At 59.5% G+C, this 54,712-nt stretch carries 61 protein-coding genes (1 of these 61 cut by a window edge); 37 read left to right on the top strand and 24 right to left on the bottom strand.

Translation table 11 applies throughout. From position 1 onward, the window contains the following. On the bottom strand, nt 1-689 hold the 5' portion of the coding sequence (locus WAO69_RS10555; protein ID WP_422178810.1) for a DUF3108 domain-containing protein. The gene continues 10 nt to the left of window position 1, outside the view; 689 of the gene's 699 nt are visible here — the first part of the coding sequence; it begins with the start codon at nt 687-689; the stop codon falls past the left edge of the window. Between the two features lie 93 nt (nt 690-782). On the opposite strand from WAO69_RS10555, the gene meaB reads away from it, so the two are divergent. After that, on the top strand, nt 783-1,760 hold the full coding sequence (gene meaB, locus WAO69_RS10550) for a methylmalonyl Co-A mutase-associated GTPase MeaB (RefSeq protein ID WP_422178808.1): 978 nt from the start codon (nt 783-785) through the stop codon (nt 1,758-1,760). A 2-nt stretch (nt 1,761-1,762) separates the two neighbouring features. On the opposite strand, the gene WAO69_RS10545 is transcribed toward meaB, so the two are convergent. Next, nucleotides 1,763-2,860: a DUF2855 family protein gene (locus WAO69_RS10545; RefSeq protein WP_422178806.1), complete on the bottom strand. Its 1,098-nt coding sequence runs from the start codon at nt 2,858-2,860 to the stop codon at nt 1,763-1,765. Between the two features lie 223 nt (nt 2,861-3,083). Here WAO69_RS10545 and rpmB point away from each other — a divergent pair, with 223 nt between their 5' ends. The 3 genes from rpmB (at nt 3,084) to WAO69_RS10530 (ending at nt 4,394) form a co-directional block, all read left to right on the top strand. Then, on the top strand, nt 3,084-3,368 hold the full coding sequence (rpmB, locus tag WAO69_RS10540; protein ID WP_422178804.1) for a 50S ribosomal protein L28: 285 nt from the start codon (nt 3,084-3,086) through the stop codon (nt 3,366-3,368). Nucleotides 3,369-3,508: 140 nt separating this feature from the next. Next, nucleotides 3,509-3,865 carry a hypothetical protein gene (locus tag WAO69_RS10535; protein ID WP_422178802.1) on the top strand — a complete coding sequence of 119 codons (357 nt, stop codon included), beginning with the start codon at nt 3,509-3,511 and terminating at the stop codon, nt 3,863-3,865. Nucleotides 3,866-3,905: 40 nt separating this feature from the next. Then, nucleotides 3,906-4,394 (top strand): copper chaperone PCu(A)C, encoded by a 489-nt coding sequence (locus WAO69_RS10530; protein ID WP_422178800.1) that lies wholly within the window; start codon nt 3,906-3,908, stop codon nt 4,392-4,394. Nucleotides 4,395-4,413: 19 nt separating this feature from the next. Here the strand turns inward: WAO69_RS10530 and WAO69_RS10525 are convergent, their stop codons facing one another. Further along, on the bottom strand, nt 4,414-5,112 hold the full coding sequence (locus WAO69_RS10525; RefSeq protein WP_422178798.1) for an NAD-dependent deacylase: 699 nt from the start codon (nt 5,110-5,112) through the stop codon (nt 4,414-4,416). 43 nt (nt 5,113-5,155) lie between these two features. On the opposite strand from WAO69_RS10525, the gene WAO69_RS10520 reads away from it, so the two are divergent. Next, complete coding sequence (locus WAO69_RS10520) at nt 5,156-5,599, top strand: low molecular weight protein-tyrosine-phosphatase (RefSeq protein WP_422178796.1); 444 nt, start codon at nt 5,156-5,158, stop codon at nt 5,597-5,599. A gap of 9 nt (nt 5,600-5,608) precedes the next feature. On the opposite strand, the gene WAO69_RS10515 is transcribed toward WAO69_RS10520, so the two are convergent. Beyond that, nucleotides 5,609-6,598 (bottom strand): LysR family transcriptional regulator, encoded by a 990-nt coding sequence (locus WAO69_RS10515; protein ID WP_422178794.1) that lies wholly within the window; start codon nt 6,596-6,598, stop codon nt 5,609-5,611. Between the two features lie 69 nt (nt 6,599-6,667). Next, entirely contained in the window at nt 6,668-7,009 is a 342-nt protein-coding gene (locus WAO69_RS10510) for a hypothetical protein (protein WP_422178792.1), read from the bottom strand. Between the two features lie 151 nt (nt 7,010-7,160). Between WAO69_RS10510 and lepA the strand changes: the two genes are divergently transcribed. Then, nucleotides 7,161-8,960: a translation elongation factor 4 gene (lepA, locus tag WAO69_RS10505; protein ID WP_422178790.1), complete on the top strand. Its 1,800-nt coding sequence runs from the start codon at nt 7,161-7,163 to the stop codon at nt 8,958-8,960. A 203-nt stretch (nt 8,961-9,163) separates the two neighbouring features. Here the strand turns inward: lepA and WAO69_RS10500 are convergent, their stop codons facing one another. Continuing rightward, nucleotides 9,164-9,601: a type II toxin-antitoxin system Phd/YefM family antitoxin gene (locus tag WAO69_RS10500; RefSeq protein WP_422178788.1), complete on the bottom strand. Its 438-nt coding sequence runs from the start codon at nt 9,599-9,601 to the stop codon at nt 9,164-9,166. Nucleotides 9,602-9,788: 187 nt separating this feature from the next. On the opposite strand from WAO69_RS10500, the gene WAO69_RS10495 reads away from it, so the two are divergent. Together WAO69_RS10495 and WAO69_RS10490 are read left to right on the top strand one after the other, a co-directional pair. Beyond that, complete coding sequence (locus WAO69_RS10495; protein WP_422178786.1) at nt 9,789-10,073, top strand: DUF6455 family protein; 285 nt, start codon at nt 9,789-9,791, stop codon at nt 10,071-10,073. Nucleotides 10,074-10,139: 66 nt separating this feature from the next. Next, nucleotides 10,140-10,319: a CTP synthetase gene (locus tag WAO69_RS10490; RefSeq protein ID WP_422178784.1), complete on the top strand. Its 180-nt coding sequence runs from the start codon at nt 10,140-10,142 to the stop codon at nt 10,317-10,319. On the opposite strand, the gene WAO69_RS10485 is transcribed toward WAO69_RS10490, so the two are convergent. Further along, nucleotides 10,316-10,882 (bottom strand): PA14 domain-containing protein, encoded by a 567-nt coding sequence (locus WAO69_RS10485; RefSeq protein WP_422178782.1) that lies wholly within the window; start codon nt 10,880-10,882, stop codon nt 10,316-10,318. The two genes, WAO69_RS10490 and WAO69_RS10485, sit on opposite strands and share 4 nt — an antisense overlap. A gap of 121 nt (nt 10,883-11,003) precedes the next feature. On the opposite strand from WAO69_RS10485, the gene WAO69_RS10480 reads away from it, so the two are divergent. Beyond that, nucleotides 11,004-11,375, top strand: coding sequence for a rhodanese-like domain-containing protein (locus tag WAO69_RS10480; protein ID WP_422178780.1), 372 nt, complete (start codon nt 11,004-11,006; stop codon nt 11,373-11,375). Nucleotides 11,376-11,388: 13 nt separating this feature from the next. Here WAO69_RS10480 and WAO69_RS10475 read toward each other — a convergent pair whose 3' ends face one another. Then, on the bottom strand, nt 11,389-12,150 hold the full coding sequence (locus WAO69_RS10475) for an alpha/beta fold hydrolase (protein WP_422178778.1): 762 nt from the start codon (nt 12,148-12,150) through the stop codon (nt 11,389-11,391). Nucleotides 12,151-12,238: 88 nt separating this feature from the next. Between WAO69_RS10475 and WAO69_RS10470 the strand changes: the two genes are divergently transcribed. After that, nucleotides 12,239-12,613, top strand: a complete 375-nt coding sequence (locus tag WAO69_RS10470) for a hypothetical protein (RefSeq protein ID WP_422178776.1) — start codon at nt 12,239-12,241, stop codon at nt 12,611-12,613. Here WAO69_RS10470 and WAO69_RS10465 read toward each other — a convergent pair. Both WAO69_RS10465 and glyA read right to left on the bottom strand, forming a co-directional pair. After that, nucleotides 12,552-13,454: a DUF817 domain-containing protein gene (locus tag WAO69_RS10465; RefSeq protein WP_422178774.1), complete on the bottom strand. Its 903-nt coding sequence runs from the start codon at nt 13,452-13,454 to the stop codon at nt 12,552-12,554. The two genes, WAO69_RS10470 and WAO69_RS10465, sit on opposite strands and share 62 nt — an antisense overlap. 42 nt (nt 13,455-13,496) lie before the next feature. Beyond that, nucleotides 13,497-14,792 (bottom strand): serine hydroxymethyltransferase, encoded by a 1,296-nt coding sequence (glyA, locus tag WAO69_RS10460; protein WP_422178772.1) that lies wholly within the window; start codon nt 14,790-14,792, stop codon nt 13,497-13,499. Between the two features lie 170 nt (nt 14,793-14,962). Between glyA and WAO69_RS10455 the strand changes: the two genes are divergently transcribed. Next, nucleotides 14,963-15,724, top strand: a complete 762-nt coding sequence (locus tag WAO69_RS10455; protein ID WP_422178770.1) for an NAD kinase — start codon at nt 14,963-14,965, stop codon at nt 15,722-15,724. A 3-nt stretch (nt 15,725-15,727) separates the two neighbouring features. Here the strand turns inward: WAO69_RS10455 and WAO69_RS10450 are convergent, their stop codons facing one another. Further along, nucleotides 15,728-16,489 (bottom strand): LytTR family DNA-binding domain-containing protein, encoded by a 762-nt coding sequence (locus tag WAO69_RS10450; protein ID WP_422178768.1) that lies wholly within the window; start codon nt 16,487-16,489, stop codon nt 15,728-15,730. A gap of 120 nt (nt 16,490-16,609) precedes the next feature. Here WAO69_RS10450 and WAO69_RS10445 point away from each other — a divergent pair, with 120 nt between their 5' ends. Continuing rightward, complete coding sequence (locus WAO69_RS10445) at nt 16,610-17,098, top strand: DUF2306 domain-containing protein (protein ID WP_422178766.1); 489 nt, start codon at nt 16,610-16,612, stop codon at nt 17,096-17,098. 106 nt (nt 17,099-17,204) lie between these two features. Here WAO69_RS10445 and WAO69_RS10440 read toward each other — a convergent pair whose 3' ends face one another. Both WAO69_RS10440 and WAO69_RS10435 read right to left on the bottom strand, forming a co-directional pair. Then, nucleotides 17,205-17,936, bottom strand: a complete 732-nt coding sequence (locus tag WAO69_RS10440) for a hypothetical protein (protein WP_422178764.1) — start codon at nt 17,934-17,936, stop codon at nt 17,205-17,207. A gap of 143 nt (nt 17,937-18,079) precedes the next feature. Continuing rightward, nucleotides 18,080-18,772: a nitroreductase family protein gene (locus WAO69_RS10435; protein WP_422178762.1), complete on the bottom strand. Its 693-nt coding sequence runs from the start codon at nt 18,770-18,772 to the stop codon at nt 18,080-18,082. Nucleotides 18,773-19,057: 285 nt separating this feature from the next. Between WAO69_RS10435 and WAO69_RS10430 the strand changes: the two genes are divergently transcribed. Then, the gene (locus WAO69_RS10430) at nt 19,058-19,654 is read left to right on the top strand and encodes a LysE/ArgO family amino acid transporter (RefSeq protein ID WP_422178760.1); all 597 of its coding nucleotides are present in this window, start codon (nt 19,058-19,060) and stop codon (nt 19,652-19,654) included. A 38-nt stretch (nt 19,655-19,692) separates the two neighbouring features. Next, entirely contained in the window at nt 19,693-20,598 is a 906-nt protein-coding gene (locus WAO69_RS10425) for a DMT family transporter (RefSeq protein WP_422178758.1), read from the top strand. Between the two features lie 10 nt (nt 20,599-20,608). On the opposite strand, the gene choV is transcribed toward WAO69_RS10425, so the two are convergent. The 3 genes from choV to choX form a co-directional block, all read right to left on the bottom strand. After that, complete coding sequence (gene choV, locus WAO69_RS10420) at nt 20,609-21,643, bottom strand: choline ABC transporter ATP-binding protein (protein WP_422178756.1); 1,035 nt, start codon at nt 21,641-21,643, stop codon at nt 20,609-20,611. Further along, a complete protein-coding gene (gene choW / locus WAO69_RS10415; protein ID WP_422178754.1) occupies nt 21,643-22,476 on the bottom strand; it encodes a choline ABC transporter permease subunit in 834 nt (277 codons plus the stop codon). Before choW ends, choV begins: the two co-directional genes overlap by 1 nt. A gap of 104 nt (nt 22,477-22,580) precedes the next feature. After that, the gene (gene choX / locus WAO69_RS10410) at nt 22,581-23,504 is read right to left on the bottom strand and encodes a choline ABC transporter substrate-binding protein (RefSeq protein WP_422178752.1); all 924 of its coding nucleotides are present in this window, start codon (nt 23,502-23,504) and stop codon (nt 22,581-22,583) included. A gap of 115 nt (nt 23,505-23,619) precedes the next feature. Here choX and betI point away from each other — a divergent pair, with 115 nt between their 5' ends. From betI to WAO69_RS10390, 4 genes are all read left to right on the top strand, one after another. Next, entirely contained in the window at nt 23,620-24,195 is a 576-nt protein-coding gene (gene betI, locus WAO69_RS10405; protein ID WP_422178750.1) for a choline-responsive transcriptional repressor BetI, read from the top strand. Then, a complete protein-coding gene (gene betC, locus WAO69_RS10400) occupies nt 24,195-25,703 on the top strand; it encodes a choline-sulfatase (RefSeq protein ID WP_422178748.1) in 1,509 nt (502 codons plus the stop codon). The genes betI and betC overlap by 1 nt, the downstream gene beginning before the upstream one ends. Before the next feature lie 124 nt (nt 25,704-25,827). Then, nucleotides 25,828-27,477, top strand: a complete 1,650-nt coding sequence (gene betA / locus WAO69_RS10395) for a choline dehydrogenase (protein ID WP_422178896.1) — start codon at nt 25,828-25,830, stop codon at nt 27,475-27,477. Nucleotides 27,478-27,596: 119 nt separating this feature from the next. Next, on the top strand, nt 27,597-27,836 hold the full coding sequence (locus tag WAO69_RS10390) for a YdcH family protein (protein ID WP_422178746.1): 240 nt from the start codon (nt 27,597-27,599) through the stop codon (nt 27,834-27,836). Between the two features lie 100 nt (nt 27,837-27,936). Here WAO69_RS10390 and WAO69_RS10385 read toward each other — a convergent pair whose 3' ends face one another. After that, nucleotides 27,937-29,331, bottom strand: coding sequence for a helix-turn-helix domain-containing protein (locus WAO69_RS10385; protein WP_422178744.1), 1,395 nt, complete (start codon nt 29,329-29,331; stop codon nt 27,937-27,939). A gap of 66 nt (nt 29,332-29,397) precedes the next feature. Continuing rightward, nucleotides 29,398-30,612, bottom strand: coding sequence for a multidrug effflux MFS transporter (locus tag WAO69_RS10380; RefSeq protein WP_422178893.1), 1,215 nt, complete (start codon nt 30,610-30,612; stop codon nt 29,398-29,400). A gap of 183 nt (nt 30,613-30,795) precedes the next feature. Between WAO69_RS10380 and WAO69_RS10375 the strand changes: the two genes are divergently transcribed. From WAO69_RS10375 to WAO69_RS10345, 7 genes are all read left to right on the top strand, one after another. After that, nucleotides 30,796-32,328 carry an acyl-CoA carboxylase subunit beta gene (locus tag WAO69_RS10375; RefSeq protein ID WP_422178742.1) on the top strand — a complete coding sequence of 511 codons (1,533 nt, stop codon included), beginning with the start codon at nt 30,796-30,798 and terminating at the stop codon, nt 32,326-32,328. A gap of 57 nt (nt 32,329-32,385) precedes the next feature. After that, nucleotides 32,386-32,784 carry a cupin domain-containing protein gene (locus tag WAO69_RS10370; RefSeq protein ID WP_422178740.1) on the top strand — a complete coding sequence of 133 codons (399 nt, stop codon included), beginning with the start codon at nt 32,386-32,388 and terminating at the stop codon, nt 32,782-32,784. Between the two features lie 89 nt (nt 32,785-32,873). Next, the gene (locus WAO69_RS10365) at nt 32,874-33,248 is read left to right on the top strand and encodes a DUF6497 family protein (RefSeq protein ID WP_422178738.1); all 375 of its coding nucleotides are present in this window, start codon (nt 32,874-32,876) and stop codon (nt 33,246-33,248) included. Nucleotides 33,249-33,462: 214 nt separating this feature from the next. After that, nucleotides 33,463-33,606 carry a hypothetical protein gene (locus WAO69_RS10360; protein ID WP_422178736.1) on the top strand — a complete coding sequence of 48 codons (144 nt, stop codon included), beginning with the start codon at nt 33,463-33,465 and terminating at the stop codon, nt 33,604-33,606. Between the two features lie 72 nt (nt 33,607-33,678). Continuing rightward, on the top strand, nt 33,679-34,023 hold the full coding sequence (locus WAO69_RS10355; protein ID WP_422178734.1) for a hypothetical protein: 345 nt from the start codon (nt 33,679-33,681) through the stop codon (nt 34,021-34,023). Between the two features lie 355 nt (nt 34,024-34,378). Then, nucleotides 34,379-34,582: a hypothetical protein gene (locus tag WAO69_RS10350; protein WP_422178732.1), complete on the top strand. Its 204-nt coding sequence runs from the start codon at nt 34,379-34,381 to the stop codon at nt 34,580-34,582. A gap of 129 nt (nt 34,583-34,711) precedes the next feature. Further along, complete coding sequence (locus WAO69_RS10345; RefSeq protein WP_422178730.1) at nt 34,712-36,757, top strand: acetyl-CoA carboxylase biotin carboxylase subunit; 2,046 nt, start codon at nt 34,712-34,714, stop codon at nt 36,755-36,757. A 193-nt stretch (nt 36,758-36,950) separates the two neighbouring features. Here WAO69_RS10345 and WAO69_RS10340 read toward each other — a convergent pair whose 3' ends face one another. Further along, on the bottom strand, nt 36,951-37,397 hold the full coding sequence (locus tag WAO69_RS10340) for a DUF4174 domain-containing protein (RefSeq protein WP_422178728.1): 447 nt from the start codon (nt 37,395-37,397) through the stop codon (nt 36,951-36,953). A 111-nt stretch (nt 37,398-37,508) separates the two neighbouring features. On the opposite strand from WAO69_RS10340, the gene WAO69_RS10335 reads away from it, so the two are divergent. From WAO69_RS10335 to WAO69_RS10305, 7 genes are all read left to right on the top strand, one after another. Next, nucleotides 37,509-38,534, top strand: coding sequence for a hypothetical protein (locus WAO69_RS10335; protein ID WP_422178726.1), 1,026 nt, complete (start codon nt 37,509-37,511; stop codon nt 38,532-38,534). Further along, complete coding sequence (gene scpA, locus WAO69_RS10330; protein WP_422178724.1) at nt 38,470-40,599, top strand: methylmalonyl-CoA mutase; 2,130 nt, start codon at nt 38,470-38,472, stop codon at nt 40,597-40,599. The genes WAO69_RS10335 and scpA overlap by 65 nt, the downstream gene beginning before the upstream one ends. Nucleotides 40,600-40,654: 55 nt before the next feature. Then, nucleotides 40,655-41,272, top strand: coding sequence for a VOC family protein (locus WAO69_RS10325; RefSeq protein WP_422178722.1), 618 nt, complete (start codon nt 40,655-40,657; stop codon nt 41,270-41,272). Further along, nucleotides 41,260-41,781: a GNAT family N-acetyltransferase gene (locus WAO69_RS10320; RefSeq protein ID WP_422178720.1), complete on the top strand. Its 522-nt coding sequence runs from the start codon at nt 41,260-41,262 to the stop codon at nt 41,779-41,781. Before WAO69_RS10325 ends, WAO69_RS10320 begins: the two co-directional genes overlap by 13 nt. Before the next feature lie 10 nt (nt 41,782-41,791). Continuing rightward, the gene (locus WAO69_RS10315; protein ID WP_422178718.1) at nt 41,792-42,472 is read left to right on the top strand and encodes a TerB family tellurite resistance protein; all 681 of its coding nucleotides are present in this window, start codon (nt 41,792-41,794) and stop codon (nt 42,470-42,472) included. After that, entirely contained in the window at nt 42,472-43,500 is a 1,029-nt protein-coding gene (locus WAO69_RS10310) for an endonuclease/exonuclease/phosphatase family protein (RefSeq protein ID WP_422178716.1), read from the top strand. The genes WAO69_RS10315 and WAO69_RS10310 overlap by 1 nt, the downstream gene beginning before the upstream one ends. Before the next feature lie 85 nt (nt 43,501-43,585). Continuing rightward, entirely contained in the window at nt 43,586-43,906 is a 321-nt protein-coding gene (locus WAO69_RS10305) for a hypothetical protein (protein WP_422178714.1), read from the top strand. Here WAO69_RS10305 and WAO69_RS10300 read toward each other — a convergent pair. From WAO69_RS10300 to WAO69_RS10285, 4 genes are all read right to left on the bottom strand, one after another. Next, nucleotides 43,903-45,450 carry a Ppx/GppA family phosphatase gene (locus WAO69_RS10300; protein ID WP_422178712.1) on the bottom strand — a complete coding sequence of 516 codons (1,548 nt, stop codon included), beginning with the start codon at nt 45,448-45,450 and terminating at the stop codon, nt 43,903-43,905. The two genes, WAO69_RS10305 and WAO69_RS10300, sit on opposite strands and share 4 nt — an antisense overlap. Nucleotides 45,451-45,516: 66 nt before the next feature. Continuing rightward, nucleotides 45,517-47,691 (bottom strand): RNA degradosome polyphosphate kinase, encoded by a 2,175-nt coding sequence (locus tag WAO69_RS10295; protein WP_422178710.1) that lies wholly within the window; start codon nt 47,689-47,691, stop codon nt 45,517-45,519. A gap of 57 nt (nt 47,692-47,748) precedes the next feature. Beyond that, nucleotides 47,749-48,429 carry an HdaA/DnaA family protein gene (locus WAO69_RS10290; protein WP_422178708.1) on the bottom strand — a complete coding sequence of 227 codons (681 nt, stop codon included), beginning with the start codon at nt 48,427-48,429 and terminating at the stop codon, nt 47,749-47,751. Continuing rightward, nucleotides 48,429-49,496, bottom strand: coding sequence for an AI-2E family transporter (locus WAO69_RS10285; RefSeq protein ID WP_422178706.1), 1,068 nt, complete (start codon nt 49,494-49,496; stop codon nt 48,429-48,431). The genes WAO69_RS10290 and WAO69_RS10285 overlap by 1 nt, the downstream gene beginning before the upstream one ends. Before the next feature lie 309 nt (nt 49,497-49,805). Between WAO69_RS10285 and pufB the strand changes: the two genes are divergently transcribed. The 4 genes from pufB (at nt 49,806) to WAO69_RS10265 (ending at nt 52,535) form a co-directional block, all read left to right on the top strand. Further along, entirely contained in the window at nt 49,806-49,964 is a 159-nt protein-coding gene (pufB, locus tag WAO69_RS10280; protein WP_422178704.1) for a light-harvesting antenna LH1, beta subunit, read from the top strand. A 10-nt stretch (nt 49,965-49,974) separates the two neighbouring features. Next, nucleotides 49,975-50,307 (top strand): light-harvesting protein, encoded by a 333-nt coding sequence (locus tag WAO69_RS10275; RefSeq protein WP_422178702.1) that lies wholly within the window; start codon nt 49,975-49,977, stop codon nt 50,305-50,307. Nucleotides 50,308-50,433: 126 nt separating this feature from the next. Beyond that, the gene (locus WAO69_RS10270) at nt 50,434-51,948 is read left to right on the top strand and encodes a PucC family protein (RefSeq protein WP_422178700.1); all 1,515 of its coding nucleotides are present in this window, start codon (nt 50,434-50,436) and stop codon (nt 51,946-51,948) included. After that, entirely contained in the window at nt 51,945-52,535 is a 591-nt protein-coding gene (locus WAO69_RS10265) for a hypothetical protein (RefSeq protein WP_422178698.1), read from the top strand. Before WAO69_RS10270 ends, WAO69_RS10265 begins: the two co-directional genes overlap by 4 nt. A 73-nt stretch (nt 52,536-52,608) precedes the next feature. On the opposite strand, the gene WAO69_RS10260 is transcribed toward WAO69_RS10265, so the two are convergent. Continuing rightward, nucleotides 52,609-53,124 (bottom strand): fasciclin domain-containing protein, encoded by a 516-nt coding sequence (locus tag WAO69_RS10260; protein WP_422178696.1) that lies wholly within the window; start codon nt 53,122-53,124, stop codon nt 52,609-52,611. Between the two features lie 198 nt (nt 53,125-53,322). Here WAO69_RS10260 and proS point away from each other — a divergent pair, with 198 nt between their 5' ends. Continuing rightward, nucleotides 53,323-54,669: a proline--tRNA ligase gene (gene proS, locus WAO69_RS10255; RefSeq protein ID WP_422178694.1), complete on the top strand. Its 1,347-nt coding sequence runs from the start codon at nt 53,323-53,325 to the stop codon at nt 54,667-54,669. Nucleotides 54,670-54,712: the final 43 nt, after the last annotated feature.

Genomic DNA, 54,712 nt, shown 5'->3' with positions numbered 1-54,712 from the left:
CAGCGCCGGGTCAAGCGCACCGTGCCACGCGGTGAAGAAAACTCTGCCGCGCTCACTGTCATCCCATCGCCTTGAGGCAGATAGCGCAAAACCAGATCCACCACCCGGCCACGTTGCAGGTCTTTTTGCGAGTATCCCTCAAGACGGTGGAATTGCCCGCGACACAGAATGTCCGCGCCATCCCGTGACAGGTCATTCATCACCGTCCGCGTCCGCCGTGCCCCATCGAACACGAACTGGTCGATCTGGCATATCCCCTCTGCTGGCTGGTCGCGCATCATCACGAACAGCGCCGTCAGCGGATCAAGCGTGCCCTGCTGCTGCGCGGCTACGGCGGGGTCGGCCTCTTCCATGCCCAGCTTGCCGCCCTCAAGGCTTGGCACGCCGTTTTCATAGGTCAGCACCGCGCTTGAACTGCGCCGCCCGACCACGGCATCCTCGCTATAGCGATCCGGTGCGAAGCGACCGTCACGCAGGCGTCCGCGCGCCAGCATCTGGAATTTGACGGTGGCAATCTGTCCGATCAGCCCGGTCGATTCAAAGCCGGCGCTTGCGGTATAGGCGCGGGGGTTCACGCTGCCATCCATCCAGAAGACGCCGATCTTCACGCCCCCAAGAGCCACGTCAAACTGCACCGAGGTCGTCTGCGACCGCGCCACCGTCGCCGGGGCACCAAGTACGGCCAGCATGACCGCAGCTGCAAGCGCGCGCCAGATTCGCCTATGGACAAGACATGTCATTCTTCGTCATTTACCCTGAAAACAGGCGGGACAGTTGTGGATATGAATATCACAGAACTCGGGGACAGCATCATAAACGGCGACCGCCGTGCGCTGGCTCGCGCGATCACGCTTGTTGAAAGCGCGCGGGCGGATCACCGGGCGCAGGCGGCTGCATTGCTGGAACATCTGCGCAAGGCCGATCGCCAGGCCCTGCGCATCGGCATGTCCGGCACACCGGGCGTGGGCAAATCCACCTTTATCGAAAGCTTTGGCATGATGCTGATCGCGCGCGGCCTGCGCGTGGCGGTTTTGGCAATCGATCCCAGCTCGGCCCGGTCCGGAGGCTCGATTCTGGGGGACAAGACCCGGATGGATCTGCTCAGCCGCGAAAAGAACGCCTTTATCCGCCCCTCTCCCAGCCAGACGCATCTGGGCGGAGTCGCGCGGCGCACGCGCGAAGCGGTGACCCTGTGCGAGGCGGCAGGCTTTGACGTGGTGCTGATCGAAACCGTTGGTGTCGGCCAATCCGAAACCGTTGTCGCGGAAATGTCGGATATATTCCTGCTGCTTCTGGCCCCGGCGGGCGGAGATGAGCTGCAAGGCGTCAAACGCGGCATCATGGAGATGGCCGATATCATTCTGGTCAACAAGGCCGATGGCGATCTGAAAGCCACGGCGACCCGCACCTGCGCCGATTATGCCGGTGCGCTGCGCCTGTTGCGCAAACGTCCGCAGGATCCCGAAGGATTTCCCAAGGCGATGACCGTGTCCGCGCTGCAGGAAATCGGCCTGGAAACGGTCTGGGACGAAATCACGACCTTGGCCGCATGGCGCATGGCCCAAAACCACTGGGCCGCGCGCCGCGCCGATCAGGCGCGCTTCTGGTTTCAGCAGGAATTGCGCCAGGCCCTGCTGGCCCGGCTGGAAACCGCGGCCGCCAGGGAAGCCATGGCCACACTGGGCGACGCGGTGGCCAGGGGGGAACTCTCGCCGGCCTCGGCTGCGCAACAGATGCTGTCAGAGCTCTCGCAGGACTGACATCACCCCTCCCACATCGACAGCATCTCGCCCTCGGACGGATCAAACGTCCCTGACAACGCCGAGACATAGCGCGCCCGAACCGCCTCGGGTCCGGACAGCGCCCTGACTTTCAGCCAGCCCGTCGTGGCCATGAACGCCCCCCAGGCCTCGCCCAGACGTGCCTGGAATCCGGCCATTCCCCAATCCGCGATGCGCTGTTGCGCATAAGCCGGCGCGAAAAAGAAAGCCGGCTTGGGCCCCGGCAATCCCGGTATCTTCAGCTGTGCGTTCTGCCAATCCGTCAGCCCCACCTGCGCGGTATGGCACATGGTCTGGCCAAACTGCGTATGGAGGCGCATCAGCAGATCCCCGTTGCCGGAAAAATCCACATAGGCGGCCGGTTCGCCGGGCAGGCTGGCCAGATCATCATATGCCAGCACCCGGTCATAAAGCCCGAGACCCTGCACAAACCCGATGTTTCGCGCACTGGTCAGCCCCACCAGCGACAGCCCCGAGGGCTTGTCCCGCGACATCTCGGCGGCCAGGCCGATCGCGGTCTTGCTTGATGCGCTCGACATCAAAAGCTGGCGCGCCCCGAACATCGCATGTTCGCGAAAGAAATCGGCCAGCAGAAACGACGTGGTGAACAGCGGCCTGAACACGGCGATCTGCGCCTCCAGATCGCGCGCATAGGCGGGATCGGCGGCGGTAAAGCCATAGCGGTTGTAAATCGGTGCCATCGGCTGGCGATGCGCGGCCATATCGCTGAACCCGTCGCGGCTCAGCTTGCCGGGCTGCACCATCAGATGCGTGGACATGGGCACATAGCCATAAACCCGCGTGCCGACCGCGATCTCGGGCAGGGCCGAGGCGATCACATCGGCAAAGCCCCAGGCGGGAATGCGGCCAAAACCTTCGCGTTGGGCCGGGAAAAAGTTCCAATACCCCAGAGACCTGCTGGCAGTGCCATAGGTGATGGTGTTTGCCGTCAGCGCGAAATGGCCCACGCGCAACAGCACATGCCCCTCTGGAGGCGTGTCGTCATGAGAGGCGCTCACCACCTGCGCCTCTGTCAGATCGGCGCGATTGATGATCAGATCCTGTCCTGTTACCGCCATCGCCTGTTTCCCCTTGTTGTGCCTGTGCGATCATCGTTGCGCCACGGGCGTGATCCGTGCAAGTCTGCCCCTTCGTCACATGGGCAGACTACGCGCGAACCGGGTTGACCCCAAAAGCGATTCCTCCTATGTGCATCCAACCAGATTTCGGGCGCCGCCAATGGCTGCGCCCTTCTCCATTGGGCAGAAGGTTACCTGCTGCCACCAGACGAAGGATGAACCCATGTCGCGCCGCTGCGAACTGACCGGAAAAGGTCCGATGACTGGCAACAATGTCAGCCACGCCAACAACAAAACCAAGCGCCGGTTTCTGCCGAACCTGAATGATGTGACCCTGCACTCCGAAACGCTGGGCCGCGCATTCAAGTTCCGGATCTCTGCACATGCCCTGCGCAGCGTTGATCACCGTGGTGGTCTGGATGCCTATCTTGCCAAGGCGAAAGACGTCGAACTGTCGGCCAACGCGCTGAAGGTCAAGAAAGAGATCGCCAAGGCGGCTGCGGCGTAAGCCAGCCCCGGACGGTTTTGCATGATGACAAGGCCCTGCCATCCGGCGGGGCTTTTTCACGTGGGCTGTCGTCTGCAAAATTTGCGTAAACGGGCAAAATGCGGCTTTAACCCCGCACGTCGCGCCCATATATGCCCCCCATGATGAGGCGTATCCTGCACCATGTCCTGATTGCGCTTGTGGCGCTCAGCTTCGTGATCTCCGGACAGGCGATTGCGCAGGCCAAGGGCGCGTCTCCTGCCACGGGCCAGATGGTGCTCTGTACCGGCACAGGCCCGGTGGTCATCTACACAGATGCCGAAGGTCAGCCGACAGCGCCCCCGCATATCTGCCCCGATTGCGCTCTGGCCATGATGACCGGCCTCACGCCACTGGCACAATTGCCCGTGCGTGTGGACCATCCGGCCTATCGCCTGAACTGGCCCACCATTGCCGGTGGCGCGCGATCCGCCTGCATCGCCCATATCAAGGCCCGCGCCCCGCCTGCCTCTGTCTGAACCCCCCAATACCAACATTCAGACAGAAAGGGACAGACAGATGTCCATCAAAACCACCTTGTTCACAGCGGTTGCCGCCGCACTCATCTCCACCGCCGCCTTTGCCGAAGGGATTATGATCAAAGACCCCTATGCGCGCTCATCCGGGGCCAATGCGGTCAGCGGCGCGGCCTTCATGGGCATCATGAACCACACCGATGCAGCCGATCGCCTGATCGCTGCGCGCAGCGATGTCGCCGCGCGGGTCGAGCTTCATACCCATCTCATGGATGCAAACGGCGTCATGCGCATGGTTGAAGTCGAAGACGGTATCCCGGTGCCGGCGCAAGGCATGGCGATGCTGCAGCGGGGCGGAGATCACGTGATGCTCATGGGCCTCAATCAGCCGCTGGCACAGGGCGATGAAATCACGATCACGCTGGTGTTTGAAACAGCCGGTGAAATCGAGGTGACCGTGCCCGTCGATCTTGAGCGCAAACCCGAACATGGTGCCGGCCACGGCCATGGCACGATGAATACCGACGGTTGATCCGAACGGACCGCGTGTCTCAGGACGCGCGGTCCAACAGCTCGGCCACCCAGAGCGGCACGACCTCCGAGGCCGGGCCAAAGCGCGTTTCCTCAAAGCTCGACACCACGGCTGACGGCTCGAGATTCAGCTCGACCGTCAAAGCCCCGGACCGTCGCGCCTCCTCCACAAATCCGGCCGCCGGATAGACATTGCCGGATGTGCCGATGGCGGCAAATAGGTCCGCCTCGGACAGATGATCCAGAATCGCGTCCCTGTGATAGGGCATCTCGCCGAACCAGACGACATCCGGACGCCCCGCAGGGACCGCACAGGCGGGGCAGGGCTCTGCCGGAGCCATCTGCGCAGGTGCCGCCCAGCGATGCCCGCAGGCCGCGCACAAAGCGCCAGCCAGCTCGCCATGCATATGGATCACATCGCGCGTCCCGGCTGCCTCATGCAAGCCGTCGACATTTTGCGTCACGATAACGACGTCGCCGGACCAGTCGCGCTGCAACCGGGCCAGAGCGGCATGGGCGGCGTTGAACCGTGCCCCGGCAGCCTGCACCCGGCGCGCATTATAGAACCCCTGAACTAAGGCGGGATCGCGCGCAAAGCCTTCGGGCGTGGCCACGTCTTCGATACGATGCTGGCTCCACAATCCGCCTTCATCGCGAAACGTGCCCAGCCCGCTTTCCGCCGAAATGCCGGCCCCTGTCAGAATGACGATCTTTTTCATTGTGCCTCCTTGCGCATGCCAGCGTGACATGGATCATGGGCCCATGACCAGCCGCATCCTCTTTGTCTGCCTTGGCAATATCTGCCGCTCTCCCAGCGCCGAAGGCGTGTTTCGCTCCCTCATGCCCGAGGCCAAGACCGACAGCGCCGGCACCGCCAACTGGCATGTGGGCAACCCGCCCTATGGGCCGATGCAGGCCGCGGCCCGGGCGCGCGGCTATGATCTGTCGGATTTGCGTGCCCGCCAGTTCGTGCCGGCCGACTTTGGACGGTTTGATCTGATCATCGCCATGGATGCCGACAACCGCGATGCGATCGAAGCGCAGCGTCCCGCCGGGTCTGACACCCCCGTACGCCTTCTTACCGATTTCGCCCCAGCCAGCGGAATGGATCACGTCCCTGACCCCTATTACACCCGCGATTTTGACGGTGCGCTCGATCTCATCGAAGAGGCTGCGGAAGGGCTCAGGACCCATCTGACCGCCTGAGGCGCAAATTCAGTCTTTTGGAAACGGCTCGGTGTCATTGGTGATCAGGCGCAGCTCTGCACTCAGCCAGGGCAGGCGCGACAGGGCTGGTTCGATCATATGCGCCAGGATCAGCCGCCGCATGGTCTGGGCGATCTCGATAGGCACCTGATCCGACCAGTCCGATCCCGCAAACAGAGAGATACGGCGCGCGAATGGCGCAAAGGGCAGGGGATGGGCGGCGATATCATCATGATATCGCGTGGCCCGCATGTACCCAAGCGGAGTGGTGATCGTCCAGCCGATGCGCCGGGCCACCATCGCCATCAGCGCCAGATGACTGCCCATCTCGAAGCGATGCTCGAACTCCAGCCCCGCGGCGGTCAAATGCCCCTCGATCTGATCCCCGATCATCTGTTCGCGCACATAGCGCAGGAACGGCATATCGCGCAGCGTGGCCAGCGGGTCGGCTTCATCCAGCGCGAAACCTTGCGGAGTCACCAGGATGAAAGGATCCCGCACCAGAGGGTATTCCGTAATGTTCTGAAGGCTTTCGCCCGTAGTTGCCGCAATCGCCACATGCAGATCGCCGGTGCGCATCGCCTGTGAAATCTCATGGCTTGGCGCGGTGATCATCTTGAAGCGGCACTGTGTCATGCTTTCGGCCAGGATCGTCGCCAGCCGCGGCGTCAGGTCACTGTCGAAATCGTCGATCAGCCCGACACTCAGCGTGTCCAGATGGGTCAGATCCATCACCGTCAGCTCACTCTGCGCCAGCCGCAACTGGCCGAGGATCGCCTCGGTACGTGTCAGGAAACTGCGCCCCGCCGCAGTCAGCCGCATCGGGCGGCGCGTGTGATCGACCAGTTCGGCCCCCAGCGCGGCCTCAAGATTGCGCATCTGCTGGCTTACCGCTGGCTGGCTCAGGCCGGTCTTCAGCGCGGTCTCGACCACCGAGCCGGTGGCGGCCAAAGCTTCAAACACCTCCAGCCCACGCAGGCTCAGGCCCCGTATCAGCATGCCGACCCCATGGTTCAGGTTTCAGATTTTGTAAAACTAGCCTCAGCCAGCACCTGCCTGCAAGTCAGATCAGCTGCACAGCTTTTCCGCGACGGCCCCGAAGTCGCTCCAGCGTTTCCAGAACGCATCGTCCCGCTCGGTATCGGACAGGCGCACTTCATGCGCCCGCGCCGGATTGCCAAAGAACGAGGCCCCGCGCCGCTGATCCGCCCCGCTCAACGAGCGATCCGCCGCTTCCTGAATGCAGCCACAGGACTGGCGATTGGCCGCCTTGCGCCCTGACGACAGGCAGGCTGATTTGATCGGCCCGTTCACCGAGGCAAACTGCGTCGGGTTATCCCCCCGGTCCGAGCGACCACCGCCGCAGGAAACCAATACTCCAAGTGCCAGAATGGCCAGAATCCGCCCCATGTGCCTCTGCCTTTTCGATTGCCTCACACCGCGCTTGACCGGCGGCTTTATCCCATGGTGCAGACTATGCCCGAAACCGGCGCGCGGGGCAATTGCGGATCGCAACTTGTGACCGCTTGACGATGCGCGCAAAGCCTTACATATCCTGCTCATGACACCGCTTTCACATATCCGCAACTTCTCCATAGTTGCCCATATCGACCACGGTAAATCCACCCTGGCCGACCGCCTGATTCAAGAGACGAACACGGTCTCGGCCCGGGACATGAAAGAACAGCTGCTCGACAGCATGGATATCGAACGCGAGCGCGGAATCACCATCAAGGCCAATACCGTGCGCATCGATTACACGGCGGACAATGGTGAGTCCTATGTGCTCAACCTCATCGACACGCCCGGTCACGTGGATTTCGCCTATGAGGTCTCGCGCTCCATGCGCGCGGTCGAAGGCTCCCTGCTGGTGGTCGACAGCACCCAGGGCGTCGAGGCGCAGACGCTGGCCAATGTCTATCACGCGCTGGACGCGGATCATGAAATCGTGCCCGTCTTCAACAAGATCGACCTGCCTGCCAGCGATGTGGCCCGTGTGGCCGAACAGGTCGAGGATGTGATCGGCATCGACGCCTCGGGTGCGATTGCCGTATCGGCCAAGACAGGGCAGGGCATCCACGAGGTTCTCGAAGCCATCGTGCATCACCTTCCCGCGCCCAAAGGGCAGGAAGACGCCCCGCTCAAGGCCATGCTGGTGGACAGCTGGTATGACGCCTATCTGGGCGTGATCGTCCTGGTGCGCATCATGGACGGCGTTCTGAAAAAGGGCGACCGGATCAAGATGCTGTCGAACGGGACCATCCATCACGTGGACCGTATCGGCGTGTTCCGCCCGCAGATGGAGGCAATCGACAGGCTCGGCCCCGGCGAAATCGGCTTTCTGACCGCATCCATCAAGCAGGTGCGCGACACCCGCGTGGGCGACACGATCACACATGAGAAAAAAGGCACGGATGACGCGCTTCCGGGCTTCAAACCCTCTCAGCCCGTGGTGTTCTGTGGCCTCTTCCCGGTGGACAGTTCCGAATTCGAAGAACTGCGCGACAGCATCGAAAAGCTGGCCCTGAATGACGCATCGTTTTCCTATGAAATGGAAACCTCGGCGGCCCTGGGCTTTGGCTTTCGCTGCGGATTTCTGGGCTTGTTGCACCTTGAGGTGATCCGCGACCGGATCGAGCGCGAATATGATATCGAGCTGATCACCACGGCCCCTTCGGTGGTCTATCACATCTATATGCGCGACGGCACCATGCGCGAGCTGCACAACCCCGCCGATATGCCCGACATGACCCATGTCGATCACCTGGAAGAGCCGCGAATCAAGGCCACTATCCTTGTACCGGACGAGTATCTGGGTGACGTGCTCAAGCTGTGTCAGGACCGTCGCGGTATTCAGCAAGACCTGACCTATGCCGGTTCGCGCGCCATGGTGGTCTATGATCTGCCGCTGAACGAAGTGGTGTTTGATTTCTATGACCGTCTGAAATCGGTGACCAAGGGCTATGCCTCGTTTGATTACAACCTGACGGGCTATCGCCAGGACAATCTGGTGAAAATGCAGGTGCTGGTGAATGATGAACCCGTCGACGCCCTGTCGATGATGGTCCACCGCGACCGCGCCGAGGCCCGTGGGCGGGCCATGTGCGAAAAGCTCAAGGACCTCATCCCGCGCCACATGTTCAAGATCCCGATCCAGGCCGCCATTGGCGGCAAGGTCATCGCCCGCGAAACACTGAGCGCCCTGCGCAAGGACGTCACCGCCAAGTGCTATGGCGGCGATGCCACGCGCAAACGCAAGCTGCTGGACAAGCAGAAGGCGGGCAAGAAGAAGATGCGCCAGTTCGGCAAGGTCGATATCCCGCAGGAAGCATTCATCAGCGCGCTCAAGATGGACAGCTGAGGCTGTCCACCCAGCCGCCTGTGTCTCCCCTCAAGCCACGCCGTGAAGCGCATCTTGATCGCACCCCACCGCGTGCAAGGGTCGCGATCCCCGGCGGCATCTGCCACAGGCAAAGCCTGTGATCGCTCAAGACCACCCGCGCCGCGATCCCCAAAGGCGGTTCTGCCCGCCTCAGGCGCACCGCATCGCGCAGCCGCTCGATTTCACGCACCAGAAGATAACAGCCGCCGCCACCAGGGCAGGCGTTCGGTTGTCTCACCGACCATCTCACCAACCAGCTCACCGCCCTCCACCGGTGACAGACCGCCCGCCGCCAGCATCTTGCGTTCGTCTGCGCGCGCCATCTGCCGGCTGTGCACGATCTGCGCGGCGTGCTCACGCGTCACCGGTGTGCCATCAGGCCCCATGACCAGATCGCCCGACACCTTCAGAGTCGGCCCCATGCGCCGGCCTGTCAGTGGGTTGGGACGCCCCACCCAGGCATCGTCCTGTGCGCTCCAGATCCGCCGCACTTCGGTCATCGACACCAGCGCGGCGATGGGTTTGCCGTGCCGCGTCAGAACGATCACCGAACGCGGATCCTGAGCATGGGTGACAAGCTGGCCCAGCTGACTGCGGGCTTGCGATACGGTGAGTTTCATGGGGCCTCCGGGGGTACAAAACGATCAGTGACCCTCGCAAAAGGCGTACAAAACGGTCAATTTCTGATGAAATCACCGCCCGATGCCGCCCGGGCGTGAAGCGGGCCAAAAAATTCACGGCTGTGTGATCCAGCCTCTGCATGCAGCCGTATACATTTGTAAGCCAAAGCTGACATCGGGGGTGTAAATGTCCATGGATCTAGACAACATGCAACGCGGCGTTGCTCTGCGTATAGAGGCTTTTGAAGGGATGCTGGCGCATCTCGATCTTGACCTGCACGAGAGCGAAGCGCCCTTTCTGATCAATGAGTTACGCGATACACTCATGGCCTGCGCGAGGTGCCCCAAACCCGGTCGCTGCACGGGTTGGTGCCAGTCCGGCCAACCCGGAACACCCCATTTCTGCAAGGCGACCCAACAGTTTCGCAACCTCATCATCGCCAGCGAAGCGGTCCGCATTCGCGCCACCTGATCTCCGTCCAGTCAGCCGCCCTCATTCCGCGATATCCCGTGCCCAATGGCAATCCCGGAGGGCCCGATGGCGACAATTTTTCTGACGTTACATCTCTTCATTGGCACCACTCTCTCGGGTAGTGCCCTGATCGTTGCGCTGGTCCTTGGATACGACAGCGCCGCAGTGCTTTTCGCAGCGGCTGCGATTGGGTTTATCGCAGCCTTTCCAGTATCTTACCTGATCGCCTTGCGCTTGCGCGCCTAGTGGCCAAAGGCGGCGTTTGGCATCCAGTCGGGCGCGGATCCCTTAGGTGCTGCGCGCATATGCAGACAGGCGGTTCCAAGGCGCTGGAAGTACACCGCTTCCAGCGGATACCAACCCGCCACCGGTACTTCGACCTCGACCGCATCACCGGGCTCACAAGGTGTGCGTTCGTCTATCACGGCGACCTTCTTGCCCCCGATCGAGGCGCGCAGACCATCATTTGACAGGAAATCAATGACATACACGCCCGGCGCATCAAAGCGGACATAGCCCGAGATGCCGGCGACAACGCGCAGGGCCTGACCGGAAGTCAGTGTCTCTCCGCCTTCTTCGGTATCCCAATAGTCCAGCCCGGCCAGCGGCCGTCCCGGCTTGGCGGATTTCAGCGCCTGATCCGCCTGTGACAGCGTGCGAACCTCGTCGGGAAATGCGTATTTCACCGCCAGTCCCGGCTTCAAGGAGCCCGGTTGCGGGTTCGCAGGAGACAGCTTGAGAGGTGCCGCGGATGCAGCGCCCGCAATCAACACGGCAACAGCAAAACTGGCGATTCTGGAAAGTTTCATCTTTGGGATCTCCATTATGTCCATCACAGCTTAGAAACCTTCCAAGATTCGTGCAACAGACGCTCTTGGCTCGGTTTCGTTCCCGGCATAGTTTGGCCATCAACTTCAAAGGAGAGATGACATGGCCCAAACATTGAAAGCGATGCTGGAGGCCGCCCATTCAGTGGTTCCAAGGATCAGCGCAGAAGAGGCACAGATCAAGATCAAGGACGGCGCGCTTTTGCTGGATGTACGCGATGCCCCTGAACTTGCTGCGTCAGGCAAGGCAAAGGGTGCGCATAATGTGTCACGCGGCACGCTGGAGTTTCGCGCGGAGCCCGACTCGCCCAATGCAGATCCGGAATTCAGAACCGACAGGGCGATCATCCTGTTCTGTGCCGCCGGCGGACGCGCTGCCCTGGCAGGTCAGGCGTTGAAAGAACTGGGCTACAAGGAGGTCTATAACCTCGGTGGTCTGAAGGATTGGGCTGACGGCGGCGGTGAGGTTTCGTGACGCTGTTCAGCGCTTAGCCGGCATTCAGAAAGACGCGGACAGCGGCTTCAAACCCACGCGGGTCATCGGCATGCAGCCAATGGCCCGCGCCGGGCAGCTTTGCAAATCGGGCCTGAGGGAAATGCGCCTTGATCGTAGGGCGATGTTGAGCCTGGACATAGTCTGACTGCGCACCGGAGAGAAACAGAACCGGCCCGCTCCATTCCGCTGATGTCCGGGGAAAAGACATGATCTCTGCCATGTTCTCGGCCAGCGCATCCAGATTGAGCCGCCAGCATTTTTCCGCAACATCAAGGGATTGCGTGAAGAAGCTTTGCAAGGATCTCTCGACGCCCAGATCTGCCAGTTGCGCTTCGGCATCCGAGCGGCGGGTCACCCGGCTCAGGTCCACGGCGCGCATGGCCTCGATGTAATGGATCTGACTGTGCGCGTATTGAACCGGCGCGATATCGGCCACCACAAGCCGTCCGAGTTTGGCCCCATGGCGCAGGGCCAGCATCATCGACGCCTTGCCGCCCATGGAATGACCGACCACATCGGCCTGACCGCCAAAGGCGTCTATCACCTCGGCCAGATCATCGGCCATGTCCACATATGTATGGCTGGCCATGCGCGGGCTGAGACCGTGGTTGCGCATATCCACGGCCACGACCTGTCGCTCATCCGACAGCCTTTTGGCAATCACACCCCAGTTGCGCGCCGAGCCATAGAGCCCATGGGCGATGATCAGGGGTGGTCTGGCACTGGGCGCGCCGTGCAGGATCGTGTTCAGCATGCCCCCTGATACCTGTCTGGAGGTCGCGCGACCAGAGCCATTGAGTCCGGGTTCAGAGCGGGTTAGGTTCTTTGCATCGGAGAGGCAGATGGATCACACGGCGCGATATCGCAAACAGCTTGATGAGATCGGCGCAGCTTTGCAGGCCAAGCTCAAGTTGCGCCCGGCTCCCTTTGCGGCGCTGGTAGCGCGCAGCCGCTCGCGTTTGCCCAGACACGTCTACAAGAACGCCCAGGCGCTGGCCGAAGCCGAGCGCTTTGCCGATCATCCCAAGCTGGCGCGGACGCTGGATTTCCCGTCGCTGGACAAGTCCGCCGATCTTGTCAGGGCCCATCTCAAGACGATTGATCTGGCGGATGAACGCAAGGGCCGCATTCTGTCCCTGCTGGGAAGCCTGTCGATCAACCTGATTGGCCTTGCGATCCTGTTGATCGCCGTTCTGATCTGGCGCGGCTATCTGTAAGCGGTCGCTCAAAGAGAACATCGCGGTAAACCAATGTCACGGTGGCGAAACTGACATAAAGCAGCAGATACCAGGACCCCATTTTCGCAAAGCTCACCAGATCCAGTTCCCCTTGTCCCGAGTAAATCCAGGTGCCTGTTCCGGTGCCCACATTCTCGGCCAACCACAGGAAGAAGCTTGAAAACAGGGCTGCGACGGGCAGGGGCATCCAATAGTCGTTCCCACCCACCTCGAACCAGATGCGGGTGTGCCAGAACAGAATCACCGTGGCTGCAAACAGCGCAAGTCGGATGTCCGGCAAATAGTGATGGGCAAAGAAATTCACATATATCGCCACCGCCAGCCCAATCGTCATCCAGAACGGCGGATAGGGCGCAAAGCGCATCTCGAACACGCGGATCACCCGGGCCATGTAGCTGCCGACGCTGGCATACATGAAACCCGAAAACAGCGGCACGCCCCACAGCTTCATCACCGCCTCTTCGGGATAGGCCCAGCTGCCCGCATTGACCTTGAAGATCTCCATAGCCGTGCCGGTAAGGTGAAACAGCAAGATCACCCGGGCCTCGCGCCAGGTTTCCAGTTTCAGCACCAGGAAAGCGGCCTGTATGCCAAGCGCATAGATAAAAAGCGCGTCATAGCGCGCCAGCGTCCAGCCCTCCTGCCAGATCGCTTTCGATGCCATCAACCCAAGCAGCATCAGGATACCGAACAGGCAGGCCCAGCCCTGTTTGAGCACAAACATGACGAATTCGGCCAGAACGAACGGCAGCCGGGCGCGCATCCAGTCGCCCAGGCCACGCTCGATGCGTCGTGTTGCGGATCGGTCCAGTTCAGACATCAGTCGGCGGGCAGAGTGTCAACGCGTTCTCTGCCGACCGGCTCACAGGTTCGGATAGATCGGGAAGCGGGCGCACATTTCAGCCACTTCAGCTTTGACCTTGGCTTCCACTGCCCCGTTGCCCTCTTCGCCATTGGCGGCCAGCCCATCGACAATCTCGATGATCCAGTCGGCGATCTGACGGAATTCGGGTTCGCCAAATCCGCGCGTGGTGCCCGCAGGTGAGCCAAGCCGGATGCCGCTTGTCACGGTGGGCTTTTCCGGATCGAACGGAACGCCGTTCTTGTTGCAGGTGATATGCGCGCGACCCAGCGCCTGTTCGGTGGCGTTGCCCTTGACGCCTTTGGGGCGCAGATCCACCAGCACGACATGGGTGTCTGTGCCGTGCGTGATGGTGTCCAGCCCGCCCTTGATCAGCTGGTCGCTCAGGGCTTGTGCGTTCTTGATGACGGTTTGCTGGTAGGTCTTGAACTCGGGGCGCAGGGCTTCACCGAATGCGACGGCCTTGGCGGCGATCACATGCATGAGCGGCCCGCCCTGGATGCCGGGGAAGATGGCCGAGTTGAACTTCTTGGCCAGCGCCTCGTCATTGGTCAGGATCATGCCGCCGCGCGGACCGCGCAGGGTTTTGTGCGTCGTGGTGGTCGCCACATGGGCATGCGGGAAGGGCGAAGGGTGTTCGCCTGCCGCCACCAGGCCCGCGAAATGCGCCATGTCCACATGCAGCCATGCACCGACCATATCTGCGATTTCACGCATGCGGGCAAAGTCGATCTGGCGCGGGATGGCCGAGCCACCTGCGATGATCAACTTGGGCTGATGCTCCTTTGCCAGCGCTTCAACCTGGTCATAGTCCAGCAGGTTGTCTTGCTTGCGCACGCCGTATTGGATCGCGTTGAACCATTTTCCCGACTGGTTGGGTGCCGCGCCATGGGTGAGGTGCCCGCCCGCATCCAGGCTCATCCCCAGAATGGTGTCGCCCGGCTTGAGAAGGGCTGTGAACACGCCCTGGTTGGCCTGAGAGCCGGAATTGGGCTGAACATTTGCAAAGCCGCAGTCAAACAGCTTGCAGGCGCGTTCAATGGCGAGGGTTTCGGCCACGTCCACAAACTGGCACCCGCCATAATAGCGGCGCCCCGGATAGCCTTCGGCATATTTGTTTGTCATCACAGAGCCCTGTGCTTCCATCACGGCAGCCGAGACGATGTTTTCAGAGGCAATCAGCTCAATCTCGTCGCGCTGACGATCAAGCTCGTCTGTGATCGAGCCGAAAATCTCGGGATCACGCTCGGCGAGCGTTTGGGTGAAGAAACCGGTGTCACGATGGGCAGCGTTCATGGGGCAAAGCCTCCCTCTGGATGCAAAATGTTGTGGCGTTCCTAAAGGAAAGGCGTCCTTTGGGAAAGATATCAAAACGACGATTTAGCTGGGTTTGGCGGCAAGGCTAGCCAAGGGGGAAAACTTGTGGTTCTGTCACAGAGGCCTGCGCAAGATCGGAACCCTTTGCTATGTCGCTGAAAATCGCATTCCTGGCCAGCGACGCCCCGGTGGCGCAAACCGCACGCGCCGCGTTGATTGGCCGATATGGAAACAGCCCGCCAGAGGCGGCAGATGTGATCGTCGCCCTTGGGGGCGATGGCTTCATGCTGCAGACGCTTCATGGCACGCAGGAATTGCCCGCTCCAGTTTATGGGATGAACCGTGGCACCATCGGCTTTCTGATGAATGCCTATGGGGAGAGTGATCTGATCGAACGGCTGGAAGCGGCCAAGGAAGAGGTGATCAATCCGCTGTCCATGCACGCGATGGATCGCAATGGCGTGCTTCACAAGGCCCTGGCGATCAACGAGGTTTCGTTGCTGCGCGCCGGTCCTCAGGCCGCCAAGCTGAAGATCACCATAGATGATCGCCTGCGCCTGGCCGAGTTGGTTTGCGATGGCGCGCTGGTGGCAACGCCGGCCGGTTCAACGGCCTATAACTATTCTGCGCATGGACCCATTCTTCCGATCGGTGCGGATGTTCTGGCGCTGACGGCCGTTGCGGCGTTTCGTCCCCGGCGCTGGCGCGGCGCGCTGTTGCCCAAGCGCGCCAAGGTGCGGTTTGACGTGTTGGAAGCGGACAAACGCCCGGTCATGGCGGAAGGCGATTCCCAGTCGGTGGAAAATGTCGATTGGGTCGAAATCCGTTCGGAACCGGCGATCGAGCATCATATCCTGTTTGATCCCGGACACGGGTTGGAAGAGCGTTTGATTTCCGAGCAGTTCACCTGACGCCTAGCCCGGCAAAAGCCCCGCCTCTTTCAGCTTGGCAACATTGGCGCGGCTCACCGGGATGTCAGGACCATGGGCCATTTGCAGCACCGCACCATCGCCTTTGCGAGCGGCCGACCTGACCTGATTGAACGCCGCCCAATGCGATCTGTGGACACGGGCACCGGGGGTGTCGCCCACCTCGCCGATGGCGTCGGCCAGACGGATCAAAACCATCTCTTGGCCCTTGGTCGTGCGGATGTTGACATAGTGATCCTCGACCGTCAGCGACACCAGCGGTCCGCGCTTGTCGAAGGGCAGCCGATCCAGCAGCTTTGGCGGGCTTGGGGGCGCTGTTTCGCCCCAGCCGCCGTAAGCTGTCTGGAACATCCCGGCCAGGATCGCCGCGATCAGAAAGACATTGACGACTTGCGCGGTCAGTTCGGACCCGGTGGCCCAGTATTGCAGCGCCATCCCGTTCAACAGATAGACAACGCTCATTGCGCCTGCACCCGTCATCACAGCCGCAAGTGCCGTGCGCATCACAATGCGATCCGGTGCCAGTTGGTTCGAGATCAGATAGGTGGTGCACCCGATCGAATAGGTCATGCCAACCAACGCCAACCAATAGACAAACCGTGGCAGCATCGTCATCTGCGCGTCCGTGCCGAAGGGTGCCACGATCGCCAGAATCGCGCCCGTTCCGACCAGCACCCAAAGACGCATGGGGTTGCCCATATGCTCCCGCCATTCACGCATCGCAAGTTGCAGCGAAAGGTTCGTCACGAATAAGCTCCGTCAAACACACATCAACGCTCGTCTCTTCGGCCAGGCCCGAGACACATACCGGTACGTTGGAAATGTAACACCAAACCGGGATGTTTCGAGATGACTTTTGACCCACTTATGACCGCGCCGTTTGAAATCCAACTGCATGTGGGATTCGCGGCGATCGCGATCTTTCTGGGCCCTATTGCCCTCTACCGACAGCGGCGTGACCTGATCCACAAAATCAGCGGATACATCTGGGTGAGCGGTATCGCGGGTCTGGCGATCACCGGGCTTTTCATCGAAAGCGAATTTGCGATTGTCGGGCGGTTCGGTCCCATCCACCTGTTCAGTTTCCTCGCATTGTGGGGCGTCATCGACGGGATGCGTGACGCGCGCAAAGGCGATATCCGCAGCCATCAGGCCACGATGCAATCCATATGGTATGGAGCGATGGGCATCACCGGGCTGCTGACCCTGTTGCCGGGCCGCACGCTCAATCGTGTTGTGTTCGGGGAACCCTCGCTTTGGGGCTTTGCTCTGATCGCGGTGGGGGGAGTGGGACTGGGCTGGCTCTGGCTGCGCAGCCGACGGTCGCGAAGAGGTGCTCTGCTTCGCCGGGTCTGAGCCGCCTTCGCAGGCTCCTCTTTTGCCAAGGTTTGTCGAGAAAGCTGCGTCAAGCCTTGGCAGCGGCGCAAATCGCGATGCAAGGGCTTTGTGCGTCGCGAGCAAGTCAGTTGACGATCTGATCCCGCATCCGGGCGTTGACCTGCAAACGCAAAGGTTGATCGCCCACATTTGTGCACAGGTTGAGCCATGTGTCGTCGATGCTGTCGATCTGGCTCACGTCAAAGGACGGCGTGCTTTCCCAATAGCGCCCGGACTCGACCATATAGCCCAGATCCTGTTCCAGATCCTTTGCGCGCTGAAACTCTGACGCATCCCGCATGATGGGCCCGTGTGAGGAATCTGTGAGGTCATCCAGGGTGACAGAAGGAAACAGCAACCGGCTTTCCTTGGACAACGCACGCACGCATGTGCAGCCCTGCTGCGCCGCATGCATCATCAGGCGCACGGATTTCGCTTCGAGGTTGCGCAGGGTGATGTCCTGGCGCAGCGGGTCGGCAGTTCCAGCCCCGTAGAAATGCGTCTTGCCCAGTTTCGGATAGACCATGTCGCAGCCGGCAAAGACCATCATGGACGGCTTCAGTGTCGCCAATGCCCAATACCCGGCAGAAAACGCCATGGTCCCGCCGGCATAGATGATCCCGCCGTACAGATTGTTCGCCGGAACATAATCTTCCGAGCCGATCCGCTGCTGGGTTGGTTTCAGATCTGCCGGATGGCGGTCCTGAGGGAAATCATCCGGTGCGATATGGTAATCCCAGTCATCGCGCACCTGCCAGGCATTATTGATGGCGACAATCGCTGAAAAGCGGGATTTCGGCCAATCCTTGCATGCCATTACATTGGGAGAACTGCCAAGGATCAGAACTGGTTTTGAGGCCGCCATTGCTTTTGCTGTCGCCTTTGAATTCTTTGCACACTGCTAGCAAGGGTATAGGGCGGCGCAGCAGGGGGTCAACGCAAGGGGCGTCTGACGTTATGTCATTCAACAAACGTGGAAATCTGCTCCAGCGGTTTTTTCAGCTTTGCCACGGCCGGAACGGTCGCTTCGGGTGCGGGATGGCCCACGGCAATGATCATGGTTGGTTTCTCTGATGCTGGACGTCCCAGAGCTGGGGCAAGGAACTTCATCGGGTTCGGCGTATGGGTGAGCGTGCACAGACCCGCATGATGCAGCGCGGCCAACAGAAAGCCCGTCGCGATGTTGACGCTTTCTGGCACATAATAGTTCTTGTACCGTGTGCCGTCCGCGAATTCACCCCAGCGCTGGGCAAAGACGACAATCAGCCATGGCGCGATGGTCAGATGTGGCTTGTCGGCGGTGGTTCCGATCGGCTCCAGAGCCTTGATCCATTCATCACCTCCACCACCTTCGTAAAACCGGCGTTCTTCTTCTTCGGCTTCCGCGCGAATCCGGGCTTTCATGTCGGCGTCGCTGATGGCCACGAAATGCCAGGGCTGGTGATTGGCCCCCGAAGGGGCTGTTCCGGCGGTGCGTATGCAGGTTTCGATCACGTCGCGCGGAACCTGCCGGTCGGTATAGTCACGCACCGTATGCCGGGTGCGCATCCTGTCATGAAAGGCCAGAGCCTGCGTTTGCATCTGCGCGTCTGTCAACTCGGCCCGGTCGGGCAGCGGAAGGGCGGTGTACTCCAGCGTTTCCTTGGCAAACATTTCACACTCCTTGCAGCATGGCTGAGCTTTGATGGCCTGCCGGGCATCTCAACGCAAGAGATGCTCTTCCAGCGCCTTGATGCGCTGAGCGATTGCAGAAGGCCTCACATGGCGCTTTGCTGGGGCCAGATCGAAGGCATCACAGCGCAAAACAGCCCAAAGAACTGCAAGCTGTGCAGGATCGATGTGCATTCGGATTTCTTATTCAGCATACCCAGTTTTGGTTCGACTAATTCTGCGCGGTTGCCTAGTCACTGTCGCAGATGCCGAGAGTGGAGCGCCCGGATGACGTCTTTTCTGCCGGGCTTTGCCCTCAGCCTGAGCTTGATTTTGGCCATTGGTGCACAGAATGCCTTTGTGCTGCGCCAGGGGTTGCGCAGGCAGCACGTGTTTTGGGTATGTCTGCTTTGCGGGCTCTTTGATACTATCCTGATCGTGGCCGGTGTTGCCGGCTTCGGCACCCTCGCCAGCAAGGCCCCGTGGTTTGAACCCATGATGCGATATGGCGGGGCCGCGTTCCTGCTCTGGTATGGTCTGCGCAGCTTTCAGAGCGCCTGGCGCGGTGGAGAGGCTCTGGAAGTCGCCTCCGGACAAGAGGCGGGGTTGAAAACCACGCTGTTGACCGTGATGGGGCTGACCTGGCTCAATCCGCATGTCTATCTGGACACGCTTATCCTCATCGGGTCGGTTTCGTCGCAATACGCAGACAAGGTTGCGTTTGCCTCGGGGGCCATCGCGGCCAGCGTGATATTCTTCTTTGCCCTTGGGTATGGTGCGCGCTTGCTGGCACCGGTGTTTGCGCGATCCGTGGCCTGGCGTATTCTGGATGTGATCATCGGATGCACCATGTGTGCGATTGCGTTGAAACTGCTTGTCATGTGAAGGGTTGCGCCAGCGCGGCTTTGAGTGTTGATAAAGCTATGGTCAATCCGCGCGCGCCCAATCCAGTCCTAGGCATCTTCTGGATGCTGGTGACAGGCATGTGCTTTGTTGCGGTCACGGCGTTGGTCAAATACATGGGAGCCCGGATTCCGGCGCCGGAGTCGGCATTCCTGCGCTATATGATCGGTCTTGTTTTCCTGATCCCGCTCTTGCGCCCCTTGTTGCGCGCCCGGCCAACGGCACGCCAATGGCGACTGTTCGGCATACGCGGTCTGGCCCATGGAATTGGCGTGATGCTGTGGTTCTTTGCCATGACACAGATCCCGATCGCCGAGGTGACGGCGATGAATTACCTGGCCCCGGTTTATGTCACGATCGGTGCGGCGCTGTTCCTCGGGGAACGGCTTGCTGCGCGACGGATCGCAGCGGTGGTGATGGCTTTGATCGGAGCGCTGATCATCCTGCGACCGGGGTTCCGCGAAGTCGATCCGGGCCATGTGGCGATGCTTTTTGCCGGTCTGGTGTTCGGTGTCTCATACCTTTTGGCCAAGGTTCTGGCCGATGAACTGCCGCCAAGCCTTGTGGTGGCGATGCTGTCGATCATCGTGACCATTGTGCTGGCTCCGTTTGCGATTGCGGTCTGGGTCACGCCGACACTGGTGGAGCTTGCGCTGCTGCTGACGGTCGCCTTCTTTGCAACGGCCGGCCATTACACCATGACACTGGCCTTGCGCGCGGCACCGGTGACCGTCACCCAACCGGTCACCTTCCTGCAGCTTGTCTGGGCCACCGCTTTGGGAGCCATTGTGTTTGGCGAGGCAGTGGATGTCTGGGTGGTGTTGGGGGGCAGCCTGATCCTGGCATCGGTAACCTTTATCGCCTGGCGCGAGGCGATGGTGCGACGGCGTCACATCACACCGACCACGCCCGAAACCAAGCTTTAGCGTCAGGCCTCTAACCGTTTGCCCCGCGCGGATCCAGAAGACGCTTGAGGATTGCATCATAGCTGATCTGCCCAAGTGGTTTGCCATTATCCATCACGGTGACGGGGCCTTCGATGGACATGGCCGCTTGCATCACTTCCTGAATGGTTGCGCCTGGGCTGACCGAGCCTTGGGAAACGGTTGTCAAAGGCTCCATCACATCGCGCGCGCACAGGACGCCAAGCGGGTTCATATGCGCCACGAAATCGGCCACATATTCGGTGGCCGGTGCGGTGAAGATCTGTTGCGGGGTGCCGCACTGAACGATGCGTCCGCCCTCCATGATGGCGATGCGGTTGCCGATCTTGAAGGCTTCGTCCAGATCGTGGCTGACGAAAATTATCGTGCGTTGGAGCTTTTGCTGCAGTTCCAGCAACTCATCCTGCAACCGCGTGCGGATCAGCGGATCCAGGGCCGAGAACGGCTCGTCCATCAGCAGTATCGGCGCTTCGGTCGCAAAGGCACGTGCCAGGCCCACGCGTTGCTGCATGCCGCCTGAAAGCTCGCCAACCTTTCGATCGGCCCAATCCGACAGACCCACCAACTCAAGTTGGCGTTCCACAGCCTTGTGGCGCTCGGCCTTGGGCATGCCTGCAAGTTCAAGACCAAGTCCCACATTCTCGCGTACACTGCGCCAGGGCAGAAGGCCGAATTGCTGAAAGACCATGGCGACGCGGCTCAGACGCAGCGCGCGCAGGGTGGCGGCATCAGCCGTTCCGACGTCGATCATGCTTGTGCCATCATTGACCCGGACGGATCCTCGCACCACGGGGTTCAACCCGTTGACGGCGCGAAGAAGTGTCGATTTGCCGGAGCCCGACAGGCCCATCAGTACCAGGATTTCACCCTCGTGAACGGTGAGCGAGCAGTTGTGCACACCCAGGACCTGTCCCGTACTGGCCTGAATCTCACCACGCTCCTTGCCTGCATCCATCAAGGGCAGGGCCATGTCCGGCTTGTCGCCAAAGACGATGTTGACCTGATCAAATTCGACAGCGATCCCCATCAGCGACGCTCCATCCGCAACATGCGGTCCAGCATGATGGCGACCACAACGATGATGAAACCGCTTTCAAAGCCAAGGGCCGTGTTCACCTGATTGAGCGCGCGCACCACCGGCACGCCCAGACCGTCCGCCCCGACCAGAGCCGCGATCACGACCATGGACAGCGACAGCATGATCGTCTGATTGAGCCCGGTCATGATCTGGGGCAGGGCATAGGGCAGTTCGACCTTCCAGAGCGTCTGGCTTGGGGTCGCGCCAAAGGCCTGTGCAGCCTCCAGCAGGGGCTGCGGCGTCGATGTTACGCCAAGATGGGTCAGCCTGATCGGGGCGGGCAGCACAAAGATCACCGTGGCGATCAGGCCCGGCACCATGCCGATGCCGAAAAAGACGATCGCGGGGATCAGGTAGACGAAGGTGGGCAGAGTTTGCATGAGGTCCAGGACCGGTCGCATCATGCGATACAGCCGGGGACGATGCGCGGCCGCAATGCCAATCGGCACTCCGATCCCCATGCAGACCACGCAGGCCGACAAAACCAGCGTCAGGCTTTCCGTCGTTTCTTCCCAGTAGCCCTGATTGAGAATGAAGAGAAAGCCCAGAACCACGAAGACCGCGACTTTCCAGTTACGCTGCAAACCCCAGGTCAGTGCTGCGAACGCGGCGATGATCACGAAGGGATGGGGCGTCTGCAATACCCAGAGGATGGCGTCGATCAATCCCTCCATCGCCAGGGACAGGCCGTCAAAGAACCACGCACCGTTGTCCTGAAGCCAGTCAAAGAAACCGGCAGCCCATTTGCCGATGGGGATCTTCGTGTCTGTCAGCCAGTCCATTGAGGCCTCTTCATGTCTGGGAGAGTGCTTCGATGTCGCTCTTCAACCTGAACGATTTCGGTGCAGGTGGTGCGGCCCGGGGGGTCCCGGGCCGTCTGTTGTGCTTACTTCAGCGCGGCTGTCACCGCGGCCAGGGCATCGCCACCATCCATGGTGGTCACGCCATCCAGCCATCCGCTCAGAACACCGGAGTTCGCTGCAAGCCAAGCGGTCGCGGCCTCTGCCGGGTCCTGACCATCATCCAGGATCGCGGCCATGATCTCATTCTCCATGGCAAGGGAAAATTCGAGGTTGGTCAGAAGCTTGCCGACATTCGGGCATTCGCTGACATAGCCCGCGCGGGTGTTGGTATAGACTGTTGCACCTCCCAGATTGGGGCCAAAGTAATCATCGCCCCCGGTGAGATAGCTCATGTCGAAATTGGCATTCATCGGATGGGGTTCCCAGCCCAGGAACACGATCGGCTCACCGCGCCGATCAGCCCGTGCGACTTGCGCCAGCATGCCTTGCTCCGAACTCTCCACGACTTCGAACCCGGTCAGGCCAAAGGCGTCCGCTGCGATCATGTCCATGATCAGGCGGTTGCCGTCATTGCCCGGCTCGATTCCATAGATCTTGCCTTCCAACGCATCCATTTGCGCCGCGATATCCGCAAAATCGCTGATGCCCAGATCTGCGGCAGCCTTGTTCACGGCCAGCGTGTACTTTGCCCCTTCCAGGTTTGCGCGCACTGTGTCGACGGTTCCGGCTTCGCGATAGGGCGCGATATCGGCCTCCATTGTCGGCATCCAGTTGCCAAGGAACACATCGATGTCACCGGCCGCCATCGACGTATAGGTAACGGGAACCGAGATCACCTTGATATCGGTCTCATAGCCCAGAGCATTCAGCACGACGGTCGTGGCAGCGGTTGTCGCGGTGATATCGGTCCAGCCCACATCCGAGAATGTGACGGTTCCGCAATCGGCCAAGGCCGGCCCTGCTGCTGCAATCAGCGCAAGCGCAGAAAGGGAATGTTTGAACTGCATGTTTGTCTCCCTGACATTTGGTTTTTCATTGGTCGAGCACGGTCAGGGTAGTTGATTGACGAGTCAATAAAGAAACCTTAGCCTCTTTTTCACCCTACAACCCGGAACCATCACTATGCCCAAGCTCGGAATGGAGCCTATCAGGCGCAGCGCTCTCGTCAAAGCCGCTATCGCCGAGATCGGTGAGGCGGGGTCTCTTGATGTGACTGTCAGCCAGATCGCCCGCAGGGCTGGCATGTCCAGTGCGCTGGCCCATCACTATTTCGGCTCCAAGGAACAGATGCTGGTGGCGACGATGCGTCATATCCTGACGTTGTTCGGTGCCGAAGTGCGTGGTGCGCTTACCATGGCGCAGACGCCGGAATTGCGCCTTGAAGCCATCGTGCGGGCCTCTTTCGCATCGCAGAATTTTCGCCCTGCCACGGCGGCCTCCTGGCTGCATTTCTATCTTCAGGCGCAAAGCTCCGAGGAAACACGGCGCTTGCTCCACCTCTATCACCGCAGGTTGCGCTCAAATCTGATGGTGGCGTTTCGCCCACTCGTGTCTGACCCTGAACCGGCCTCTGAAACCATAGGTGCGCTGATTGACGGTGTTTATCTGCGTCAGGTCCTGCGCCCCGAGGCAATGTCCAATGAAGACGCCATCGCGCTGGTGCTGGCGACCGTCCAACGCTTGATCCGTGAGGGATAATGACAAGACCGAACATCCTTGTCCTGATGGTGGACCAGCTGAACGGGACACTGTTTCCCGATGGTCCTGCTGACTGGCTGCACGCGCCCAATCTCAAACGGCTGGCCGCACGCTCCGTGCGCTTTGCCAATGCTTATACGGCCTCACCGCTCTGTGCGCCGGGACGGGCCAGTTTCATGACCGGGCAATTGCCCTCGGCCACGGGTGTCTACGACAATGCTGCCGAGTTTCGCAGCGACTTGCCGACCTATGCCCATCACTTGCGCCGTGCGGGCTATCATACCTGCCTGTCAGGCAAGATGCATTTCGTTGGCCCTGATCAGATGCACGGCTTCGAGGAACGGTTGACCACCGATATCTATCCGGCCGATTTCGGCTGGACTCCCGATTACCGAAAGCCCGGCGAGCGTATCGAATGGTGGTATCACAACATGGGTTCAGTGACCGGTGCCGGCGTCGCCGAGATCACCAACCAGATGGAGTATGATGACGAGGTCGCGCATCATGCCAAGGCCAAGCTCTATGACCTGGCGCGCGGAAAAGACTATCGCCCCTGGTGTCTGACGGTCAGCTTCACCCATCCGCATGACCCCTACGTGGCGCGCAGGAAATACTGGGATTTGTATGAAGACTGCGAACATCTGCTGCCGCGCGTGCCGGCGATGGAGTACGCCGATCATGACGCCCATTCACAACGCATCTTCGATGCCAACGACTGGCGCAGCTACAAGATCGGCGACGACGACATCCGTCGCTCCCGGCGCGCCTACTTCGCAAATATTTCCTATCTCGATGACAAACTGGGCGAGATCCTCGATGTGCTGGAACGCACCCGGCAAGAGGCCATCATCCTCTTTGTCTCTGATCATGGCGACATGCTGGGCGAACGCGGCCTGTGGTTCAAGATGTCCTTTCTTGACGGTTCGTCCCGTGTGCCCTTGATGATCAGCGCTCCGGGTCTTGAACCCCGCACCGTGCAGGAACCGGTTTCCACCATCGATATCTGCCCGACGCTTTGCGATCTTGCGCAGGTGTCCATGCAAGAGGTCATGCCCTGGATCACCGGCGAAAGCCTGGTTCCTTATGCGAAAGGAGCTCTGCGCACAGCGCCTGTGGCCATGGAATACGCCGCCGAAGCCTCATATGCGCCCATGGTCTCGCTCAGATATGGCAAATGGAAATTCAACGCCTGCACGCTTGACCCGGATCAGCTGTTTGATCTTGAGGCCGACCCGGATGAACTGATCAACCTGGCTGATGACCCCGCCCATGCAGGCACGCTCTCGGCGCTCAAGGCCAAGGTGGACGCGCGCTGGGATCTCGAGCAGTTCGACGCCCAGGTGCGCGCCAGTCAGGCGCGGCGCTGGGTGGTCTATGAAGCGCTGCGCCAGGGTGGCTATTTCCCCTGGGATTACCAGCCGCTCCAGAAAGCCTCCGAGCGATACATGCGCAACCACATGGATCTCAACGATCTGGAAACCAGCCAGCGGTTTCCCCAAGGTGAATAGCCGCTGCTTCTTTTTGGTCAGAAATACCCGATGAACACATGAACAATTCCCTCTCTCCAACGCCTTTTTTGCGCCAACTAGCCATCAGCCCGATGCGCTGGAGGTCGTCATGAGCGGTGCCTCCATGCAAGCCGATTTCGTGATCGTCGGAGCGGGCAGCGCCGGCTGCGCCATGGCATACCGGTTGAGCCAGGCGGGTGCGTCGGTGCTTGTGGTCGAGCATGGCGGGACCGACTGGGGGCCGTTCATCCAGATGCCTGCCGCCCTGAGTTATCCGATGAACATGCCGCGCTATGACTGGGGCTATCTGTCCGAGCCAGAGCCACATCTCGACAACCGGCGTCTGGCTTGCCCCAGAGGGAAGGTCATCGGTGGGTCCTCTTCGATCAATGGGATGGTCTATGTCCGCGGGCACGCCCGCGATTTCGACCATTGGGCCGACAGCGGCGCGGATGGCTGGGCCTATGCGGATGTGCTGCCGTACTTCAAGCGTATGGAGAACTGGCATGACGGTGGTCATGGCGGGGATCCGCAATGGCGCGGTTCTGACGGGCCTTTGCATATCACGCGCGGGCCTCGGGCGAACCCGCTTTATCATGCCTTTGTCGAAGCCGGCCGTCAGGCGGGATATCCGGTCACAGGCGACTACAATGGCGAGCAGCAGGAGGGCTTTGGCCCCTTTGAGCAAACCGTGTGGCAAGGGCGACGTTGGTCGGCGGCCAACGCCTATCTGCGCCCGGCTCTCAAGAGTGCGCATTGCGATCTGGTGCGTGGTCTTGTCGAGCGTGTCGTCATCGAGGAGGGCCGGGCCAAGGGCGTCGCTCTGGCCGGAGGTCAGATCATCCATGCACGCCGCGACGTAATCATCGCGGCTTCTGCGATCAATTCGCCAAAAATCCTGATGTTGTCAGGCATAGGCCCGGCCGCACATCTGGCCGAGCACGGGATCCGTTTGATTGCGGATCGTCCGGGCGTGGGCGGAAATCTGCAGGACCATCTGGAGATGTATGTCCAGTATTCCAGCCTTCAGCCCATCACGCTTTACAAGCATTGGAACTGGGTGTCCAAAGCGCTGATCGGCGCGCAATGGCTTTTGACCAAGAAGGGATTTGGCGCGTCCAACCAGTTCGAAAGCTGCGGTTTCATTCGCTCGCGCGCCGGGGTCGAATATCCCGATATCCAGTTCCATTTCCTGCCTCTTGCGGTTCGCTATGACGGCAAAGTGGCGGCTGAGGGTCATGGGTTTCAGGCACATGTCGGTCCCATGCGTTCCAAAAGCCGCGGGCGGATCAGTTTGCGTTCTGCCGACCCCGCGGCCGATCCGTTGATCCGCTTCAATTACATGAGCCATCCGGACGACTGGGATGAGTTTCGCACCGCGCTGCGCCTGACCCGCGAGATATTTCAGCAGGATGCCTTGAAGCCCTATGTCAAGGCCGAGCTTCAGCCGGGGGCACATCTGCAAAGCGATGTTGAACTGGACAGCGCAATCAGAGAACATGCCGAAAGCGCCTATCACCCCTGTGGCACCTGTCGCATGGGGCGCGCCAATGATCCCGATGCCGTGGTCGATCCCGAAGGCCGTGTCATTGGGGTGGATGGCTTGCGCGTGGTCGACAGCAGTATTTTTCCGCGCATCACGAATGGCAACCTGAATGGCCCTTCGATCCTGGTGGGAGAAAAGATGAGCGATCACATTCTTGGCCGCGATCCTCTGGCGCGCGCCAATGCGGAACCCTGGCTCAACCCCGCATGGGAAACTGCGCAGCGCTAAGCACCTGTCTTTTTGATGCGTGAACGCAGCTTTTCCGTCCGGTTTGATCCGCGTCAAGGCAGCTGCATCGCTGGCATGCGTAACTCTGTTCAACGACCTCAAAGGAATTGGAGAGAGACATGTCGCACACACCTCACGAACTGGCCGAAGAGTTTCCTGACAAAGTCGAAAAGATGAGAGCGCTCAAGCAGACAGATAGTCATTTTGCCCGTCTGGCAGATGAATATCGCGACATAAATCGCGCGGTGCATCGCGCCGAAACCAATGTCGAGCCGATGGAGGATCTCGCTGAGGTGGAAATGCGCAAGAAGCGTGCGCTCCTGAAGGATCAGATCTGGAGCATCTTGTCCAAAGGTTGAATGCGCTCCCCGTCGGTCCGGGCACAGTTTGATGTGCGGCCCGATGGGTATTTCTGACCAGAAAGAAGCAGGGTTTGCGCGGCCTTGGCGGGACGGGATCCTACCTTACGCGATAGGGCAGCACATCGCGCACATTCACATCGACCGAAAGACGCCGTTCCAACGGCGGCACCGAGCGTTGATGGCAGGATTTGCGCTCACAGATTCGGCACGAAATGCCGATCGGTTCAAAGGCGTCTTCGTTGGAAACGTCGAGTGTGTCAGCATAGACCAGTGAACCTGCATGGCGCAGTTCGCATCCCAGTGCGATGGCATATCTGCGAACTGGCGCGCCATAGGATCCGCCGGATTTCGAGACATCGCGCGCGAGGCTGATATAGCGCACACCGTCAGGAGTTTCGGCCAGCTGGCGCAGGAAACGTCCGGGGGTTTCAAATGCACGGTGCACGTTCCAGAGCGGGCAGGCCCCCCCAAACCGGGCAAATTGCAGGCGCGTGGCCGAGTGGCGCTTGGTGATCGTGCCGGCCTGGTCGACACGTACGAAGAAGAAGGGGATGCCTTTGGCCCCGGGGCGCTGCAGCGTGGAGAGGCGATGTGCGACCTGTTCGATGGATGCTCCGAACCGGCCTCCGAGAATTTCGAGATCGTGGCGCACGTCCTGTGCGGCTTGAAGGAAAGCCCGATAGGGCATCAGAGCCGCGCCGGCAAAGTAATTGGCCAGTCCGATCTTTGCGATAGCGCGGGCTTCATCGCTTTGGAAGCGGGCGAAATCCAGCGTTGCTTCCAGCAGTTTGTCCTGTGTCAGCAGCGCGATCTGCAGCAGCATCTGGAACAGTTCGGTTTCCGGTGCGGCGCGTGCGGAGAGATAGAGGCGGCGCGTATCGGCATCGTAAAGCCGGACCGGCCCGTCATCGCGTTTGACGATCTCGATCCCGAGATCATTGATCCGCCGCGTGGCCGCCTCGTGCATGTTGCCGCGCGCGCGCGATGCAAAGCCTTCTGCCGCCCGGTCGACTGCGTCGATGTAATTGTCGCAATAGTGAAAGAAATCGCGCACCTCATCCCAGGGTGAGTTCTGGCTTCGGGCGTCTTCGCGTCCCAGTGCCTCGTCCAGCGAGGCCAGCCTTTCATGTGTCTGGCGATAGGCGCGGTGCAATTCGATCAGCGCGCGCGCCAGGGCGGGGGCGTTTGACGCGGTGAGGCGCAGATCGGCGAGCGGGGGCATGTCATCGGCAAAAACCGGGTCCGACAAGGCTTCGCGCATGTCGCTGACCAGCCGTTCGCTGCCGCCGGTCGAGAGTTCAGTTACGTCAACGCCGAATTCCTGCGCCAGTGACAACACGACTGTGGTCGAGACCGGTCGGTTGTTGTTTTCCATCTGGTTGAGATAGGGCAGGGACACGCCCAGCTTTTCGGCAAATGCTTTTTGTGTCAGCCCCATGCGGGTGCGGATCTCACGCAGTTTGGCACCGGCATAGAGTTTCTGGGTCGCCATCGGGACGCCTTTGCAAAGCCTCTTCTGTGGTCTTGCTAACCTTGCAAAGCTGTGTGGGCAAGCCCCTTAGGAGGCCAGTTGGCGTTCGCGCCAGATCACGACCCGGATCGCGACGACCCCCAGGGCGGAGGTGGTGAACATCAACCACAACAGTGGCGTGGCACCGGTTCCGGGGCCCAGCAGGGCTCCTGCAGATGCGCTGAGCGCTGCGCCGCCGCCGATCATCAATGCGCCGCCAAGCCCCGAAGCCGTTCCGGCCAGATGTGGGCGCACCGACAGCATGCCGGCCGTGGCGTTCGGAATGGTCATGCCATTGCCCAGGCCCACGAACGTCATGAGGCCGAAGAAGCTATGGACCGTGCCGTTGCCGGTCAGGAAAATCGACAGCGAAACCGCCAGTCCGAAAGCGTTCAGGATGCAGCCCCACAGGACCATCCGGTTGACGCCAACGCGCACCGAAAAGCGCCCTGATATGAAATTGCCCAGAAGGTAGCCCACGGCAGGTGCGCCAAAGTAGATGCCCAGCTGCGCAGGTGTCAGGTTGAAGACTTCGGTGCCCACAAAGGGCGCGCCGCCCAGATAGGCAAAGAACGCACCGGACGTGAACGCCGCCGCCATTGCATAGCCCCAGAATCGCGGCGATGTGAGAAGTTCAGGGTATTCGCGAAACTGTCGACCCAGGGTTTTGCCGCTTGTGCGGGCGGTCTCGCCCATATCGCTCCAGACGAGGGCCAGACAGATCGCGCCCAGAATGAACAGCATCCAGAAATTGGCGCGCCAGCCAAAGACTTCGTCCAGCGCGCCCCCGATCGCAGGTCCGATCATCGGCACGATGGCCATGCCCATCGTGACATACCCGATCATCGATGCGGCCTTGTCTTGTGGGTACATGTCACGCACCGCCGCTCGGCTCAGTACAAGGGCAACGGCGACAGCGGCCTGCCCCATGCGAAAGGCCAGGAAAATCTCGGCGGTGGGCGCAAAGATGCATCCGATGGTGGCAATGAGAAACAGCGTCAGTCCCCAAAGGATCACCGGCCTGCGTCCGAACTTGTCGGAAATCGGTCCGATCAGAATCTGCAAGACCGCATTGACGCCCAGATAGACCGCGACGGACAACTGCATGACGCGATAATCGGTCTGGTAGTATTCCGTCATTCCCGGCAAGCTTGGCAGGAAGATGTTCATAGCCAGCGCAGACAACCCGGACAAAAGGATCAGGGTCGAGACATGCGGAGGTGAGCTTCGATCGAGGAAGCGTATGTCGGGCGCGTTCGCCATGTAGCCGATGTATTGCGGCTTCTGGAGGCTGTCCATTCAAACGTTGCGTTTCAACTGTTAATTAGCAAGATTTGCAATTCGCAATTTTACCTGTGACGTTTGTTTGCAAATTAGCCTTTTTCCACTTTGGCCCGTCCCGACGCTTGGATATAAGCCGCCAAACGCATTTTGGGGACAGATCACATGAAAGATATCCTGACCGAGCTTGAAAACCGCCGCGAAGCGGCCCGGCTGGGTGGCGGGCAGCCGCGCATCGATGCGCAACACGGCCGCGGCAAGCTGACCGCGCGGGAACGGATCGACCTCTTGCTCGACGAAGACAGCTTTGAAGAGTTCGACATGTTCGTCACCCATCGCTGCACCGATTTCGGGATGGAAAAGCAAAAGCCTGCCGGTGACGGCGTGGTTACGGGCTGGGGAACAGTCAATGGTCGCCAGGTCTATGTTTTCGCGCAAGATTTTACGGTTCTCGGTGGGTCGGTTTCGGCAACCCATGCGATGAAGATCTGCAAGATCATGGATATGGCGGTGCAAAACGGTGCGCCTGTAATCGGGATCAACGATTCAGGCGGCGCGCGCATTCAGGAAGGTGTTGATTCGCTTGCCGGCTACGGTGAGGTGTTCCAGCGCAATATCGAAGCATCCGGTGTTGTGCCCCAGATCAGCGTCATCATGGGCCCCTGCGCTGGCGGCGCGGTGTATTCGCCTGCGATGACCGACTTCATCTTCATGGTGAAGGATTCGTCCTATATGTTCGTCACCGGCCCTGATGTGGTGAAGACTGTCACCAATGAAGTCGTGACAGCTGAAGAGCTGGGCGGGGCATCGACCCACACCAAGAAATCCTCTGTGGCCGATGCGGCCTTCGAGAACGATGTCGAAGCTCTGGCCGAAGTGCGTCGTCTGGTCGATTTCCTGCCTCTCAACAATCAATCCAAGCCGCCGGTGCGCCCCTTCTTTGATGATCCCGCGCGGATCGAAACGTCGCTGGATACTTTGGTGCCAGAAAATCCGAACCAGCCCTATGATATGAAGGAACTTATCCTCAAGCTGGCGGATGAGGCGGATTTTTATGAGATCCAGGAAGAGTTCGCAAAGAACATCATCACCGGGTTCATCCGGCTGGAAGGGCAGACCGTCGGCGTTGTCGCCAACCAGCCAATGGTTCTGGCGGGTGTTCTTGATATCGACAGTGCCCGCAAGGCGGCCCGCTTCGTGCGGTTCTGCGACTGTTTCGAGATCCCGTTGCTGACACTTGTCGACGTGCCGGGTTTCCTGCCCGGAACGACGCAGGAATATAACGGCGTGATCAAACACGGTGCCAAACTGCTTTTTGCCTATGGCGAGGCGACGGTGCCGAAAGTGACGGTGATCACCCGCAAGGCCTACGGTGGTGCCTATGTGGTGATGGCCTCCAAGCATCTGCGCGCCGATATCAACTATGCCTGGCCCACGTCGGAAGTGGCCGTGATGGGTGCAAAAGGTGCCACCGAGATCATCCACCGCGCCGATCTGGGCGATCCTGAGAAAATCGCCGCCCATGCGGCGGAATACGAGGCGCGCTTTGCCAATCCGTTTGTTGCGGCCGAACGCGGTTTCATCGACGAAGTCATCCAGCCGCGATCCACGCGCAAACGCGTGGCGCGGGCCTTTGCCTCGTTGCGGGGCAAGCAGAAAAAGATGCCTTGGAAGAAACACGATAACATTCCGCTCTGAGGCGGTGCTGGTCCCGATGCAACGGGGTTTGGCGAACCCGGCCCAACGGAGTAGGTCATGACGCAACTTTTCAAGAACCAGGCGTTCACCATCGCCCATGCCGATGACGGCAAGTTCGTCGGGCAAGGCCTGCGCGCCTTCTTTGAATACCGGGATCTGGGGATCAAGGGCGCAACGCAGGGCAAGTTCGGAGCCCATGTCATTCGCGCTGTACCGGGCGAGGAAAGCCCGGGTGCATGGCATTCGCATGATCTGGATTTCCAGATGGTCTATGTCACAAGGGGCTGGGTTGTCTTCGAATACGAAGGGCAGGGCGAGCATGTGATGCGGGCAGGCTCGAGCGTGCTGCAGCCTCCGGGCATCAAGCACCGCGAAGTTCGTCACTCTGACGATATGGAGTTGATCGAGATCACCTCTCCGGCAGAGTTTGACACCCGGGACGAATCTGCCCAATGATGACGCAAGGTCACCCGGTCACGCGTGCCACGCGCACGCGACTAGCAGCCCCGACAGGAGGAGCCCGCTTGCGGGGTCGGGGCTGCATCGTGGCTCTGCTTTTGCTGCCCGGCCTTTCGTTTGCCGCACCGCAGTTCGAGACGGGGTCCGGTCAAAGCGTGACGCTGGAAGAGGTTCTGCTTGACGAGAACCCCGGCGAGCTTTGGGTGCGGTTCCGATTCATGGCACCGGACATCGCCCGTGGGCTGGCTGCGGTTGACGCCGATGTGGCGGCATCGGACATGCAGAAACTTTGTGATGACGTGGCTGTTCCCTACCTTGTGGATAACTCGATTTCGCCCGCGCGTATCGTCGTATCGCTTTCAGATCGGCTGGTCCCTTTCGGTCAACCGGATCCCGAGGCCACCCAGTTTTTCGAGCTATACAGCCTCCAGGACGGCTCCTGTATTTGGGAGGAATTTTGATGCAGACACAATATGTTGCGGGTCAAAGCTCAGGCGTATGGTGTTTTGAGGCTTTGGAGTCACAGCCGCATTCCTTGATGGCCTGTGGATATCTTTCGATCCGTCTTTCGGCTATGTTTCCTCGGTGGATCACAGGTGTGATCTGCAACTTGAGGTGGGTTCCCACAAGGTCATCTGGCCTTGATGGATCCATGAAAACAGACAGGAGACGTGGATGTCGAAGAGCATCAAGCTTCTTGCATTGGCCAGCCTTTTGGCCGGTCTTGCAGCCTGCGGTAGCACGCAGGAAGAGACATTTGTCGTGGTCGAGCCCGAACCGATTTCGGTCGAGCCCGTATATACCGGCAAATACAAGTAAGACTGTCTCGGGGTGGGTCTGCAGACTCACCCCGATGACATCGCTGCACCGCCCTGTGTCTGGAGGGTGGTCATGCTGAAGCATCGTGGTTTTCCGGGGCGTCTGCCTGGAACAGACTTTCAGTTCGTCATCCGTCGCGCCAACCCCAAGGGTGTAACTCCGCTTGTGCGGCGCGAGCGTTATGCGGATCGCAGGCCTGCCGACCGGCGCGCGGACGCCGCGTTCATGGCGGCCCTCTGGAATCATTTCGGGACCGAACCGTTCGAGCGCGGGAATCTCGATGCTGGCCGGTTGTGCTGGCTGTTCGAGCGTGAGGTTGTTCCGGCGGAACATCCCTTCGACGTCGCCAGCTATGATGCATTGCTCAGGATTGATGAATCCGTTGCGCGCGCCTCTTTTCCCGAGTCGGTGACGTGATGATCGGCGAATTTCTGCATATTTCCGGCGCGAACTGGCGCAAAATGGCTCAAACCGCCATGGGTTCAGATAAACTGTTGGTGCGAGGCGAGTCGATGTGCAAGCTTCTACCTGCAGGCGAAACTGCCATCCCAGTGACGTTTGCAAAGTACCTATTCCGTACCCCTTCCCTAGGCGGGCAGGACAGTGGGCTTGCTGCTGACCTGCCCGTCATTTTCTTGTGTTTGCTCCGCCCCCATTGTGGTGCGCGTAGAATTGCTCATTTGGTTTCTTGTGATGAAAATCGCTTGCGTGGCACGCTGGCTGTGTCATCGCTTTTGTCATCAGGCATTGAACCAAAAAAAGGATGGGCGGAATGCAACGTTCAAGAATCTGGGTGGCTTTGGCACTCATTGGCGGGTTGGCGGCATGTGGCGACACGACGGGCGAACAGGCCCTCATCGGTGGTGCCGTCGGTGCGGGCACCGCGGCGGTACTCAACGGCAACCTCGTCGCGGGTGCGGCCGTTGGCGTGGCGGGCAATGTGCTCTACTGCCAGCAATATCCAAGCCGCTGCTGATCCCCGACACCGGGGTCTGACCGGGTCTGACCCCGGGACCTTTACACTTCAAACAACACGCACTGTGCGCAGACATTGTTTTGCGCGCAGTCTTTCGCGTTGCTCACTTCCAAAGACAAAGGACGTTCCATGTTCAAGAAGATCCTGATCGCAAATCGGGGCGAGATTGCCTGCCGTGTTATCAAGACTGCCCGCAAGATGGGTATCACGACCGTCGCCATCTATTCCGATGCTGACAAACAGGCGCTGCATGTGGCGATGGCCGATGAGGCGGTCCACATTGGCCCACCGCCTGCCAACCAGTCCTATATCGTGATCGACAAGGTTATGGAGGCGATCAGATCCTCCGGGGCGCAAGCCGTGCATCCCGGCTATGGATTCTTGTCCGAGAACGCCAAGTTCGCTCAGGCGCTGGAAGCTGCGGGTGTCGCCTTTGTTGGGCCGCCCGTGGGCGCAATCGAGAAGATGGGCGACAAGATCACGTCCAAGAAGATCGCGCAGGAAGCCGGGGTATCGACAGTGCCCGGTTACATGGGCCTGATCGAGGATGCGGATGAAGCGGTGAAAATCTCGGGTGAGATCGGCTATCCGGTGATGATCAAAGCCTCGGCCGGTGGTGGTGGCAAAGGCATGCGGATCGCCTGGAATGATGAAGAGGCGCGCGAAGGTTTCCAAAGCTCCAAGAACGAAGCGGCGAATTCATTCGGTGATGACCGCATCTTCATCGAAAAGTTCGTCACCCAGCCCCGCCACATCGAAATTCAGGTGCTCTGCGATGCCCATGGTAACGGTATCTATCTGGGCGAGCGGGAATGCTCGATCCAGCGGCGTAACCAGAAGGTTGTCGAAGAGGCTCCGAGCCCGTTTCTGGATGAAGCAACCCGCAAAGCGATGGGTGAACAGGCCGTCGCTCTGGCTCAGGCCGTCGGATATACAAGCGCAGGGACCGTCGAGTTCATCGTGGATGGCAACAAGGATTTCTTCTTCCTTGAGATGAACACCAGGCTTCAGGTGGAGCATCCGGTCACCGAGTTGATCACAGGTGTTGATCTGGTCGAGCAGATGATCCGCGTGGCGGCAGGTGAAAAGCTTTCGATCACACAAGCGGATGTGACGCTAACGGGTTGGGCCATCGAAAACCGGCTCTATGCGGAAGATCCCTATCGCAACTTCCTGCCCTCAATCGGACGTCTGACCCGGTATCGCCCGCCAGCAGAGGTGGCGGCTGGCCCCTTGCTTGACAATGACAAATGGCAAGGGGATGCCGCCGCAGGCGCGGTTGCCGTACGCAACGACACCGGTGTTTTCGAAGGTGGCGAGATCAGCATGTATTATGACCCGATGATTGCCAAACTCTGCACCTGGGCACCGACCCGAGGTGAGGCGATCGAGGCGATGCGTGTGGCGCTTGATAGTTTCGAAGTGGAGGGTATCGGTCACAACCTGCCTTTCCTGAGCGCTGTCATGGATCATCCCAAGTTTGTGTCCGGCGACATGACCACGGCGTTCATCGCCGAAGAATATCCGGATGGTTTCGACGGCGTGACACTGAACGACGCGGATCTGCGTCGCCTTGCGGCATCCTGCGCCGCCATGCACCGCGTGGCCGAGATCCGGCGCACCCGCGTGTCTGGACGCATGGATAATCATGAGCGCAAGGTCGGCACGGATTGGGTCGTTACGGCGCAGGGGCAGCGATTTGATGTGACGATCGCCGCTGATCATGATGGATCGACGGTCACATTCGAGGATGGCAGCGCTCTCAGGGTCACAAGCGGCTGGGTGCCCGGTGCAACGCTTGCGCATGTGAATGTGGACGGTCACACATTGGTGCTGAAGGTCGGCAAGGTGTCGGGCGGCTTCCATATCCGCACACGCGGGGCGGATCTCAAGGTTCATGTTCGCACGCCCCGTCAGGCTGAACTGGCCGAAAAGATGCCCGAGAAACTGCCCCCTGATACCTCAAAGCTGTTGCTCTGCCCGATGCCCGGTCTGATCGTGAAGATCGATGTGGAAGTCGGTGACGAGGTTCAGGACGGACAGGCGCTGTGCACTGTCGAAGCGATGAAGATGGAAAACATCCTGCGGGCGGAACGCAAAGGTGTCGTGGCCAAGATCAACGCTGGGCCCGGCGACAGCCTTGCCGTGGATGATGTCATCATCGAGTTCGAGTAGTCAGAGCCATGCCCGGTCACCCTAATCTTGACCTTGCCGTTCTGTGGAAGGACGGGGCAAAAGTCGTTGCGCCCCGTTCCCCGCGTGGCAGGTTCGGCGTCAGGACGACTGGTCTTGCGGTGATGCAGTCTGAGGCTGCATCCTGTCGTTGCGAGGACTGCAGGGTTGCGCTGCTGCGACTTTGTCCCGGTGATCAGCCCTGTACGCGGCGTTCGCGGATTTCACGCTTTCGCAGGGGCATCTTGTCGATGGAGCGTCCCAGTTCACGCACGGTCCAGGGAAACGGTTTGCGCAGGTATATCGTGCCATCCTTGTCCAGCAGAACCAGCATGAAGCCGCGAGGGCGCAGTTTCATGCGCAGCGGCGACTCGGCTTCCGGATCGGTATCGGTGATGACGACGACGTCACGATCATCCAGATCCTCGATGCGCGATCGCAAAAGTTCCATCTGTTCAATGTATCTTGGATCAGCCTCAGTGTCGGCAAAGACGACTATTGGGCGTTTTGTCCATAAAAATTCGCTCAAATCCGACTGGCCGGCGGGACGGATGATGTCGTGCGTCGGTGTTGCGTCGACCTCTTCGGCCCAGGCCGAGAACGGTATTAATACAGCCAAAACAACAGCTAGAGTGTATTTCATAGGGCCTCCTGTTGACCCTGATATAGGCCCGAATTTTCAGAATGCGACAGCTTGTGCGCGCTGCTCACGCATTCTTTGGAAAGTTAATCGCTCTGTCAGGAGTGCCTGTCAATGATCGTGCCATTCCCCACGATACAGCCGTTCGGGGCGGCGATCTGGCAAAAGGCACAAAACCTGATGGACGTGATCCTGCATATCGGCGCGCATCGCTGCGCGTCTACCAGCTTTCAACATTACATGCGGGCCAATTCCGGCCTGCTGCAACAGGGTGGAATCGGCTTTTGGGGGCCTTTGAGAACCCGCTCGGGTCTGTTTCGCGGAATTCAGCCCGGACCTGAAATTCGGCTGAACCGCAATCTGACTGGCCGTGCCATCGGTCGGGTGCAGTTGCGCTGCGCACAAAGCGCCAACAGCGGAACAAGGACGCTGGTTGTCAGTGATGAAAACATGATGGGCAGTATGCGCGCCAATCTCCGTCTGGCAGAGCTTTACAGCGGCGCCGGTGAGCGCATGTCGCGGTTTGGCGAGGCATTCAACGGATATGTGACCGATGTCGTGCTGAACATTCGCAGCCTGGAAACCTATTGGAGTTCCACCCTCGGTTACAACGCGAGCAAGGGGCGCGGCCTTCCCCGGGCGGGGCTGTTGACCCGTCTGGTCAATGCTCCCCGATCCTGGCGCGATGTCGTGACGGATATTGCCAGAGCGATCCCGCACGCCCGCGTCAGGGTTCTGCCCTTTGAGAGCTTTGCAGGTGCTCCGGATGCGCAGCTGGCTTGCCTTGTGCAGGGTCCGGTGCCGCGAAACGGGGCATTGGTTCACATAAACCCATCGCCAACGCTGCCTGAACTGCGCGCGATCTGTGATAGAGCTGACAGCAACTTGCCCACGGTCGATGGCGCGTGGATGCCGTTTTGCGAAGCTGACCGCGCCATTTTGCGCGAAACATATGCCGATGATCTTTTTTGGCTTGCCGGCGGGGCCGATGGCCTGGCCGAGCTGGTTGAATTTCCGGCGCTCTACAAGACAGGGGAACACCTGTCGCAACCTGACATGACAAGAGGAAGACATGATGACAAGCGACACAGAACAGTGGCGCGCTCTGGCCGAGAAAGAGCTGCGCGGCAAACCGGTTGAGGACCTGAACTGGACGACGCTGGAAGGTATCGAGGTCAAGCCGCTTTACACGCAATCGGACACCGATGCTCTTGATCATCTGGGCTCGATCCCGGGCGCGGCACCATATACGCGCGGCGTCAAGGCGACGATGTATGCTGGCCGTCCCTGGACCATTCGCCAATACGCCGGATTTTCCACGGCCGAGGAATCAAACGCCTTTTATCGCCGTGGCCTTGCTGCCGGTCAGCAGGGTGTGTCGGTGGCTTTCGATCTGGCCACCCATCGCGGGTATGACAGCGACCACCCCCGCGTTCAGGGCGATGTTGGCAAGGCTGGTGTGGCCATCGACAGTGTCGAGGACATGAAGATCCTGTTTGACGGCATCCCGCTGGACAAAGTGTCTGTCTCGATGACGATGAACGGCGCGGTCATTCCGATCCTGGCAAATTTCATTGTCACGGGCGAGGAGCAGGGGCATGACAAATCCCTCCTCGCCGGCACCATTCAGAATGATATCCTCAAGGAGTTCATGGTGCGGAATACCTATATCTATCCGCCGGAACATTCGATGCGCATCGTGGCGGATATCATCGAATATACATCGGATTACATGCCCAAGTTCAACTCGATCTCGATCTCCGGCTATCATATGCAAGAGGCCGGGGCGAACCTGGTGCAAGAGTTGGCCTATACGCTGGCTGATGGCCGCGAATACGTGCGCACCGCGATCGCGCGTGGCATGGATGTGGATAAATTCGCCGGACGTTTGTCGTTCTTTTTTGCCATCGGCATGAACTTCTTCATGGAAGCCGCAAAGCTTCGCGCGGCACGTCTGCTGTGGCATCGCATCATGTCCGAGTTTGACCCCAAGGATCCCAAGTCAACGATGCTGCGCACCCATTGTCAGACCAGTGGTGTTAGCTTGCAGGAGCAGGATCCCTACAACAACGTCATTCGCACCGCTTACGAGGCCATGGCGGCCGTGCTGGGCGGCACGCAGTCGCTGCACACCAACGCGCTGGATGAGGCGATTGCGCTGCCGACGGATTTCAGCGCGCGGATCGCGCGCAACACACAAGTGATCCTGCAGGAAGAGACAGGCATCACCCATGTGGTCGACCCGCTTGCCGGTTCTTACTATGTGGAAACGCTGACCCATCAATTGGCCGAAGAGGCCTGGAAACTGATCGAAGAGGTCGAAGAGATGGGCGGCATGACCAAGGCGGTGGCCTCGGGCATGCCCAAGCTCAGGATCGAGGAAACAGCGGCAACCCGTCAGGCCATGATCGACCGCGGTCACGAGGTGATCGTGGGGGTCAACAAGTACCGCAAGGACAAGGAAGACCCGATCGACATCCTGCAAATCGACAATGAGCAGGTGCGCGAAGGACAGATCGCGCGTCTTGCCCGGATCCGGGCGGAACGGGATGACGCCAAATGCATGGCTGCTCTGGATGAACTGACACGGCGCGCCGGTGAAGGCGGCAATCTTTTGGACGCGGCGGTAGAAGCGGCCCGGGCCCGGGCTTCGGTGGGAGAGATCAGTATGGCGATGGAAAAGGTATTCGGGCGGCACCGTGCCGAGGTCAAGACGCTCGCGGGTGTCTATGGAGCGGCCTATGAGGGGGACGAGGGCTTTGCAGAGATCCAGAAGGACGTTGAGCGCTTTGCCGAGGTCGAGGGGCGACGCCCCCGCATGCTTGTGGTGAAAATGGGTCAGGACGGGCATGATCGTGGTGCCAAGGTGATCGCCACCGCTTTTGCCGATATCGGCTTTGATGTGGATGTCGGGCCTTTGTTCCAAACCCCGCAAGAGGCTGCACAGGATGCGGTGGACAACGATGTGCATGTCGTCGGGATTTCATCGCAAGCAGCGGGTCACAAGACGCTGGCCCCACAGCTTGTGCAGGCTTTGAAAGAGGCCGGAGCCGAGGAGATCATCGTGATCTGCGGCGGGGTCATTCCACAGCAGGACTATCAGTTCCTCTATGACAATGGCGTCAAGGCGATCTTTGGCCCGGGCACCAATATCCCGGCAGCTGCCCGCGATATTCTGCGCATTATTGGCGAGGCCCGGGGATAGGTTTGCAAAATCAGAGGCGTCTAGGGGCCTATCTGCCCCGAATAAGGACAAAAGCATGATGGAACTGGACCATATTGCGGTCGCTGGTGCGACGCTTGCCGAAGCAACCGACGCGGTCGAGGCGGCCTTGGGTGTCTCTTTGCAGGCAGGGGGAGAGCATGATGTTTTTTTCACTCACAACACGCTTTTGGGTCTTGAAGATGGCCTCTATCTTGAGGCGATTGCGATCAACCCGGCAGCACCCAGGCCAGATCGCCCGCGTTGGTTCGATCTTGACCGGTTCAGCGGCCCGCCCCGCCTGACCAACTGGATCTGTCGCACTGATGACCTGGAGGCGCTGTTGCCGCGGCTCGCAGATGGGGTCGGGTCTGCGGTGCGTTTGCAGAGGGGCGATCTGCGCTGGCAGATGGCTGTCCCCGCGTCCGGTTGTTTGCCTTTCGACAACCTGCATCCCGCGCTGATCGAATGGGGTACGGATCTGCATCCGGCCCGTATGTTGGCACCGTCCGCCTGCCGGCTCCGGCGCTTGGTTGTCGTGCATTCGCTGGCCGATGAGCTAAGTCGCCTGATATCGCCGTATCTGATGGATGAACGTTTGGTTTTCGAGACCGGAAAAGAGCCTGCGCTGATGGCAGAGTTCGACACAGCTCATGGCCGGCGATGGCTGCGCTGAAGATACGGGAAGCATTGCCTTGCGATGCATCTGCCATCTGCGCGATTTCCAACGCGCTTATCCGTGGCAGTCTTGTCACCTTCACAACGCTCGAGCGCAGCATTGAGGTGACACAACAGACTATTCGGTCTGCAAACGGCACATTCCTGGTCGCCGAGGAGGCTGGCACGGTCGTTGGGTTTGCCAGCTATGCTCCGTTTCGCGCAGGGCCTGGCTATGTCCATACCAAAGAGCATTCCATTCAGCTTGCGGCGCAGGCACGCGGCCGCGGCATAGGACGTGCTTTGATGCAGCAGTTGGAAGAGGTTGCCCGGGCCAACGATGTGCATGTGCTTGTCGCCGGGATCAGCAGTGCCAACCCCGCCGGCGTGGCATTTCACGCGCGCCTTGGTTTCGAGGCGGTTGGCCGTCTGCCGGAAACCGGGCGCAAGAACGGGCAATGGCTTGATCTTGTCCTGATGCAGAAAATCCTGCGATCTGGCAATGACTTCCGGGGCGCAGACAGATAACCTGCGCCCCATGTCGATTTGGACGCGTATATCGGATGCCCTTCAGGCTTTGGCTCAGGGCGAAAGCCTGAGCCAGGTTTTCGACAAGCTTCGCACGCCCCCTGAACGCAGTGTGGCGTTCGCCATCGCCGTTGTGGCACTGGGAGCCAAGATGGCCAAGGCGGATGGCCAGGTAACCCGGGATGAAGTGACAGCATTTCGTGATGTCTTTGAAATCGCTCAAGAAGATGAGGCCGGCGCGGCGAAGGTCTTTAATCTTGCACGTCAGGATGTGGCGGGATACCGCGAATACGCGTCGCGCATAGGGGCGATGTTTCGCGATGATCCGGCCACGTTGAACGACCTTCTGGAAGGCCTGTTTCACATCGCTATGGCGGATGGGTTCTACCACCCGGGCGAGGATCGCTTTCTGGAAGACGTGGCCGAAATCTTTGGCCTGTCTGGAAACGAATACCGCGCGATCCGTGCGCGCTTTGTCCCCGATGCCGAGTTGGACCCCTTCACGGTTCTGGGCGTAACACCGCAAACCCCAATGGAAGACATACGCACGGCCTGGCGACAGTTGGTGCGTGACAACCACCCTGACAGGATGATCGCGCGGGGCGTTCCAGAGGAGGCCGTGCAACTGGCCCAAAAACGCATGGCCGACATCAACCGGGCCTGGGATGAGATAAACGGCGCTGCGGGCTGATGCGGCTGGTGACCTATAACATCGAATGGTTTTCATACCTGTTTGATGACGACAATGAGCTGTTGATCGATGATCAGAAGTCTGGCCGACACGGGGTGACCCGCGCTCAGCAGATCGAGGCGATTGCCAAGGTGCTCGTGGCGCTGGACGCTGATGCGATCATGGTGATCGAAGCACCCGATCAAAGCCGCAAGAGGGATACGGTGGTCGCGCTTGAGCGGTTCGCGGCTGCATTCGCCTTGCGCGCGTCGCGTGCCGTCATGGGATTTCAAAACGAGACCCAGCAAGAGATTGCGTTGATGTTTGATCCGCAGCGTTTGTCAGCCCGGCATGACCCGGTTGGCGATCAGACCGGAAAAAAAGGCAGCCAGACTGCGCCTCGGTTCGACGGCACGTTCCGCATAGATCTGGATATCGACGCGACTGAGGATTTGGTGCGCTTTTCCAAGCCTCCGCTCGAGTTGGCTGTAACGACCAAATCGGGGCATGAGCTTCGCCTGATCGGTGCGCATCTGAAATCCAAGGCACCGCACGGTGCCCAGTCTCATGATGAGGTCATGCGCCAGGCTATCGCCAACAGACGCAAACAACTGGCGCAGGCGATCTGGTTGCGCGCGCGCGTCGAGGCACATCTGCAAGAGGGCGCATCGCTGATCGTGATGGGGGATCTGAACGATGGCCCGGGTCTGGATGAATATGAGCATCTCTTTGGCCGCTCATCCGTTGAAATCATCCTGGGGCCAGCGGAGTCGGATCTGTCGCTCTATGATCCGCATGCCCGGTTCGCGCTTCAGCGTCGGCTGGGTGCCAGCCCAACCACAGCCCGCTTCTTTATCGACCACGAAAACCGTTTTCTTCAGGCGCTTCTTGATTACAGCATGGTGTCCCCTGACTTGCGTGCCAGAAATCCCGAGTGGCGCATCTGGCATCCGTTTGATGATCCTCAATGTTGGAGTGAACCGGAGTTGCGCGAGGCCTTGCTCACGGCCTCGGATCATTTCCCCGTCGCGCTTGATATTGATGTCTGACCTTAAATTCCCAGTTCAGGCGACCTATATTGGAAACATGAAGCGATATGTTCTGCCATTGATGCTTGTGTGTGCTGCGCCAGTCATGGCGCAGGATTCAGAAGATGCGCCCGGCCTGATGGAGCGAGGCGCGCAGATGTTCCTGGAAGGACTGCTGAAAGAGGTGGAACCGCGCCTTGACGATCTGCAGGGCTTTGCCGATCAGGTCGGACCGGCCATGCGGGGCTTTTTCGAGGAGATGGGACCAGCGCTTGGCGATCTGATGTCCAAGGTCGAGGACTGGTCCGTCTATGAACCGCCCGAGATTTTGCCCAACGGGGATATCATCATCCGTCGCAAACCTCAAACGCCTGAGGCTGACCCCGAGATCGGTCAGGAGGCACCAACAGACCCGATCGACCTTTAAGTGGGAACCATGCGCACGCGCACTTCGGCTTCCAGCGATGCGGCAAGCGACATCAGCCGGGCTTCGGCCACTTCTCCGTATAGCGCGCTGGCGGCCTTTGGGATGCGCAGTTCCAGAATGCGTTTTTGCGGAAACCATTTGAACTGACCCATGGGGACATCTGGTTGCATCCAGAACATGGCCCCAAAGCGCATGGCCTTGCCCAGGATCTCGGCCTGAAGAAGCTCTTTTTCCTCCAGCAGATCATACAGATCTTCAAACCGTGTGCCTTCACGGCGGTTGCGATAGCGGTGAAGCAACGACAGCCCGAGGAAAACGCGTTCAGAATGTTTGAGGCCACCCAGATTCGCGCGCGTCGCGTTGTCAAAGCATGTCTCGGCCCGGTAATCGGGATGCGCGCGCCAACTGACATCATGCAGCAGGCAGGCGGCCTTGATCAGCCGCAGGCGGGTCGGTGGAGCCGATTTGAACAGTGGCAGAACAAACTCGTAAAGGGTCTTGCCGAAACCGGGCAGGCGCGCATCTTTCGCTTCGGCAAAACGGCAAGCTTCGACCAGAGGATCACGATCACGCAGGCGCTGAGGCATTTGTTCATAGAGCATGCCTTCCCGGATGCCATAGCTGGACACGGCGATGTCCTTGGGGCGGAAAGTCCGCAACAGGCGTTTGAGAACCTCGGTTGCATACGGCACCAGCGACATCCGTGCGGATGAAATGCCACAGGCCAAACGCAGGACTTCCGGATCGCTTTTCTCGATGTATTTTGTCGTCGCCGCGATGGATGTCGCGGTCATGCGATACTCGTGCAGCACGTGGAGCGGATAGCCGCGACGCTCCATGTCAATGCGCGCAATCGCGCGCCATGACCCGCCCACAAGGAACAGGCGGTCCCGTTGCGGTCCCATGCGTTCTGCAAGGCCTTCCAGCACCGCTTTGATATGTGTTTTGCGCCCCGCCTTGCCGCCTTTGATCGCTTGGAGTTTCAGTGGTCCCAGGCTGGAGGAGACACGGCGTCCGACACGGCCGTCACGTATCTCGGCCAGTTCCATGGACGAGCCGCCAATGTCACACACAAGGCCATAAGCGCCTGGCCAGCCCAACAAAACGCCCTGGGCAGAAAGGCGCGCTTCTTCTTCGCCATCAATGACCCAGATTCGCAGACCGGTCTCGCGTTCGACCTCGTCGCGAAACGCCTGACCGTCATCGGCATCGCGCACAGCCGCTGTCGCCACCGCTGTCAGCGGCGGAAGGTCCATTCCCTGCGCCAGCAACTGGAAGCGCCGGATCGCGGCCAGTGCGCGTGCGCGTCCTTCGGGGTTGAGATGGCCGGTTTCCGACAGACCAGCCCCCAGAGCGCACATGATTTTTTCGTTATAGAAATAGGCCGGGCTGCGGGCTGCGCCGTCAAAGACCACCATGCGAACCGAGTTCGATCCGATGTCGATAACGCCAACGCGCGACAGCGCTCGCGCAGACGGATCGTCAAACAGAGGGCGGCCAAATGGCCCCCAGTCCTGCACCGACGTCTCTGACATGTCGTTCATTCTTCCCCCAGGATCCGTCTCCGGCCTGCGCGGACACCATGGGCAAACGAGGCCGCGGGGTCAATCTTACTCCTCGGTATGCGTCAGTTTGGGCACATCCGATGCGCCCGCCGAGCCGCGCCCCGAAAGTGAGGGGTTTTCCATGAAAAATCTGTGGCAACTAAAGGCAAATTCGCCTTCTGGCACCTGTGCGCGAGTGAAACTGCCGTCGGGATTCATGATCCAGCTTTGCGCAACGTCAGCCAGATTGGCGGCCATGACCTGATTGACGATCTGGGCCTTGACCGTGGCATTCGTTGTTTCCACCAGTGTCTCCACCCGCCGGTTCAGGTTGCGCCCCATCCAGTCCGCCGAACTGATGAACACGCGTGCTTTCTTGGACGGCAGGCCTGCTCCGTTTCCGAAACAGACGATGCGCGAGTGTTCCAGAAACCGCCCGATGATCGACTTGACCCGGATATTCTCGGACAGACCCTTGATGCCGGGGCGTAGCCCGCAGATGCCGCGGATCACAAGGCTGATTTTCACACCGGCTTGTGAGGCTGCGTAGAGGGCGTCGATCACCTCGCTGTCGATCAGAGAGTTCATCTTGGCCCAGATTTCAGCCGGTTTGCCTTCCCGTGCATAGACGGTTTCCGCGTCGATCATCTCAAGCAGGCGCTGTTTGAGTGAGACCGGAGAAATGGCAAGATTTTCAAGGCTGTCGGGCTGCGCATAACCTGACAGATAGTTGAAGACCTTGGTCGCATCGCGTCCCAGCACCGGATCACAGGTGAAAAAGCTCAGATCGGTGTAAATCCTTGCCGTGATCGGGTGGTAATTGCCGGTGCCATAATGCGTGTAGGTGATCAGATTGTCGCCCTCGCGCCGCACCACGGTCGAGATTTTCGCATGCGTCTTGAGGTCAAGAAACCCATAGACCACATGCGCACCCGCGCGCTCCAGCCGGCGGGACTGACGGATATTGGCAGCCTCATCAAACCGGGCCTTCAGTTCAACCAAAGCGGTGACCGACTTGCCATCCTCGGCCGCTTCGCAGAGCGCTTCGACGATCGGAGAGTTCTTGGAGGTTCGATACAGCGTCTGCTTGATCGCCACTACATTCGGATCGCGCGCGGCCTGCTGCAGAAAGCGCACCACCATGTCAAACGTCTCATAAGGGTGCTGCAACAGCATGTCTTTCTGGCGAATGGCCGCAAACATGTCTCCGTCGTGGTCCTGAACGCGTTCCGGGACGCGCGGCGTAAAGGGCGGCCAGAGCAGGTCCGGGCGGCTGTCCAGTACCAGTTCGGACAGATCCGCGAGACCCAGCATGCCGTCTATTTCGATCAGCTCATCATCGGTGACGTGAATCTGATCCATGACCAGGCTCATCAGCTTGGGCGGTGCATCGGCCGAATGTGTCATGCGGACCACTTCGCCGCGACGCCGCCGCTTGAGCGCGGTTTCAAACTCGCGCACCAGATCTTCGGCTTCTTCCTCAACTTCCAGATCGCTGTCGCGCAGGACGCGGAACGCAAAATGGTTCTTCATCTTGTAGCCGGGAAACAGGTGATCCAGTTTGATCAGCAAAAGGTCTTCCAGCGGCAGGAAGCGATGTGAACCGGGTTCGCAGGGCAGGCGCATGAAACGGTTGACCTGTCCGGGAATTGGCAACAGCGCCTGCAACGGGCGCTTGTCATGGATACGTTCCAATTGCAGCGCCAGAGAAAACCCGTTGTTGGGAAGAAAGGGAAACGGATGCGCGGGGTCAATTGCCAGGGGTGAAAGAACCGCAAAAACCTGATGCAGGAACACATCCTCAAGGTGCTGATGATCGGCATCGGTCAGATCTTCGGGGCGCAGAATGCTGATGCCCTGTTCTTCCATCTCGGCCCTGAGGCTGACCAGAACACGTTGCTGGACACGCATGAGTTTACGCGCGTCCTCACTGATCAGTACCAGTTGCTCGGCCGGGGTCAGGCCGTCAGCGGCGGGTGTGATGTTGCCCGCACGCGCCAGTTCGCGCAGACCGGCAACGCGCACGGTGTTGAACTCATCAAGGTTATTGGCCGAAATCGACAGAAAGCGAAGTCGCTCAAGCAACGGGACACGCGGGTTATCTGCTTCTTCCAACACCCGCCAGTTAAAGCCCAGCCAGCTCAGCTCACGGTTATAAAACCGGCCCGGGCCGGATATATCCAGATCCGGAAGGTCACTGGCTTCGGGGAAGGGTGATTTCAAGAAGTCGGCAAGGGTCATGATGCGCTTATGTGCGGCTCGCTGTAACAGGATTGTGACGGAGGTCAGGCGCTCAGGTTACGCCAGTTTGTCATCCACGCCAAGCACTTGGATGGCAAAGCTGCGTGTCAGGCTGCGCCCGGCACTGAGACTTGCCCGATCCAGCTGATCCACCAGCCCCTGGGCGGCGCAAAAGGATCGCTCCATTCGTTTGACGAGGTAGGGAATGACATCGGCCTTGGGCGTGATCTGACGATCAGCAAACAGCTTTGCCAGCACCACACTCAGCAAAAGATCATCTGGTGGCTCAAGGGTGGCTCGTTGGGTGCCCTCCATCCGGCTTTGCAGATCAGGCAAAGACAACCCCCAATGGCGCGTCGCACCCTGTCCGGTCAGCAACAAACGATGCCCCCCTGCAAGAAGCAGGTTGTGCAGATGAAACAGGGCGTCCTGAGCCTTTCTATCCGAAGCAATGGCGGGCACGTCCTCGATTACCATGTCCGAGGAGGCAAGCGCGGGCACATCCGCCGTCCCCAGTTGATTGGCGCAGACAATGCGCGCCCCGCTTTGTGCAGCCCAGACATGGGCAAGATGGGTTTTGCCCGACCCTGCCGGGCCACTCAGAACAAGCTTGCCGGCAGGCCAGTGGTCACTGTCTTCCACGATCGCAACGGCAAGCGCGTTTGACGGGGCGACGAAAAAATCCTCTCGCCCCAGCGCTGTTTTGCCGGGCAATTCAAAGCTCAGTTGTTCGGCCATCAGCCCTTATCCTGATCCGACAAACCGCGATACAGAAGACTGGTCTTGTATTGCTCGACGCCGAAGCGGGTAATCACGCCCAGTGATGCCGCGACTGGTACGGCTACCAGCATCCCGATGAACCCGAACAACGCACCAAACACGCTGAGTGCCAACAGCAGCCAGACCGGGTGAAGCCCGACCGAACCGCCCACCAGCTTGGGTGTGAGGAAGTTGCCTTCCACCACCTGGCCAATGGCAAAAATCCCCGCAACCATCGCCAGCGAGACCCAGTCGCCCCAGAACTGGAAAAGCCCAAGGCCAATTGCCAGGGCCCCGCCCAACAAAGCGCCCAGATAGGGGATGAAGGTGATCAGCCCCGCGACAAAGCCGACAACCAATCCAAACTGCAGTCCAACCAACATAAGGGCAATCGCGTAATAGGTGCCCAGGATCAGACAGACGGTGCCCATACCGCGGATGAAAGAGGCAAGCGTGTCGTCGATCTCACCGGCCAGTCGACGGATGACAGGCGCATGATCGCGTGGCAGCAGATCGTCGATTTTGGCGATCATTCGATCCCAATCCAGCAGCAGATAGACGGCGACAACCGGGGTGACGACCATCAGCACCACGACGTTTATCACGGAGAGCGCTGAAGACAGAACTGTCTCGAGCAGCTCGCCGCCCTTCGAGCGGATGGTTTCGCCAATTGTCAGCAAGGTCTCGTGCAGGGCAGAGCCTTCAATCAGAACCGAGGGCATCTGCTCGCGAACGAACATCTGTAGATCACGAAAGAGAGCTGGTGCCAGATTGAAGAGCTGAACCGCCTGTGACAGCAGCGTCGGAATGACCAGAAGCGCCATGATGATAAAGATCATAAGGCTGGCAACTGTGATCAGTCCCGTAGCCGCCATGCGCGACAGACCCAATCGTTCCAGCCGGTCTGCGACCGGATCCAGAAAATAGGCGATGGCCCCGCCAATCACAAAGGGCAGCAACACATTTCCCAAGAACCACAGAGCCAGCGCAAAGATCGCGGCAGCGATGCCCCAGTAAGTCAGCTGAGCGCGAACGGGAAGCGCCATATAATGCTCTCTCCTCTTTTTTACCGCATGGCTTAGCCCGAAACGGCATGCAAGTCGAAGCTTGTATCATCCCATAGGCAGGTTTGTTCTTACTGGATTGTTTTGCAAAATCAACGTGCCTCACCCATTTAACAAGGCGCTGTCAGTTTGTATTGACATAATCGAATGTCAATCTAAACTTACAGTACGAGAATCCGATCCCCATGGCAGGCTGTCCATGTCGGAGAGGGTGGGTGTGATGGCGGGAGCGAGACCGATCTAAATGCCTCAAAAAGCAACATTAACAGCCTGAATATAGGAGGGGACAATATGTCCAACAACGATCCTGATAAAGTCTGGCCAACCGGCCTGACTCTGAGAGAAGCTGAGGAAGTCCACAGCTATCTCATTGATGGCACACGAGTTTTCGGCGTGATCGCCCTTTTGGCTCACGTTCTCGTGGCCGCAACAACACCTTGGTTGGGATAAGGGGGCTGTCATGAACAATTCGAAAATGTGGCTCGTCGTAAAGCCAACCGTGGGTATCCCGCTTTTCCTGGGTGCCGTTGCGGTGGGTTCGTTTGCCGTGCATGTGTCCGTGTTGACCAACACTGGTTGGGTGTCAGATTTCCTGCAAGGCAATGAAATCGGTAGCTCGGCAAGCGCATCTCTCGCGACAGAAGGCAACACATCGCATGCGTCCTTTGATGCGCAAGCGCTGGATGGTCAGGCTGTTCTCGTGACCCTGCCAGATGGGACTACAGCACGCGCGGTTCTTGAACTGCCAAAAACACTGGCTGCGGCTGACTCCGCAATACAGCCGGACGGTTGACCAAGCGTCCGTCGCTTTGACGTCGTGATGGTCTGACCCGGCGGGGGTTCGCCGGGTCAGACCAATACACAATACGATTGCTGCGCGCTTTTGCGCGTATGGCTTTCGCTCGGGGGAGGGACCCGCATGTTCGACTACAAGGCATTTGCCTATAACCGCATCGCGCGGATAGGACCGCAGTTTCTGCCGTTTGCCGATGTTGCAACTGATGATGTCCCCTTGTCGCGCCTTTTGCGACTGTCTCTGTTTCAGGTCACCGTCGGTATGGCGCTTGTGCTCATGGTGGGCACGCTCAACCGCGTGATGATCGTCGAACTTAATGTACCGGCGTCTCTGGTGGCGGGAATGATTGCGCTGCCTTTGGTTTTTGCGCCGTTTCGCGCGCTGATTGGTTTCAAGTCTGATACTCTGACATCGGCGCTTGGCTGGCGACGGGTGCCGTTCATATGGAAAGGCTCGATGTGGCAGTTTGGCGGTTTTGCCATCATGCCTTTCGCTCTTCTGGTGCTATCGGGATATGGTGAGGCGGCAGATGCGCCGCGATGGCTGGGTCTTGGATCCGCGGCATTGGCGTTTCTTCTGGTCGGGGCGGGCATGCACACGGTGCAGACCGTCGGTCTGGCTTTGGCGACGGATCTGGTGAAGGAGGAAGACCAGCCCAATGTTGTCGGCCTGATGTATGTCATGCTGCTTTTGGGGATGGTGCTGGCGGCCTTCATCTTTGGCGCTTTGCTTGAAAACTACACGCCGGGTCGTCTGATTCAGGTGATTCAGGGATGCGCGGTCGTGACGATCGTTCTCAACTCGATCGCGATGTGGAAGCAGGAGCCGCGCGACCGTGAGCGTGCGCAGGCCATGCTTCAGCGCAAGGAAACCCCATCTTTCTCGAAGAGCTGGCGCAGCTTCATGCAATATGACGGCGCGCTGCGTCTTCTTATGGTGATTGGCCTTGGCACGTTTGCTTACGGCATGGCAGATGTTCTGCTTGAACCCTACGGCGGTCAGGTTCTGCAAATGAGCGTCGCGGAAACCACCCGGCTTACCGCGGTGCTGGCTGGTGGCACACTGGTTGGATTTGCGCTTGCCTCTTACACGCTTAGCCGGGGCGCTGACCCGCTGGCTCTGGCACGCAGCGGTGCATTGATCGGTGTGCCCGGTTTTCTAGGCATAATCTTTGCGGCACAATCCGGCGCTCTGGTTCTGTTCCTTTTGGGCACTGTGATTGTTGGTTTTGGTGCCGGTCTGTTCGGCCATGGGACTCTGACCTCGACCATGCGCCGCGCACCGCGCGAGCAGGTCGGTCTGGCCCTCGGAGCCTGGGGGGCCGTTCAGGCAACCGCCGCAGGCATCGGTGTGGCGCTTGGCGGGATCATTCGGGACATCGTTCTGCATCTTCCAATGGCTGAGACCATGTCGGCGGCTATGCCATATCTGAGTGTTTTCACCTTGGAAGCAGTGGTGCTGGTGATGGCATTTCTGCTGGCTTTGACGCTGCGAACATCACATAGGATAGACTTAAGCGCCCCCGATACTACATTTTCAAACGAGTATTCACTCGACCATAGCGCAACCGCCAAAGGGCATCCTGAGCAGAGATCTGTCTCATCCCCGGCTTACGTGCGACCACAGGAGGTAACATGACTACAGTAATCTCACGGCTTTATGCAGATGAAGCAACGGCTCATGGGGTTGTCGATGACCTCAAGGGGGCAGGTTTTCCAGGAAACACAATCGACGTGCTGGCCGCCGGTTCGTCCGCCGAGGCGATCGCTGCGACGCGAGTCAACGCATCTGATGCGGAGATCTACGCCAACAAAATGCAGTCAGAGGGTGTCCTTGTTGTCGTTCGTGCACCGTTTACGCCCTTCGGCGCGGCCCGCCGCGCGATGGAAATTGTGGACAGCACAACCTCGATACACGCTGGGGTCAAGTCCCCCAACTTCTATGCTGAAGATCGCGCGGATCCAAAACTGTTCCTGAGCGTGATGACAAATCACCCACGCTTTTTCGCAACTGATATGGGTCCTGAGTCCGCACGTTCACGCGGAACTGTCTCCGAAGGTCTGGGCTGGCGCCTGCTTTCAGAACACCGCACCAAACGCTCGGCCTCCAGCGGTTGGCATGCATCAACCAAACTTCTGCCTTTTCCTTTGCTGAAGGCGCATAAAGAGCGCAATTCGGTGATCTCGGGTGGCAAGCGGATGATGTACAACCCCGCGCCAAAATGACCTGACATCGAAACTGCTGACATACTAAGAGCCGCCCTTTGCCGGGCGGCTCTTTGCGTCGAACGGGGGTGTCTTAGTGGCAGGCGGGACGGGTGCCTGGCAGCAGAACTTTGTCAACGACGTGAATGACGCCGTTATCCGCCTGAATATTCGCAATGATCACATTGGCCACTTCACCGGTACCATCTGCAATGGTCACACCGGAGCCACCTTTGGTGATGCACAGACGCTCGGATGTCAGGAGCGGTTTGAAGAAGTTCGAACCCGTCGGGATCATTTCGGCGGTCAGTTTGCGGTCATCTACGTGATACAGCAGCACGTCTGTCAGCTGACCTTTGTTTTCTGGCTGAAGCAGTGTCTCGACGGTACCAGCGGGCAGGGCGGCAAACGCATCATTGACGGGTGCATAAACGGTGAACGGACCGGGGCCTTGCAATGCATCGACCAGACCAGCCGCAGTCACGGCGGCCACGAGGGTCGAGAAGCGTTCGTCGCCGGCAGCGATCTCAACGATGTTGGCTGCGTTGGCAGCAGAGCCCAATGTCAAGGCGGTGACGGCGGCTGCGGCCAGAGTGCGGATGGATGTCATGATTCAATCTCCAATGTCGTGTTGCTTGCCTTTCTGACAAGTGATGAGGTTTACGGGGGGCGCGGCGACATGGACCACGCAAGTCACGGCTTCGTTATCTGGCGTGTGATCCGGTCGATGCCGTTTTGCCCAATTGCCTGCATCGGCGCGATGGCTTAGACCGCTGGAACCATATTCAGATCGCCAGAAGAGAGTGCCATGCGCCTGACCCGCTATTTCCTGCCCGTCCTCAAGGAAACCCCCTCCGAGGCGCAGATCGTCAGCCACAGGCTGATGCTGCGCGCAGGTATGATCAAACAGCAAGCGGCAGGCATCTATTCCTGGTTGCCGATGGGTTTCAAGGTTCTCAAGAACATCGAAAAGATCGTACACGAAGAGCAAATCCGTGCGGGCCATATCCCGATGCTGATGCCCACTTTGCAACCTGCGGATCTGTGGCAGGAATCCGGGCGTTATGATGCTTATGGCCCCGAGATGCTGCGCATTCGCGACCGGCATGATCGCGATATGCTGTATGGCCCCACGAATGAAGAGATGATCACCGACATCTTTCGGAGCCATGTGTCTTCGTACAAGGATCTTCCGCTCACGCTCTATCATGTTCAGTGGAAATTCCGCGACGAAATCCGCCCCCGCTTTGGCGTGATGCGCGGACGCGAGTTCTATATGAAAGACGGCTATAACTTTGATCTGACCAAGGAAGATGCGCTGCACGCCTATAATCGACATCTGGTCAGCTACCTGCGCACCTATGAACGCATGGGGCTTCAGGCCATTCCGATGCGCGCCGACAGTGGTCCGATCGGTGGCGATGATACGCATGAATTCCTTGTCCTGGCCGATACAGGTGAATCCGAGGTATTTTATGACAGTGCGGTGACCGACATCCGTCTGGGTGAGCGTGACATCGACTATGATGACGTCGCCCAGTGCCATGCGGTGATGGAAGAATTCACTGCGCTCTATGCGCGGACCGATGAAACGCATGACGAGGTCGTGTTCGTCGCAATCCCTGAAGAGCGACGCCGACAGGCGCGTGGTATCGAAGTTGGGCAGATTTTCTATTTTGGGACCAAGTATTCAGATGCGATGGGTGCGGTGGTGCAAAACAGCGATGGCGAGCAAGTCGCCGTGCATATGGGGTCTCACGGGATCGGTGTGAGCCGGCTGGTTGGTGCAATCATCGAGGCAAGCCACGATGATAAAGGCATCATCTGGCCCGAAGGTGTCACGCCGTTCCATTGTGGGATTGTGAACCTCAAGCAGGGCGACGCAGAAGCGGACGGCGCTTGCGATGCGCTTTATGCTGCGATCACGGCACTTGGGCTTGAACCGCTGTATGATGACCGCAACGAGAGGGCAGGCGGTAAATTCGCAACAATGGACCTGATTGGTTTGCCTTGGCGTCTCACGGTCGGCCCGCGCGGGCTGAAGAATGGTGTGGTCGAGTTGACGAGCCGTCGGACCGGCGAAAGCGAAGAGCTGCCGCCTCAAGAGGCCGTCAAGAAGCTGGCTGCGATCTATGCGCCCCATCGGCAGGGCTGAACTGCGCTTTCTGAATTCCTGACGCGGCCGTCATGAACGGTTG

The sequence above is a fragment of the Aestuariivita sp. genome, from assembly GCF_049276915.1.
Classification (GTDB): Bacteria; Pseudomonadota; Alphaproteobacteria; order Rhodobacterales; family Rhodobacteraceae; genus Aestuariivita.
Note: the sequence above shows the minus strand (reverse complement) of the source record. Positions and strands in the feature narration are given on the sequence as shown.

Bases quoted from the DNA above. Each gene is read 5' to 3' on its own strand.
- WAO69_RS10425 (WP_422178758.1), top strand. From the start codon at position 19,693: ATGGTCAATCCGCGCGCGCCCAATCCAGTCCTAGGCATCTTCTGGATG.
- betI (WP_422178750.1), top strand. From the start codon at position 23,620: ATGCCCAAGCTCGGAATGGAGCCTATCAGGCGCAGCGCTCTCGTCAAA.
- WAO69_RS10500 (WP_422178788.1), bottom strand. From the start codon at position 9,601: ATGAAACTCACCGTATCGCAAGCCCGCAGTCAGCTGGGCCAGCTTGTC.
- WAO69_RS10285 (WP_422178706.1), bottom strand. From the start codon at position 49,496: ATGGCGCTTCCCGTTCGCGCTCAGCTGACTTACTGGGGCATCGCTGCC.
- WAO69_RS10320 (WP_422178720.1), top strand. From the start codon at position 41,260: ATGGCTGCGCTGAAGATACGGGAAGCATTGCCTTGCGATGCATCTGCC.
- WAO69_RS10375 (WP_422178742.1), top strand. From the start codon at position 30,796: ATGAAAGATATCCTGACCGAGCTTGAAAACCGCCGCGAAGCGGCCCGG.
- WAO69_RS10260 (WP_422178696.1), bottom strand. From the start codon at position 53,124: ATGACATCCATCCGCACTCTGGCCGCAGCCGCCGTCACCGCCTTGACA.
- pufB (WP_422178704.1), top strand. From the start codon at position 49,806: ATGTCCAACAACGATCCTGATAAAGTCTGGCCAACCGGCCTGACTCTG.
- WAO69_RS10385 (WP_422178744.1), bottom strand. From the start codon at position 29,331: ATGGCGACCCAGAAACTCTATGCCGGTGCCAAACTGCGTGAGATCCGC.
- betA (WP_422178896.1), top strand. From the start codon at position 25,828: ATGCAAGCCGATTTCGTGATCGTCGGAGCGGGCAGCGCCGGCTGCGCC.
- WAO69_RS10530 (WP_422178800.1), top strand. From the start codon at position 3,906: ATGTCCATCAAAACCACCTTGTTCACAGCGGTTGCCGCCGCACTCATC.
- WAO69_RS10390 (WP_422178746.1), top strand. From the start codon at position 27,597: ATGTCGCACACACCTCACGAACTGGCCGAAGAGTTTCCTGACAAAGTC.
- WAO69_RS10435 (WP_422178762.1), bottom strand. From the start codon at position 18,772: ATGTTTGCCAAGGAAACGCTGGAGTACACCGCCCTTCCGCTGCCCGAC.
- WAO69_RS10335 (WP_422178726.1), top strand. From the start codon at position 37,509: ATGATCGTGCCATTCCCCACGATACAGCCGTTCGGGGCGGCGATCTGG.
- WAO69_RS10305 (WP_422178714.1), top strand. From the start codon at position 43,586: ATGGCGCAGGATTCAGAAGATGCGCCCGGCCTGATGGAGCGAGGCGCG.
- WAO69_RS10545 (WP_422178806.1), bottom strand. From the start codon at position 2,860: ATGGCGGTAACAGGACAGGATCTGATCATCAATCGCGCCGATCTGACA.
- WAO69_RS10510 (WP_422178792.1), bottom strand. From the start codon at position 7,009: ATGGGGCGGATTCTGGCCATTCTGGCACTTGGAGTATTGGTTTCCTGC.
- choV (WP_422178756.1), bottom strand. From the start codon at position 21,643: ATGGGGATCGCTGTCGAATTTGATCAGGTCAACATCGTCTTTGGCGAC.
- WAO69_RS10525 (WP_422178798.1), bottom strand. From the start codon at position 5,112: ATGAAAAAGATCGTCATTCTGACAGGGGCCGGCATTTCGGCGGAAAGC.
- WAO69_RS10325 (WP_422178722.1), top strand. From the start codon at position 40,655: ATGATGGAACTGGACCATATTGCGGTCGCTGGTGCGACGCTTGCCGAA.
- WAO69_RS10345 (WP_422178730.1), top strand. From the start codon at position 34,712: ATGTTCAAGAAGATCCTGATCGCAAATCGGGGCGAGATTGCCTGCCGT.
- WAO69_RS10485 (WP_422178782.1), bottom strand. From the start codon at position 10,882: ATGAAACTTTCCAGAATCGCCAGTTTTGCTGTTGCCGTGTTGATTGCG.
- WAO69_RS10465 (WP_422178774.1), bottom strand. From the start codon at position 13,454: ATGTCTGAACTGGACCGATCCGCAACACGACGCATCGAGCGTGGCCTG.
- WAO69_RS10515 (WP_422178794.1), bottom strand. From the start codon at position 6,598: ATGCTGATACGGGGCCTGAGCCTGCGTGGGCTGGAGGTGTTTGAAGCT.
- WAO69_RS10310 (WP_422178716.1), top strand. From the start codon at position 42,472: ATGCGGCTGGTGACCTATAACATCGAATGGTTTTCATACCTGTTTGAT.
- choX (WP_422178752.1), bottom strand. From the start codon at position 23,504: ATGCAGTTCAAACATTCCCTTTCTGCGCTTGCGCTGATTGCAGCAGCA.
- WAO69_RS10265 (WP_422178698.1), top strand. From the start codon at position 51,945: ATGACTACAGTAATCTCACGGCTTTATGCAGATGAAGCAACGGCTCAT.
- WAO69_RS10480 (WP_422178780.1), top strand. From the start codon at position 11,004: ATGGCCCAAACATTGAAAGCGATGCTGGAGGCCGCCCATTCAGTGGTT.
- WAO69_RS10350 (WP_422178732.1), top strand. From the start codon at position 34,379: ATGCAACGTTCAAGAATCTGGGTGGCTTTGGCACTCATTGGCGGGTTG.
- WAO69_RS10455 (WP_422178770.1), top strand. From the start codon at position 14,963: ATGTCGCTGAAAATCGCATTCCTGGCCAGCGACGCCCCGGTGGCGCAA.
- WAO69_RS10315 (WP_422178718.1), top strand. From the start codon at position 41,792: ATGTCGATTTGGACGCGTATATCGGATGCCCTTCAGGCTTTGGCTCAG.
- lepA (WP_422178790.1), top strand. From the start codon at position 7,161: ATGACACCGCTTTCACATATCCGCAACTTCTCCATAGTTGCCCATATC.
- WAO69_RS10535 (WP_422178802.1), top strand. From the start codon at position 3,509: ATGATGAGGCGTATCCTGCACCATGTCCTGATTGCGCTTGTGGCGCTC.
- betC (WP_422178748.1), top strand. From the start codon at position 24,195: ATGACAAGACCGAACATCCTTGTCCTGATGGTGGACCAGCTGAACGGG.
- WAO69_RS10445 (WP_422178766.1), top strand. From the start codon at position 16,610: ATGACCGCGCCGTTTGAAATCCAACTGCATGTGGGATTCGCGGCGATC.
- scpA (WP_422178724.1), top strand. From the start codon at position 38,470: ATGACAAGCGACACAGAACAGTGGCGCGCTCTGGCCGAGAAAGAGCTG.
- WAO69_RS10295 (WP_422178710.1), bottom strand. From the start codon at position 47,691: ATGACCCTTGCCGACTTCTTGAAATCACCCTTCCCCGAAGCCAGTGAC.
- WAO69_RS10340 (WP_422178728.1), bottom strand. From the start codon at position 37,397: ATGAAATACACTCTAGCTGTTGTTTTGGCTGTATTAATACCGTTCTCG.
- choW (WP_422178754.1), bottom strand. From the start codon at position 22,476: ATGGACTGGCTGACAGACACGAAGATCCCCATCGGCAAATGGGCTGCC.
- WAO69_RS10520 (WP_422178796.1), top strand. From the start codon at position 5,156: ATGACCAGCCGCATCCTCTTTGTCTGCCTTGGCAATATCTGCCGCTCT.
- WAO69_RS10495 (WP_422178786.1), top strand. From the start codon at position 9,789: ATGTCCATGGATCTAGACAACATGCAACGCGGCGTTGCTCTGCGTATA.
- WAO69_RS10380 (WP_422178893.1), bottom strand. From the start codon at position 30,612: ATGGCGAACGCGCCCGACATACGCTTCCTCGATCGAAGCTCACCTCCG.
- WAO69_RS10275 (WP_422178702.1), top strand. From the start codon at position 49,975: ATGAACAATTCGAAAATGTGGCTCGTCGTAAAGCCAACCGTGGGTATC.
- glyA (WP_422178772.1), bottom strand. From the start codon at position 14,792: ATGAACGCTGCCCATCGTGACACCGGTTTCTTCACCCAAACGCTCGCC.
- WAO69_RS10370 (WP_422178740.1), top strand. From the start codon at position 32,386: ATGACGCAACTTTTCAAGAACCAGGCGTTCACCATCGCCCATGCCGAT.
- WAO69_RS10300 (WP_422178712.1), bottom strand. From the start codon at position 45,450: ATGAACGACATGTCAGAGACGTCGGTGCAGGACTGGGGGCCATTTGGC.
- WAO69_RS10430 (WP_422178760.1), top strand. From the start codon at position 19,058: ATGACGTCTTTTCTGCCGGGCTTTGCCCTCAGCCTGAGCTTGATTTTG.
- meaB (WP_422178808.1), top strand. From the start codon at position 783: ATGAATATCACAGAACTCGGGGACAGCATCATAAACGGCGACCGCCGT.
- WAO69_RS10475 (WP_422178778.1), bottom strand. From the start codon at position 12,150: ATGCTGAACACGATCCTGCACGGCGCGCCCAGTGCCAGACCACCCCTG.
- rpmB (WP_422178804.1), top strand. From the start codon at position 3,084: ATGTCGCGCCGCTGCGAACTGACCGGAAAAGGTCCGATGACTGGCAAC.
- WAO69_RS10360 (WP_422178736.1), top strand. From the start codon at position 33,463: ATGTCGAAGAGCATCAAGCTTCTTGCATTGGCCAGCCTTTTGGCCGGT.
- WAO69_RS10355 (WP_422178734.1), top strand. From the start codon at position 33,679: ATGCTGAAGCATCGTGGTTTTCCGGGGCGTCTGCCTGGAACAGACTTT.
- WAO69_RS10290 (WP_422178708.1), bottom strand. From the start codon at position 48,429: ATGGCCGAACAACTGAGCTTTGAATTGCCCGGCAAAACAGCGCTGGGG.
- WAO69_RS10270 (WP_422178700.1), top strand. From the start codon at position 50,434: ATGTTCGACTACAAGGCATTTGCCTATAACCGCATCGCGCGGATAGGA.
- WAO69_RS10470 (WP_422178776.1), top strand. From the start codon at position 12,239: ATGGATCACACGGCGCGATATCGCAAACAGCTTGATGAGATCGGCGCA.
- WAO69_RS10490 (WP_422178784.1), top strand. From the start codon at position 10,140: ATGGCGACAATTTTTCTGACGTTACATCTCTTCATTGGCACCACTCTC.
- proS (WP_422178694.1), top strand. From the start codon at position 53,323: ATGCGCCTGACCCGCTATTTCCTGCCCGTCCTCAAGGAAACCCCCTCC.
- WAO69_RS10440 (WP_422178764.1), bottom strand. From the start codon at position 17,936: ATGGCATGCAAGGATTGGCCGAAATCCCGCTTTTCAGCGATTGTCGCC.